At 71.8% G+C, this 56,120-nt stretch carries 50 protein-coding genes and 1 pseudogene (1 of these 51 running past the window's edge); 28 read left to right on the top strand and 23 right to left on the bottom strand.

From position 1 onward, the window contains the following. Window positions 1-244, top strand: a pseudogene (locus ACFWRO_RS07105) (hypothetical protein); the annotation flags it as partial. 51 nt (window positions 245-295) lie between these two features. Here ACFWRO_RS07105 and ACFWRO_RS07110 read toward each other — a convergent pair. The 5 genes from ACFWRO_RS07110 to ACFWRO_RS07130 all read right to left on the bottom strand — a co-directional run bounded on the left by ACFWRO_RS07110 (window position 296) and on the right by ACFWRO_RS07130 (window position 9,902). Next, window positions 296-724 carry an ATP-binding protein gene (locus ACFWRO_RS07110; protein ID WP_384506306.1) on the bottom strand — a complete coding sequence of 143 codons (429 nt, stop codon included), beginning with the start codon at window positions 722-724 and terminating at the stop codon, window positions 296-298. Window positions 725-797: 73 nt separating this feature from the next. After that, window positions 798-2,810 (bottom strand): calcium-binding protein, encoded by a 2,013-nt coding sequence (locus ACFWRO_RS07115; RefSeq protein ID WP_384505468.1) that lies wholly within the window; start codon window positions 2,808-2,810, stop codon window positions 798-800. 153 nt (window positions 2,811-2,963) lie between these two features. Beyond that, window positions 2,964-4,706 carry a pyruvate dehydrogenase gene (locus ACFWRO_RS07120; RefSeq protein ID WP_384505471.1) on the bottom strand — a complete coding sequence of 581 codons (1,743 nt, stop codon included), beginning with the start codon at window positions 4,704-4,706 and terminating at the stop codon, window positions 2,964-2,966. 27 nt (window positions 4,707-4,733) lie between these two features. Beyond that, entirely contained in the window at window positions 4,734-6,029 is a 1,296-nt protein-coding gene (locus ACFWRO_RS07125; RefSeq protein WP_384505474.1) for a protein phosphatase 2C domain-containing protein, read from the bottom strand. A 108-nt stretch (window positions 6,030-6,137) separates the two neighbouring features. Further along, the gene (locus tag ACFWRO_RS07130) at window positions 6,138-9,902 is read right to left on the bottom strand and encodes a S8 family serine peptidase (protein ID WP_384505477.1); all 3,765 of its coding nucleotides are present in this window, start codon (window positions 9,900-9,902) and stop codon (window positions 6,138-6,140) included. Window positions 9,903-10,135: 233 nt separating this feature from the next. On the opposite strand from ACFWRO_RS07130, the gene ACFWRO_RS07135 reads away from it, so the two are divergent. The 3 genes from ACFWRO_RS07135 to ACFWRO_RS07145 all read left to right on the top strand — a co-directional run bounded on the left by ACFWRO_RS07135 (window position 10,136) and on the right by ACFWRO_RS07145 (window position 12,196). Further along, window positions 10,136-11,119, top strand: coding sequence for a helix-turn-helix domain-containing protein (locus ACFWRO_RS07135; RefSeq protein ID WP_384505479.1), 984 nt, complete (start codon window positions 10,136-10,138; stop codon window positions 11,117-11,119). A gap of 78 nt (window positions 11,120-11,197) precedes the next feature. Then, window positions 11,198-11,680, top strand: coding sequence for a DUF456 domain-containing protein (locus ACFWRO_RS07140; RefSeq protein ID WP_384505482.1), 483 nt, complete (start codon window positions 11,198-11,200; stop codon window positions 11,678-11,680). 105 nt (window positions 11,681-11,785) lie between these two features. Further along, window positions 11,786-12,196 (top strand): PPOX class F420-dependent oxidoreductase, encoded by a 411-nt coding sequence (locus ACFWRO_RS07145; RefSeq protein ID WP_384505485.1) that lies wholly within the window; start codon window positions 11,786-11,788, stop codon window positions 12,194-12,196. On the opposite strand, the gene ACFWRO_RS07150 is transcribed toward ACFWRO_RS07145, so the two are convergent. The 3 genes from ACFWRO_RS07150 to rsgA all read right to left on the bottom strand — a co-directional run bounded on the left by ACFWRO_RS07150 (window position 12,168) and on the right by rsgA (window position 15,212). Next, window positions 12,168-12,608, bottom strand: coding sequence for a GNAT family N-acetyltransferase (locus ACFWRO_RS07150; protein WP_384505487.1), 441 nt, complete (start codon window positions 12,606-12,608; stop codon window positions 12,168-12,170). The genes ACFWRO_RS07145 and ACFWRO_RS07150 overlap by 29 nt on opposite strands. Window positions 12,609-12,615: 7 nt before the next feature. Continuing rightward, window positions 12,616-13,983, bottom strand: a complete 1,368-nt coding sequence (locus ACFWRO_RS07155; RefSeq protein ID WP_384505490.1) for a bifunctional transcriptional activator/DNA repair enzyme AdaA — start codon at window positions 13,981-13,983, stop codon at window positions 12,616-12,618. Between the two features lie 101 nt (window positions 13,984-14,084). Further along, complete coding sequence (gene rsgA, locus ACFWRO_RS07160; protein WP_384505492.1) at window positions 14,085-15,212, bottom strand: ribosome small subunit-dependent GTPase A; 1,128 nt, start codon at window positions 15,210-15,212, stop codon at window positions 14,085-14,087. 473 nt (window positions 15,213-15,685) lie between these two features. Between rsgA and ACFWRO_RS07165 the strand changes: the two genes are divergently transcribed. Together ACFWRO_RS07165 and ACFWRO_RS07170 are read left to right on the top strand one after the other, a co-directional pair. Continuing rightward, window positions 15,686-16,543 carry an alpha/beta fold hydrolase gene (locus tag ACFWRO_RS07165; protein WP_384505495.1) on the top strand — a complete coding sequence of 286 codons (858 nt, stop codon included), beginning with the start codon at window positions 15,686-15,688 and terminating at the stop codon, window positions 16,541-16,543. A 173-nt stretch (window positions 16,544-16,716) separates the two neighbouring features. Continuing rightward, complete coding sequence (locus ACFWRO_RS07170) at window positions 16,717-17,562, top strand: slipin family protein (protein ID WP_384505498.1); 846 nt, start codon at window positions 16,717-16,719, stop codon at window positions 17,560-17,562. An 18-nt stretch (window positions 17,563-17,580) separates the two neighbouring features. Here the strand turns inward: ACFWRO_RS07170 and ACFWRO_RS07175 are convergent, their stop codons facing one another. Then, the gene (locus tag ACFWRO_RS07175; RefSeq protein ID WP_384505501.1) at window positions 17,581-18,696 is read right to left on the bottom strand and encodes a molybdopterin-dependent oxidoreductase; all 1,116 of its coding nucleotides are present in this window, start codon (window positions 18,694-18,696) and stop codon (window positions 17,581-17,583) included. Window positions 18,697-18,810: 114 nt separating this feature from the next. Here ACFWRO_RS07175 and ACFWRO_RS07180 point away from each other — a divergent pair, with 114 nt between their 5' ends. Continuing rightward, window positions 18,811-19,209 (top strand): VOC family protein, encoded by a 399-nt coding sequence (locus ACFWRO_RS07180; RefSeq protein WP_384505504.1) that lies wholly within the window; start codon window positions 18,811-18,813, stop codon window positions 19,207-19,209. Here ACFWRO_RS07180 and ACFWRO_RS07185 read toward each other — a convergent pair. Next, complete coding sequence (locus ACFWRO_RS07185; protein WP_384505508.1) at window positions 19,146-19,883, bottom strand: helix-turn-helix domain-containing protein; 738 nt, start codon at window positions 19,881-19,883, stop codon at window positions 19,146-19,148. The genes ACFWRO_RS07180 and ACFWRO_RS07185 overlap by 64 nt on opposite strands. A gap of 22 nt (window positions 19,884-19,905) precedes the next feature. Continuing rightward, the gene (locus ACFWRO_RS07190) at window positions 19,906-21,021 is read right to left on the bottom strand and encodes a YihY/virulence factor BrkB family protein (RefSeq protein WP_384505511.1); all 1,116 of its coding nucleotides are present in this window, start codon (window positions 21,019-21,021) and stop codon (window positions 19,906-19,908) included. A 17-nt stretch (window positions 21,022-21,038) separates the two neighbouring features. Here ACFWRO_RS07190 and ACFWRO_RS07195 point away from each other — a divergent pair, with 17 nt between their 5' ends. The 14 genes from ACFWRO_RS07195 to ACFWRO_RS07260 all read left to right on the top strand — a co-directional run bounded on the left by ACFWRO_RS07195 (window position 21,039) and on the right by ACFWRO_RS07260 (window position 34,658). After that, window positions 21,039-22,706, top strand: coding sequence for an acyl-CoA dehydrogenase family protein (locus ACFWRO_RS07195; protein ID WP_384505514.1), 1,668 nt, complete (start codon window positions 21,039-21,041; stop codon window positions 22,704-22,706). Between the two features lie 246 nt (window positions 22,707-22,952). Next, complete coding sequence (locus ACFWRO_RS07200; protein WP_384505517.1) at window positions 22,953-24,275, top strand: GAF domain-containing protein; 1,323 nt, start codon at window positions 22,953-22,955, stop codon at window positions 24,273-24,275. 242 nt (window positions 24,276-24,517) lie between these two features. Continuing rightward, window positions 24,518-25,087: a GNAT family N-acetyltransferase gene (locus ACFWRO_RS07205; protein WP_384505520.1), complete on the top strand. Its 570-nt coding sequence runs from the start codon at window positions 24,518-24,520 to the stop codon at window positions 25,085-25,087. 161 nt (window positions 25,088-25,248) lie between these two features. Continuing rightward, window positions 25,249-25,332 (top strand): putative leader peptide, encoded by an 84-nt coding sequence (locus ACFWRO_RS07210; protein ID WP_352077884.1) that lies wholly within the window; start codon window positions 25,249-25,251, stop codon window positions 25,330-25,332. Between the two features lie 126 nt (window positions 25,333-25,458). Next, window positions 25,459-27,156 (top strand): nitrite/sulfite reductase, encoded by a 1,698-nt coding sequence (locus ACFWRO_RS07215; protein WP_384505523.1) that lies wholly within the window; start codon window positions 25,459-25,461, stop codon window positions 27,154-27,156. Then, window positions 27,153-27,332 (top strand): hypothetical protein, encoded by a 180-nt coding sequence (locus ACFWRO_RS07220; protein ID WP_361966987.1) that lies wholly within the window; start codon window positions 27,153-27,155, stop codon window positions 27,330-27,332. Before ACFWRO_RS07215 ends, ACFWRO_RS07220 begins: the two co-directional genes overlap by 4 nt. Further along, the gene (locus tag ACFWRO_RS07225) at window positions 27,329-28,048 is read left to right on the top strand and encodes a phosphoadenylyl-sulfate reductase (protein ID WP_384505528.1); all 720 of its coding nucleotides are present in this window, start codon (window positions 27,329-27,331) and stop codon (window positions 28,046-28,048) included. The genes ACFWRO_RS07220 and ACFWRO_RS07225 overlap by 4 nt, the downstream gene beginning before the upstream one ends. Beyond that, window positions 28,030-28,614: an adenylyl-sulfate kinase gene (gene cysC, locus ACFWRO_RS07230; RefSeq protein WP_384505531.1), complete on the top strand. Its 585-nt coding sequence runs from the start codon at window positions 28,030-28,032 to the stop codon at window positions 28,612-28,614. The genes ACFWRO_RS07225 and cysC overlap by 19 nt, the downstream gene beginning before the upstream one ends. Next, complete coding sequence (gene cysD, locus ACFWRO_RS07235; RefSeq protein WP_384505534.1) at window positions 28,611-29,546, top strand: sulfate adenylyltransferase subunit CysD; 936 nt, start codon at window positions 28,611-28,613, stop codon at window positions 29,544-29,546. Before cysC ends, cysD begins: the two co-directional genes overlap by 4 nt. Beyond that, complete coding sequence (locus ACFWRO_RS07240) at window positions 29,546-30,910, top strand: sulfate adenylyltransferase subunit 1 (RefSeq protein ID WP_384505536.1); 1,365 nt, start codon at window positions 29,546-29,548, stop codon at window positions 30,908-30,910. Before cysD ends, ACFWRO_RS07240 begins: the two co-directional genes overlap by 1 nt. A 202-nt stretch (window positions 30,911-31,112) precedes the next feature. Next, window positions 31,113-32,219: an aliphatic sulfonate ABC transporter substrate-binding protein gene (locus tag ACFWRO_RS07245; RefSeq protein WP_384505539.1), complete on the top strand. Its 1,107-nt coding sequence runs from the start codon at window positions 31,113-31,115 to the stop codon at window positions 32,217-32,219. A 24-nt stretch (window positions 32,220-32,243) separates the two neighbouring features. Beyond that, window positions 32,244-33,038, top strand: a complete 795-nt coding sequence (locus tag ACFWRO_RS07250) for an ABC transporter ATP-binding protein (RefSeq protein WP_384505542.1) — start codon at window positions 32,244-32,246, stop codon at window positions 33,036-33,038. Continuing rightward, a complete protein-coding gene (locus tag ACFWRO_RS07255) occupies window positions 33,025-33,921 on the top strand; it encodes an ABC transporter permease (RefSeq protein WP_384505545.1) in 897 nt (298 codons plus the stop codon). Before ACFWRO_RS07250 ends, ACFWRO_RS07255 begins: the two co-directional genes overlap by 14 nt. Before the next feature lie 2 nt (window positions 33,922-33,923). After that, window positions 33,924-34,658, top strand: coding sequence for a sirohydrochlorin chelatase (locus tag ACFWRO_RS07260; protein ID WP_384505548.1), 735 nt, complete (start codon window positions 33,924-33,926; stop codon window positions 34,656-34,658). A 10-nt stretch (window positions 34,659-34,668) separates the two neighbouring features. Here ACFWRO_RS07260 and ACFWRO_RS07265 read toward each other — a convergent pair whose 3' ends face one another. Further along, window positions 34,669-35,187, bottom strand: a complete 519-nt coding sequence (locus ACFWRO_RS07265; RefSeq protein WP_384505550.1) for a proline dehydrogenase — start codon at window positions 35,185-35,187, stop codon at window positions 34,669-34,671. Window positions 35,188-35,343: 156 nt separating this feature from the next. Here ACFWRO_RS07265 and ACFWRO_RS07270 point away from each other — a divergent pair, with 156 nt between their 5' ends. Then, window positions 35,344-35,814, top strand: a complete 471-nt coding sequence (locus ACFWRO_RS07270; protein ID WP_384506309.1) for a flavodoxin family protein — start codon at window positions 35,344-35,346, stop codon at window positions 35,812-35,814. Window positions 35,815-35,851: 37 nt separating this feature from the next. Here ACFWRO_RS07270 and ACFWRO_RS07275 read toward each other — a convergent pair whose 3' ends face one another. Beyond that, entirely contained in the window at window positions 35,852-36,973 is a 1,122-nt protein-coding gene (locus ACFWRO_RS07275; RefSeq protein ID WP_384505553.1) for a hypothetical protein, read from the bottom strand. Between the two features lie 110 nt (window positions 36,974-37,083). Here ACFWRO_RS07275 and ACFWRO_RS07280 point away from each other — a divergent pair, with 110 nt between their 5' ends. Beyond that, window positions 37,084-37,626, top strand: a complete 543-nt coding sequence (locus ACFWRO_RS07280; RefSeq protein WP_384505556.1) for a hypothetical protein — start codon at window positions 37,084-37,086, stop codon at window positions 37,624-37,626. Between the two features lie 7 nt (window positions 37,627-37,633). Here the strand turns inward: ACFWRO_RS07280 and ACFWRO_RS07285 are convergent, their stop codons facing one another. Next, window positions 37,634-38,206, bottom strand: coding sequence for a TIGR03086 family metal-binding protein (locus tag ACFWRO_RS07285; RefSeq protein ID WP_384505558.1), 573 nt, complete (start codon window positions 38,204-38,206; stop codon window positions 37,634-37,636). Between the two features lie 76 nt (window positions 38,207-38,282). Here ACFWRO_RS07285 and ACFWRO_RS07290 point away from each other — a divergent pair, with 76 nt between their 5' ends. Then, window positions 38,283-39,137: an aldo/keto reductase gene (locus ACFWRO_RS07290; protein WP_384505561.1), complete on the top strand. Its 855-nt coding sequence runs from the start codon at window positions 38,283-38,285 to the stop codon at window positions 39,135-39,137. Here the strand turns inward: ACFWRO_RS07290 and helR are convergent. From helR to ACFWRO_RS07325, 7 genes are all read right to left on the bottom strand, one after another. Further along, complete coding sequence (gene helR, locus ACFWRO_RS07295) at window positions 39,134-41,284, bottom strand: RNA polymerase recycling motor ATPase HelR (protein WP_384506311.1); 2,151 nt, start codon at window positions 41,282-41,284, stop codon at window positions 39,134-39,136. The genes ACFWRO_RS07290 and helR overlap by 4 nt on opposite strands. 147 nt (window positions 41,285-41,431) lie before the next feature. Beyond that, window positions 41,432-42,004 (bottom strand): DUF1697 domain-containing protein, encoded by a 573-nt coding sequence (locus ACFWRO_RS07300; RefSeq protein WP_384505563.1) that lies wholly within the window; start codon window positions 42,002-42,004, stop codon window positions 41,432-41,434. A gap of 71 nt (window positions 42,005-42,075) precedes the next feature. Next, complete coding sequence (locus tag ACFWRO_RS07305; RefSeq protein ID WP_384505566.1) at window positions 42,076-43,284, bottom strand: S8 family serine peptidase; 1,209 nt, start codon at window positions 43,282-43,284, stop codon at window positions 42,076-42,078. A gap of 223 nt (window positions 43,285-43,507) precedes the next feature. Continuing rightward, window positions 43,508-44,749: a macrolide-inactivating glycosyltransferase gene (gene mgt / locus ACFWRO_RS07310; RefSeq protein WP_384505569.1), complete on the bottom strand. Its 1,242-nt coding sequence runs from the start codon at window positions 44,747-44,749 to the stop codon at window positions 43,508-43,510. Window positions 44,750-44,825: 76 nt separating this feature from the next. Then, window positions 44,826-46,118 carry an ABC transporter substrate-binding protein gene (locus ACFWRO_RS07315; RefSeq protein WP_384505572.1) on the bottom strand — a complete coding sequence of 431 codons (1,293 nt, stop codon included), beginning with the start codon at window positions 46,116-46,118 and terminating at the stop codon, window positions 44,826-44,828. Next, window positions 46,118-46,960: a carbohydrate ABC transporter permease gene (locus tag ACFWRO_RS07320; protein WP_384505575.1), complete on the bottom strand. Its 843-nt coding sequence runs from the start codon at window positions 46,958-46,960 to the stop codon at window positions 46,118-46,120. Before ACFWRO_RS07320 ends, ACFWRO_RS07315 begins: the two co-directional genes overlap by 1 nt. Beyond that, a complete protein-coding gene (locus ACFWRO_RS07325; RefSeq protein WP_384505578.1) occupies window positions 46,957-47,892 on the bottom strand; it encodes a carbohydrate ABC transporter permease in 936 nt (311 codons plus the stop codon). The genes ACFWRO_RS07320 and ACFWRO_RS07325 overlap by 4 nt, the downstream gene beginning before the upstream one ends. Before the next feature lie 148 nt (window positions 47,893-48,040). On the opposite strand from ACFWRO_RS07325, the gene ACFWRO_RS07330 reads away from it, so the two are divergent. Then, a complete protein-coding gene (locus ACFWRO_RS07330; RefSeq protein WP_384505580.1) occupies window positions 48,041-48,916 on the top strand; it encodes a phosphotransferase enzyme family protein in 876 nt (291 codons plus the stop codon). Between the two features lie 52 nt (window positions 48,917-48,968). Next, window positions 48,969-49,814, top strand: coding sequence for an alpha/beta fold hydrolase (locus tag ACFWRO_RS07335; RefSeq protein WP_384505583.1), 846 nt, complete (start codon window positions 48,969-48,971; stop codon window positions 49,812-49,814). Between the two features lie 33 nt (window positions 49,815-49,847). On the opposite strand, the gene ACFWRO_RS07340 is transcribed toward ACFWRO_RS07335, so the two are convergent. Next, window positions 49,848-50,570: a 3'-5' exonuclease gene (locus ACFWRO_RS07340; protein WP_384505586.1), complete on the bottom strand. Its 723-nt coding sequence runs from the start codon at window positions 50,568-50,570 to the stop codon at window positions 49,848-49,850. A 131-nt stretch (window positions 50,571-50,701) separates the two neighbouring features. Continuing rightward, entirely contained in the window at window positions 50,702-51,952 is a 1,251-nt protein-coding gene (locus ACFWRO_RS07345; RefSeq protein WP_384505588.1) for an SAV2148 family HEPN domain-containing protein, read from the bottom strand. Window positions 51,953-52,382: 430 nt separating this feature from the next. On the opposite strand from ACFWRO_RS07345, the gene glgX reads away from it, so the two are divergent. Beyond that, window positions 52,383-54,503 (top strand): glycogen debranching protein GlgX, encoded by a 2,121-nt coding sequence (gene glgX, locus ACFWRO_RS07350; protein WP_384505591.1) that lies wholly within the window; start codon window positions 52,383-52,385, stop codon window positions 54,501-54,503. 171 nt (window positions 54,504-54,674) lie between these two features. Then, window positions 54,675-56,120, top strand: the 5' portion of a protein-coding gene (treY, locus tag ACFWRO_RS07355; protein ID WP_384505594.1) for a malto-oligosyltrehalose synthase. 915 nt of this gene lie beyond the right edge of the window; 1,446 of the gene's 2,361 nt are visible here — the first part of the coding sequence; its start codon is at window positions 54,675-54,677; the stop codon falls past the right edge of the window.

Here is a 56,120-nt window from a genome sequence, read left to right on the forward strand (position 1 = left end):
GGGGGGGCCCCCCCCGATTCCCGCGGGGGGGGGCGGCGCGCCGCGGTGGTTGGGTCCGGCGGGGGCGGCCCCCGCCATATCCGACCCCGGACAGCTGCCGCTTCGACACCGGCCCTCCCTCCAGGCCGTGAAGGGTACTGAGCCCCGGACGGTGGACCTCACCGCCGAGGACGACACCCAGACGCTCCCCCGGCTCGACTCGCTGGAGCGCAAACTCAAGGACCTGGAGCAGCAGTTCGGCTGAGCCTGAGCCGCCGACGTGAACGGTGGGGCGGCGTGGGAACCCGACGGGTACTCACGCCGCCCCACCGTTCAGTTCGAACCACACCACCTTGCCCACGCCGTGATCCTCCACGCCCCAGGAGTCGGCCAGTTCCTGCACCAGGACCAGACCTCGGCCGTGCGTACCGTCGTCGGCGGGCGGTACGTGCGGCTCGGGGGGAGCGGGGAGTCCGGAGACGAAGTCGCGTACTTCCACGCGCAGGCTGTCGGGGACCACGGTCGCGGTGACCACCGCGCCGTGGTCGGTATGGATCAGAGCGTTGGTGACGAGTTCGCTGGTGAGCAGCTCCGCCACGTCGGAAGCGCCCGGTCCGCCCCAGGTCCGCAGCATGCTGCGCAGGGCGTGGCGCACCTCCGGCACCGCGGTCAGCTCCGCGCATCCCACCTTTCTGAGCAGTTGAGCCGGCTGTCGTGCCTCCCCGTTCATAACCCCCACCCACATGTCGGTACAGATCTCCTCGAACAGGCTCACGGAGATGCATGCCCCACCGACCGGCGCGCATTCATCGAGGGCATCAAGGGCAGCTGTTGCGGGTGTCCCCGGGGTCCGTGGTGCAGGAGTCGGTGCCCGTGCCGCCGAACGCCTGGTCGTTGCCGTTGACGCCGTCCCGGGTGTCGAGGGTGTCGTTGCCGGCGTCGCCGTTGAGGCGGTCGTTGCCGGTCTGGCCGATCAGCCGGTCGTTGCCCGCGCCGCCGTTGACCACGTCGTTGCCGGGGCCCGCGTAGACGGTGTCGTTGCCGCCGGCTCCGTTGACGGTGTCGTTGCCGCTGAGTGCGCAGATCACGTCGCTGAAGAAAGTGCCGTTGAGCGTCTCGCCGGTGCTCCTGCCGATGATCGTGCAGCCGCGGGCGTTGTTCACCGAGGTGGTCGCGGTGGCGGTGTTGTTGCCCGGCACCGGGTCGGTCTGGGCCGCCGTCGCCGTCACCCGGTCGGTCAGGGTGCCGGTGGCGCGGGGTTCGGCGACGACCGTGACGGTGGCGGTGGCGCCCGGGGCGAGGGTGCCGAGGCCGCAGCTCATGGTGGTGGCGTTCACGGTGCAGGGGCCGCCCTGACCGGGGGTGGCCGACAGGAGGGTGCCGGAGGCGCCGGTGAGGGTGTCGGAGACGGAGACCCCGGTGGCGGTCGTCGTGGTGCTGCGGTTGGTCACCCGGACCGTGTACGTGGCCTGGTCACCGATGCTGAGGGTGGCGGGCCCGGTCTTGGTGACCGCCAGGTCCGCGGTGGGCGGCTGGGGCGTGCCGCTGATCGAGTAGCGGGCCAGGGCGTGGTTGTCGCTGCCGTTGCCGGAGACGACGATCCTGCCGTCGGCCTGCAGGGCGACCGCGTGGCCCTCGTCCCAGTTGCCCTCGAAGTCGGTGGTCACCCGGCCGCCGGTGCCGAAGCCGGTGTCGAGGGTGCCGTCCGTGTTGTAGCGGGCGAGGGCGAAGTCGCCGGTGGCGTCGCCCACGACGACGACCTTGCCGTCCGTCTGCAGCGCCATGTCGTTGCCCGCGGTGGCGAAGGCGGGGAACGCGGTGGTCACCGTACCGTCCCCGCCGAAGGTCGGGTCCAGGGAGCCGTCGCCGTCGTAGCGGGCCACCGCGAACCGGGAGTTCCCCCCGGTCCCGTCCGACCCGGCGGCAACGATCTTGCCGCCGGCCGCGAGCGCGACGCCCTCGGCGGAGGTGCCGAACGGGGTGGCCACCTGGCCGTTGTCGCCGAAGGTGACGTCCCGGCCGCCGAACTCCATGTAGAGGCGGACGAGACCGAAGCCGGCGGGGCTCGAGCCGGCCCCGACGATCGTCCCGCCGCCGTACACGGCGAGGTCGTGGATCTCCGAGTCGCCGCCCTCGAAGGGGAAGACGGCCTTGCCGGAGTTGTCGTCGCCGAAGATGTCCAGGCCGCCGGAGGCGGTGAGGCGGGTGACCATGGCGTCGCCGCCGAAGGAACCGCCGATGAGGATGTTGTCGTCGGTCCCCATGAGCACGGCGTGGCCGATGGCGGGGACGTCCTCGCCGAAGCTGGTGACGACCTTGCCGTCGCCGTCGAAGGTGGTGTCCAGGGAGCCGTCCGCGTTGTAGCGGGCCGCCGCGAGCTGGGGCCGGCCGGTGTCGGGGGTGTCGCTCCGGCCCACCGCGACGATCTTGTCGGGGCCCGCCAGGGTCAGGGCGTGGGCCTCGTCGTTGGTGAATCCGCCGAAGTCGGTGGAGACGATGCCGTCGCCGCCGCCGAAGGTCGTGTCGAGGGTGCCGTCGGGGTTGTGGCGGATCACGTAGAAGTCGTTGGGGCCGTCGAAGTCGAAGCCGGTGGAGAGCGTGACGATCTTGCCGTCGGGCTGGATCACGACGTCCCGGTTGTTCTCGACCGCGGCCAGGTCGGAGATGACCTTGCCGTCGCCGCTGAAGGTGGGGTCGAGGTCACCGGGGGCCGCGGTCGCCGCTCCGGGGAGGCTCACGACGAGCGCGAGGGCCATGACGCCGGCCGCGGCGGCGATGCGCCCGGCCCTGCTCGATGGGGAATTTGGGGAGTACAGGGGCTTGAGTGACATTCCGTCCGCTCCGTCTGTCGGTACCCGGGGGCTCCGGGCTCCACAGCTCTCTGTGGTACCGGTGCCTTCCGGGTCACGGCCTGACGGGCTGCGCCCACTGGTCTCCGGGTTCCACTCCCAGGAGTGAGACCAGGGCACGGCGTAGTGCACCCCCTACGGCCGGGGGACGTTGCGCAAGTTGGAGCGGGCCATCTGGAGCATCCGGCCGACCCCGCCGTCCAGGACGATCTTGCTCGCAGAGAGGGCGAAGCCGGAGACCATCTCGCGGCTGATCTTCGGCGGGATCGACAGGGCGTTGGGGTCAGTGACGATGTCGATCAGGGCCGGGCCCTTGTGCTTGAAGGCGTCCTTGAGGGCGCCCGCGAGCTGCTTGGGCTTCTCGACTCGGACGCCGTAGGCGCCGGCCGCGCGGGCGACGGCGGCGAAGTCGGGGTTGTGGTTGGTCGTGCCGTACGACGGGAGACCGGACACCAGCATCTCCAACTCGACCATGCCGAGGGAGGAGTTGTTGAACAGGACGATCTTCACGGGGAGTTCGTACTGGACGAGCGTGAGGAAGTCGCCCATCAGCATGGAGAACCCGCCGTCGCCCGACATCGAGATCACCTGGCGGCGGCGGTCGGTGAACTGGGCGCCGATGGCCTGCGGCAGGGCGTTCGCCATCGAGCCGTGCGAGAACGAGCCGATGATGCGACGGCGGCCGTTGGGGGTGATGTAGCGCGCGGCCCACACGTTGCACATGCCGGTGTCGACGGTGAACACCGCGTCGTCGTCGGAGAGTTCGTCCAGGACAGAGGCGACGTACTCCGGGTGGATCGGGACGTGCTTCTCGACCTTGCGGGTGTACGCCTTGACGACCCCTTCGAGGGCGTCGGCGTGCTTCTTCAGCATCTTGTCGAGGAACCGGCGGTCCGACTTCGCCCGCACGCGCGGCGTGAGGCAGCTCAGCGTCTCCCGTACGTCGCCCCAGACCGCCAGGTCGAGCTTGGAGCGCCGCCCCAGACGCTCGGGCCTGACGTCCACCTGGACGATCTTGACGTCGTCCGGCAGGAAGGCGTTGTACGGGAAGTCCGTGCCGAGCAGGATCAGCAGATCGCACTCGTGGGTGGCCTCGTAGGCCGCTCCGTAGCCGAGCAGTCCGCTCATCCCGACGTCGAACGGGTTGTCGTACTGGATCCACTCCTTGCCGCGCAGCGCGTGGCCGACCGGCGCCTTGACGCGCTCGGCGAACTGCATGACCTCCGCGTGCGCCCCGGCCGTTCCGCTGCCGCAGAACAGCGTCACCCGATCGGCCTCGTCGACCATCCGCACCAGGGCGTCGATCTCGGCGTCACCCGGACGGACGGTGGGCCGGGACGTCACGAGGGCGGTCTGCAGGGCCGTGTCGGGGGCGGGCTCCGAGGCGATGTCGCCCGGGAGCGACACGACACTGACGCCGCTCTGTCCGACGGCGTGCTGAATGGCCGTCTGGAGGATCCTGGGCATCTGGCGCGGGTTGGAGATCAGCTCGCTGTAGTGGCTGCACTCGGCGAACAGCCGGTCCGGGTGCGTCTCCTGGAAGTAGCCGAGGCCGATCTCGCTGGAGGGGATGTGCGAGGCCAGCGCGAGGACCGGGGCCATCGAGCGGTGCGCGTCGTACAGGCCGTTGATCAGATGCAGATTGCCCGGGCCGCAGGAGCCGGCGCACGCCGTGAGACGGCCGGTGATCTGCGCCTCGGCCCCGGCCGCGAAGGCCGCGACCTCCTCGTGCCGGACCTGGATCCAGTCGATGTCGGGCGTACGGCGGATGGCGTCGACGACGGGGTTCAGGCTGTCGCCCACGACTCCGTACAGGCGCCGGACGCCCGCCCGGACGAGGATGTCGACGAGCTGTTCTGCGACGTTCTGCTTGGCCATGGGTCCATCAACACATGAGGCGGACCGTTACGCCTCCCAGACGGCCACCCCTGTGCGGTCGTCGGCGTACCCCTTCACCCGGAGCTGGGTGTCGGCGAGATAGGCCGCGAGCCCTGGCGGCTCGGCGGACGCCCAGCGCTCGGCCAGCTCCTTGGCGAGGGCCGGTTCGCCCCGGATCGGCTCGGCGAGACCGTTCGATGCGAGCAGGAGGGTGTCGCCGGGGCGGGCGACGGAGGCGCGGAAGCGGAACGGTTCGGCGGGCAGGGGCAGAGGGGCCTCGACGAAGGGGGCGCCTGGCGGACCGGGGACGCCGAGCCGCATGGTCTGGCGGTCGCCGTCGGCCGTCTCCGACGGCGGGGAGCCGAAGCCGACGACCGGGGCGCCGCTGAGCGCGGCGGGCTCCGGGAGCAGCGGCTCGATGTCCTGCCAGGCGCCCTCGCGGAGCCGGAAGAGGCCGCCGGTGCCGATGCCGAAGAACACCCGGGTGCGGCAGTCGGGGTCGGCGGAGAGCAGCAGGCAGCGCAGGGTCGCGGTGTACTCCTCGGGCTCCACGCCCAGTTCGGCGGCGCGGGCGCGCAGCTTGCCGTACGTACGGTCCGTGAGCCGGTGAAGCCCCGACTTCAGGTCGCCCCGGCGGCCGGAGCGGATGTCCTCGGAGAGCCGGGCGTGGCTGCGGCCGACGGCCTCGGCGATCCAGCGGCAGGCGTCGGCGGCGGCGAGGTGCCCGCCCTCGGCGGACCGGGCGCCGGTCGCCACGGCGACGAGGACGAGCGCGGCCTCCTCCTGCCCGAACCGGGCGGTGAGCAAGGAGTCCCTGCGGGGTTCGCCGCGGTAGCGGGCGGAGTCGCCGCGCTGTGAGGCGGCGCGCAGGGTGTACGAGCCGTAGCGGGCGCCGTCGAGGACGGTGTCGGCGACCAGTTCGCCGAGCTCGCCCGGCCGGGCCGCGGGCAGCGCGGTCGGCTCGGCCTCGTAGGTGGGCGGCCGGTTGCCGATGTGCGCGGTACGGGGGCGCGGCAGCGGCGGGGCGGGCTGCTCGGGCACTTCGGGATCGGGGAGGTCGACGACGAGCGTGGCGTCGGCCTCGGTGTGCGCGTCCGTGTGCGTGTTCGTGTCGGGGGGCTCCCAGGGAGCCCGGGGCGGGCGCCCCACGAGCGGCGCTCGGTGTATCACCGGCGGCGCCGGGTCACCTGGCGTCGTGCTCGTCGTCGCACGTGACGCGGAGTCGAAACGGTCGTCGAGCGTGTCGCCCGTGGCTGTCGGGGCCGTGTCCGGCACCGACTCGTCGTAGAGCTTGTCCCACCAGTTGTCCCCCTGCTGAGTCATGCCCTTATTGTCCACCGCGCGGGCCGCCAGAAAACGGGACATGCCGAAAAAGAGGTCCGCCGGGCGACCCCACCCCCCACGGGAAGGACGCCCGGCGGACCGGCGTGATCAGCGCACGTCGTAAGCGCGGACCACGGTCTGGGTGACGGAGTTGCCCTTGGCGTCCGTCAGTTCGGTCTTCAGCGTGACCGGTTTGCCCGCCGCGCCCGCGTGGTTCACGGTCGCGGTCCAGGTGCCGGCGCGCTGCGAGACCCGCGCCTCCGTCCAGGTCGTTCCTCCGTCGTAGGAGTACGAGAGCCTGGCCGAGGTGAGCGCGGCGGGCGTGTAGCCCGCGTGACCCGTCGCGGTGAGGCCGATCTGCTGGCCGTCCGTCGCGGCGAGGGTCTTCACTCCGTCCTCCGGCAGGTTGTACCGGGGGAAGAGAATCGGGATGCCTTGAGAGTAGACGCTCTCGTCACGCTCGGAGGTGAAATTCCATACCGAGTTGACGGATGTGGAGCGGTTCCACACCTTGCTGCCGATCTTCATGGTGTTCTGTTCGAGCGTGTACGTACCGCGCTCGGACGGGACTTCGAAGGCACCGAACGGCCATCCGGTCTCTCCGAGAACCTCGTCGTCCTTGCTGAGCCGGAGGTTGCCGATGTCCCCGAAGGATCCGGGCTGGGCGTAGTGGGTGTTGTCCCCCCACATGGAGTTGGCGAACCCTATGAGGTCCCCCTGGCGCTCGGCGACGAGGACCGGCTTGCCGGTGGCGTCCAGCGGGGCGGTCGGGGCGATGACGCCGTCGTACCAGCGCTCGGTGCGCTTCTCCCCCGCCTTGTAGGCGTGCTTGGCCCCGATCATGAACTCGCCGAACGGGAAGCTGGAGGAGAGGACCGTCTCCCACTGGGTGTCCCCGGTCGTGTAGTACTCCGTCCGGGTGCCCGGCGCAGGGACCGCCTCGATCGCGCCGAAGTAGACCGCGGTGCCGTTCGGCCGGTAGGCCGCCGGGCTGTCGATGAAGTCGGTGGCGACACCCATGGAGCCGTACGTGGACTCGGTACGGCCCAACTGTCCGTCCCGGACCCGGTAGGTCTTGTCGTCCCGGAGCTGACCGGACTCGGGGAAGGCCAGGTTGTAGAGGTACGGGCTCTTCGCGGTGGCCTTCCAGGAGAGGGTGACCTCGCCGGCGGAGAGCTTGGCCAGGAGCGCCGCGCTCTCGGCGGAGCCGACGGCGAGGACCGGGAACCCGGCTCCGGTGAAGCCGGCCGTCGGGTACCAGCGGGCGGTCGACGTGCGGTACGCGAGGACCGCGACGGCTCCGGCGGCCTTGGCGTTCCGGGCGACGGTGGCCGCGTTGGTGGAGGTGTCCGGGAAGCGGACCAGGGCGACACGGCCCTTGGCGCCGGCGGCCGTCAGTTCCTCGGGAGTGCCGGTGCCCGCGTCGACGAGACCGGCGGTTCCGGCGCCGTCGAGGTTGTCGGAGCCGAGGGAGGCGGTGACGGGGTGCAGGACGGTGCCGTCGGCCGTCTTCAGCTCCGCGATCTGCGGGGCCGCGGTGCGCCAGTAGCTGCCGAACTCGAAGTCGCCCTCGTCGGCGCGGCCTTCGACGGAGGCGTAGTAGCCGCGGATCGAGCGGGTGCCCGCGGCCGTTCCGGCGTGCTGCCAGGTGTCGTCCCAGGAGCGGGCGAACGCCAGGGTGGTGCCGCGCTGTTCACCGGGCTTGTCGGTCGCGACCGCCAGCTTGTGCGCCCTGCGGGCGTCGAGGACGACGGTGGTGTCCTTCTTCACCTCGATCTGCGGGCGGGCCAGGTAGCTGAGCGAGTCGTTCAGCGTGGCGCCCTCGCCCGCGTCGGGTGTGGTGACGAAGGAGGAGAGGAAGTAGCTGCCGGGCCGCACCTGGAAGACCTGGTCGGTGGCGCCCTCGTTGAAGCGGCGCTCGCCGCTGGCGTCGTCGGTGCCGATGAGGTCGACGGAGGACGCGCCGTCGGCGGGCTTGCCCTGACGGTCGATCAACTTGGCGCGCAGGGTGACCGTTTCGGGCTGGACGTAGAGGGAGAACGGCGTCGAGACGTGCAACCCGTCACGGCCGGTGGCCACGACGCGTCCGGTGACGTCGCCGTACTGCGCGCGCTCCAGGTGCGCGGACGGGTCCAGTTGGAGCGGGACCTCGACGGTCGCGCCGGCCGGGACGGTGACCGTGCGCTTGCCGAGCTTGGCTACGGAGGACCGGACGCGGGAGCCGTCGTTGCCGGTCACCTTCTCGACGTCGAGCGTCAGGGTGACGGCCTTGCCGGAGGTGTTGGTGTACGGGACGGAGACCGTGGTGCGGTCGCTGCTGTCCTGGGGCCAGTTGAAGGTGCCGCCCTGGACGGCGTCGGCGCCGAGGACCGTCTGGTCGATGGCGGCCTTGACGTCGAGCCGGCCGCCGCCGACCTCGCGCACGTCGCCGGGGACGTCGCTCTCGGCGGAGGAGACGAGCGCGGCCTTGATCTGCTGGGCCGTCCAGTCGGGGTGCCGCTGCTTGACGATGGCGGCCGCGCCCGCGACGTGCGGGGTGGCCATCGACGTACCGGACATGGGCTGGTAGGCGTACACGCCCCGGCCGCCGACGGCTGCGGCGGAGATGGAGACGCCGGGCGCGGCGATCTCCGGCTTGAGGGTGTGGTGGACGATCGTCGGGCCGCGGCTGGAGAAGTTCGCGGTGGAGTCGTCGCGGTCGGTGGCGCCGACGGTCAGCACGTCGGGGGCGCAGCCGGGAGAGGAGACGGTGTTGAGCGTCGGGCCCGAGTTGCCGGCGGCTATGACGAACAACGTGCCCTTGTTCTGGGCGAGTTCCTGCGCGGCGACGCTCATCGGGTCGGTGCAGTCGGTGGGCACGGAGCTGCCGAGGCTCATGGAGACGACGTCGGCGCCCTGGCCGACGGCCCACTCCATGCCCGCGATGATCCAGGAGGCGGCGCCGGAACCGGAGTCGTTGAGCACCTTGCCGTTGAGGAGGGCCGCGCCGGGCGCGACGCCCTTCTTCTTGCCGCCGCTCGCCGCGCCGGAGCCGCCGACGGTGGAGATGGTGTGGGTGCCGTGGCCCGCGCGGTCCTCGGCGGTGTCGGAGTCGGTGAAGTTCTCCGAGGCGACGATCCGGCCCTTGAGGTCGGGGTGCTCGGTGTCGGCGCCGGTGTCGAGGACGGCGACCTTGGTGCCGGTGCCGTCGAAGCCGGCGGCCCAGGCCTCGGGGGCGTGCACCTGCTTGGTCGAACGCTCCAGGGTGGCCTCGACCTTGCGGTCCAGCCAGAGCTTCTTCAGGCCGGTGGCGGAGCGGGCTGCGGGGGCGTTCACGTCGGCCCAGAAGGTGGCGGCCTGCTTCTTGTCGGCCTTGAGGGCGACGCCGTCGACGGCCTTGAGGACCTGGCCGCGCTGGGCTCCGCGCGGGGCGGCGGGGACGGAGCGGGCGAGGTCGGAGCCGTAGACCGCGATGAGGGGGAGCGTCTTGCTGCCGACGTCGTCGTAGCCCTGCCGGACCAGGCCGGTGACGTTGAAGAGTTCCTCGTCGACGCGGCCCGCGGCGAGGGCGGCGGTGGCGCCCTCGGGGTAGACGTACAGGTCCTGGCCCGAGCGGCGGGTCTGGACGAAGGGAACGGTCCCGTCCTCGCGGGGCAGCGCGGCGGCGGCCGGGTTCCCGGCGGCGTCGCGGGTGACCAGGATCCGGTCGCCGGTGACCAGCGTGACCGTGGCGGTCCGCTCCCCGGCGCGGGCCGTGTGGGCCTCGCTGCCGACCAGCGGTCGATTGCCGGTCGGGTCGTCCTGTGGCACGGCGGCCGTGGACGGCGCGACCGCGGTGACGGCCAGGACGGCGGCGGTCGCCGCCCCCAGGGCCGTACGCGAAATCGGGCGCATCGCTCTCCCCATCTGATTCCGGCACAGGGGCGGGCAAAGGTCCCCTGGCCGGGAGCTGTTGGTGCTGCGGTGGCGCCACATTGGCAGAGGTGAGGGTGGTGCAGGGATGATGTGCGCGGCGGGAATGCGCCGTGGCCGATTCCCGCCAGGGCACCAACGGAACGAATGCGTCCGGTGAACGTCCGGGGAATGTCCGGGACGTCCGAGGACGTCCGGTGAGGGGTGGGGCAGCGATGCTGGGAGCCATAGGGCTCGACGAACGGCAGGAGTCCGCGTACCGCGCGCTCGTCGCGCTGGGCGCGGCCGAGGTGACGGATCTGGCGCACCGGCTCGCGCTGCCGGAGACGGACACCGAGCGGGCGCTGCGGCGCCTGGAGTCGCAGGGGCTCGCCGCGCAGTCGTCGGCGCGGACGGGGCGGTGGGTGGCGGCGCCTCCGGGGGTGGCGCTCGGCGCGCTGCTGACCCAGCAGCGGCACGAGCTGGAGCAGGCGGAGCTGGCGGCGGCGCTGCTCGCGGAGGAGTACCGCGCCGAGGCGGCGGAGCCGGCCGTGCACGACCTGGTGGAGGTGGTGACGGGCGCGAGCGCGGTCACGCACCGCTTCCTCCAGCTCCAGCTCGGCGCGACGGAGGAGGTCTGCGCGCTGGTCACCGGGAAGCCGATCGCGGTGAGCGGCATGGAGAACGACGCGGAGGAGATGGCGGCCGGGCGGGGCGTGCACTACCGCGTGGTGGTCGAGCGGGAGGTCCTGACGCTGCCTTCGGGGATCGTCGAGCTGTCGGCCGCGCTCGGCCGGGACGAGGAGATCCGGGTGGTGGACCGGGTGCCCACGAAGTTGGTGGTCGCGGACCGGGCCCTCGCGATGGTCCCGCTGACCGGCCGGGGCGCGGAGCCGGCGGCGCTCGTGGTGCACGCGAGCGGGCTCCTGGAGTCCCTGATGGGCCTCTTCGAGGCGGTCTGGCGCGACGCGCTGCCGCTGCGGCTCGGCGCGGGCGCGCACGTCACGGAGACGGAGGCGCCGGGCCCCGACGCGACGGACCTGGAGGTCCTCTCCCTGCTCCTGGCCGGCATGACGGACGCGAGCGTGGCGAAACAGCTGGACCTGGGCCTGCGCACGGTGCAGCGCCGGGTGAAGGGCCTGATGGAGCTCTCGGGCGTGACGACCCGCCTCCAGCTGGGCTGGCACGCGTACGAGAAGGGGTGGGTGGCGCGGGGGTAGGCGCCGGGGCCGGAGGGCCGGTGCCCCGTCCGTACCCCGCGACCTGCGAGGAGATCATGGGTCCTGCACGCTGGGCAGATGGGTGTGTGGCAGCTGTTGCTCGTCGCGATGGTGATGCTGCTCGGCCTGTTCGGGGTACTGGCTCCCGGCGTGCCGGGGCCGTGGCTGGTGTGGGCGGCCATGCTCTGGTGGTCGCTGCACGAGCAGAGCGGGCTCGCCTGGATCCTGCTCGTCGCCTCGACCGCGCTGCTCCTGCTCACCCAGGTGGTCGTATGGCTGCTGCCGCAGCGCCGGATCCGGGGCGTCGGGATCACCCGGCGCATGGTGACGTACGCCGGGGTCGGCGCCTTCCTCGGCTTCTTCCTGGTCCCCGTGCTCGGCGCGATCCCCGGTTTCATCGGCGGGATCTACCTCTCCGAGCGGTTCCGCCTGGGCGGCCACGGCCAGGCCAGGGCCTCCACGCGCGCGGTGATGCGGGCGGCGGGTACGAGCATCCTGGTCGAGCTCTTCGCCTGCCTGCTGATCGTCGGCGCGTGGGTGGGGGCGCTCATCTGGGGCTGAGGGGGCTGACCAGGCTCTGGGGCTGAGGACCTAGGACCACGGCCCGCCCGGAATTCCTCCGGAGCGCCGATGCGCTCCCCACGACCGGCGCGTGATGCTGGCCGTATGAGGGATTTCGAGGGCTTCGGCGAGGCCGAACTCGCCTATCTCCGGACGCAGCGGCTCGCCCGGATGGCCACGGTCGACCCCACGGGCCAGCCCCAGGCCAACCCCGTCGGCTTCTTCCCGCAGCCGGACGGCACCGTCCTGGTCGGCGGGCTCGCCATGGGCCGCACGAAGAAGTGGCGCAACCTCGTCGCCAACCCCAAGGTGGCCCTGGTCGTCGACGACCTGGCGAGCGTACGGCCCTGGCGGGTGCGCGGGGTGGAGATCCGGGGCGTGGCCGAGCTCCTGGTCGGGCCGCACGAGCTCGGCCCGCACTTCAGCGAGGAGGTCATCCGGATCCACCCCCGCCGGATCCACAGCTGGGGTCTCGCGACCGAGGGGGCTACTTCGGAAGATCGATCTGGTACTTGATGAAGCCGGTGTCGCGGGCGACCTTGTCGTACAGGTGGCGCGCGGTGGTGTTGGACGCCTGCGTGTTCCAGTAGACCCGGTCGCAGCCCTGCTCCCGCGCCCACTCCGCCACGACGGCGATCAGCGCACGCGCGACGCCCCGGCCGCGCGCCTCGGGGTCGGTGAAGAGGTCCTGGAGGTAGCAGACGTCCGGCCCCGAGGTGCTGGGGTGGACGAGGAAGTGGGTGAAGCCGACGACCCGGCCCTCGTGCCGCGCCACGCGCGCGTGGACGCGGGTGCCGTCCTGGAAGGCCTTCCAGGCCCGCTCGTACAGGGCGTCGGGCTCACTGCGCCCGTAGAAGTCGATGTACGCGCGGAAGAGGCGCTCCCAGGCGTCGCGGTCCTCGGGGCGGAGCAGGTCTGTGCTGATCATGGGCTCATCATGCCGGTACGGGTGCGAGCTCCAGGTACCGGTACGCGTACGAGCGCCAGGGCCGCCACGCCTCGGAGCGGCCCCCTGGGTCCACATCCGGGTCGCCGAGGGCCCGCATCCGGATGAGCGCGGCGTGGCCCGCGGTGACGCCGGGGACGGCGCGCAATGCCTGCTCCGCCTCGTCGCGGTCGGCGCCCGGGTCGAGGCGTACGGCCCCGGTGGTGAGCGCGGCGGCGAGCGGGCCCGCCTCGGAGTGGTCGAGGAGCGCGCCGGGCTCGGGGAAGAGGTGGGTGAGCGTGCCGCAGGCGGTGTCCAGGCGCGTGCCGTGGGCCAGGACGAGGCGGGCCGACTCCTCGGGTCCCGCCACGGTCCGGAGCGCGAACTCCTCCGGGTCGGCCGCGCCCGGCGACCGGAGGCCGGGGCGAGCGGCGACCGCCTCGGCGAGCACGGGGTCGGGGGCGGCGCCGAGGTGCTCGGCGACGGCGTACGGGTCGGCGTCCAGGTCGAGGAGACGGCGCAGCCGCTGCACGGCTGTGGTCAGGTCGCGCAGGTCCGTGAGGTGGATCCGGGCCTCGAGCCAGGGCCCGGCGGAGCGCTCGTCGACGGAGACGAGGCCGGTGCCGTACGGGAGGCGGAGCGTACGGCGGTAGGTACGGGCCCCGGGGGCGCCAAGCACCTCCTCGACGCCCGGCAGGGCCTCGGCGGCGAGGAGGTCGAAGACCTCGCGGGCGGCGTACGGGCCCCGGTGGGCGAGCCGCAGCGGCACCCCGGCGGCGAGCGCGGTACGGGGCCCGGCGCCGGTGCCGGACTCGGTGCGCAGCTCGGTGGGGGTGCGGGCGTAGATGCGGCGGATCGTGTCGTTGAACTGGCGCACGCTGGCGCTGCCGGACGCGAAGGCGATCTCGGTGACCGAGAGCCCGGTGGTCTGCAGGAGCAGCCGGGCGGTGTGGGCCCGCTGGGCACGGGCGAGGGCGACCGGGCCCGCGCCCAGCTCGGCGGTGAGCAGGCGCTGCACCTGGCGGGCGCTGTAACCGAGCCGCCCGGCGAGGCCGGGCACGCCCTCGCGGTCGACGACCCCGTCCCCGATCAGGCGTACGGCGCGGCCGACGACGTCGGCGCGGACGTTCCACTCGGCGGAGCCGGGCACGGCGTCCGGGCGGCAGCGCCGGCAGGCGCGGAAGCCGTGGCCCTGGGCGGCGGCGGCCGTCGGGAAGAACGTGACGTTCTTCCGCTTGGGCGTGACGGCGGGGCAGCTGGGCCGGCAGTAGATGCCGGTCGTCTCGACGGCGAAGAAGAACGCGCCGTCGAAGCGGGCGTCCCGGCTGCTGACGGCCTCGTACCGCCGGTCGATGTCTTGATCCTTCACGCTGTCCACGTGTTCCAGTGTGCGGGAGCCCAGGGGGCGCGGCTGGCGGTTTTCGGACACCGCACTGCACCGCGCTCCCCCGCGATCCCCGGGCTCTGTGGGCCCGCCCGCTAGCGGCCCGACTGCCGCCCGCGGCCGCCCGAGCCGCCGCGCTTGGCCTCCATCGCCGCGCGGCCCTCCGCGCCCTTGCGCTTCCAGTCCTTGAGGATCTCGGAGCGCAGGCGGGCGTCGGTCTTGGCGACGATCCGCTGGTTCTCGCGGAGGAGCTTGCGGTAGCTCTCCAGCCGGCGGACCGCGAGCGAACCGTCCTCGACCGCGGCCGTCACGGCGCAGCCGGGCTCCGCCTCGTGGGCGCAGTCGTGGAAGCGGCACTCCCCGGCCAGGCTCTCGATCTCCGAGAAGACCTGGCCGACGCCGGTCTCGGCGTCCCAGAGCCCGACCCCGCGCAGACCCGGTGTGTCGATGAGGACACCGCCTGCGGGCAGCACGAGCAGGTTGCGCGTGGTCGTGGTGTGACGGCCCTTGCCGTCCACGTCACGGGCGGCCTTGACGTCCATCACGTCCTCGCCGAGGAGCGTGTTGGCGAGCGTGGACTTCCCGGCGCCGGAGACGCCGAGCAGCACGCTCGTACCGCCCGCCACGAGCGAACGGAGGACGTCGAGCCCCTCGCCGGTCGTGGAGCTGACGGGCAGCACCTGGACGCCCGGCGCGACGGTCCGCACGTCCTCGACGAGGTACGAGAGTCCGACCGGGTCGGGCACCAGGTCGGCCTTGCTGAGCACGATCAGCGGCTGGGCACCGGACTCCCAGGCCAGGGCGAGAAAGCGCTCGATGCGGCCGAGGTCGAGCTCGACGGCGAGCGAGACGGTGATGATCGCGTGGTCGACGTTGGCGGCGAGGATCTGTCCCTCGGACCGCTTGGAGGACGTGGACCGCGCGAAGGCGGTACGGCGCGGGAGGAGGTGCCGTACGTAACGGGGATCGCCGTCCCGGTCGACGGTGGCCCAGTCGCCCGTGCAGACGACCTTCAGCGGGTCCCGGGGCACGACGAACTCGGTGTCGGCCCGTACGGTGCCAAGGGGGGTGATCAGATCGCACTGGCCTCGGTCGACCCGCAGGACGCGGCCGGGCAGCAGGTCCCACACGGCGTACGGAGCGAACGCGGCCTCCCAGCCCTCGTCCCAGCCGTACGGGATGAGGGCGTGCGAGTTCGAAACCTGAGAAGCGGAGAAAGACAAGGGGTGACCCTTCACAAGGGTGGCCCCGGCACGCGCGCCGCGTGGGCGCGTCGAGATGAAGAGGGAAGGTCAGCCGGAGACCACAGGGATGGAGTTGACGAGCTTCTGAGTGAGGGCAGCGCCCACCGTCATGACAGCCATCGGTCACACCTCCTGGATCTTTGTTCACCTACACGGCGACCCCTGCGGGCGGAAGGCCCCAGGAACGCCCTCACGATAGCTCCGCCGAAGCGCCCACGCGATCCATTTTCACGCGGCGCCGACACCCGCCCCGATGGGCCCGTCAAGAGCGCGCAAGTTCGGACGGCGAACCGTCCTCGCGGGCTCCGTCGCCGCTTAGATTCCCTCCACGGCCGCCGGACGACCTGAAAGTCAGCGGCATCGGTCGGGCCACCCCATCGGTCCGGCCTCCGAAGGGACGAGACTCGGCGGTGTCTCGTCCCTTCGTCCAGCCACGCAGGAGGCCCGGGCTCGTGAGGGGATCGTCCATCTACCGGAGCGCGGCGGGCGGCGAAGCCATCCGGCACTGGTGCCTCGACCAACTGGCCGCCTGGCACGTCCCGCACACCACCGAGGTGTTCACCGCCGCCGGTGCCGAGACCCGCGTGGTCCTCGCCGGCACCGGCGGACCGACCGTCGTACTCGTACCCGGTACGAACTTCAACGCGGCGGCCTGCCTGCCGCTGGCGACGGCGCTCGCCGCCCGGTACCGCACCGTCGTGGTGGACGTCCCCGGCCAGCCCGGCCTCAGCTCGCCCGATCGGGGCCGTGGCGACGGCCGACTCGCCTGGTACGGAACGTGGTTGGCGGACGTGATCGAGGCCTGCACCTCGGGCCCGGTGATCGTCCTTGGTCACTCCTTCGGCGCCGCGATAGCCCTGTCCACCACGTCGCCCCGCGTCGAGGGGCAGGTCCTCGTCTCCCCGGGCGGCCTGACCACACTACGACTGACCCCGGGCCTCCTCTGCGCCTCCGCCGCCTGGCTCGCGCTTCCCGGCCCCCGGCACAGCGCATGGCTCCTGCGCACCATGTCCGCCCCCGACGCCCCCGCGCCCCGCCCCGCGCTCGTGGACTGGATGACCCTGGTCGCCCGCCACGCCCGCTCCAGCGGCGCCCCGGACCTGGCCGACACACCCCACCAGACGGTCCCCCGCCGCGTGGTGACGGGAGACCAGGACGTCTTCCTCCCCCCACACCGCCTCGAAGGGCCCGTCCGCCGAAAACTCTCCGTCGCCCTCGAGGTCGTACCCCGGGCCGGCCACCTCGTCATCGAGGAACACCCGTCCCGCATCGCGGACCTGGTCGCCGAACTGGTCGGCCAGGGCCCGTAGATGGTGGCCGCGCCCCGTTGCGCTTGATACGGCGCGCTGTTGGGGCGACACCTGCGACTCCTCGCCTCAACGTGCGCACTTTTACACGCTCTTGACGCCGCGTTCGCATCCGCCCGCTCCACCATGACCGTCCTGAGGAGTGTCGAACCGCGCCCACGAGGGAGTGTGCTGCCATGGATGGCGTCGCTGTCGGAGCCGTCATCACCGTCGTCTGTGTCCTGCTGGTGTTGCGCAGCGGACTGCGGGTGATCAATCAGATCGAGCGAGGCGTGGTGTTCCGCTTCGGTAAGGCGCTGCCGGGGTACCGGCAGCCCGGCATCACCCTGCTCATCCCCGTCGCCGACCGGATGCGGAAGGTGAACGTACAGGTCGCGACCATGCCGATCCCGACCCAGGAGGGGATCACCCGGGACAACGTCTCGGTGAAGGTCGACGCCGTCGTCTACTACCGGGTCGTCGATCCCGCGCGGGCGGCGATCGAGGTGCAGGACTACGCCTTCGCCGTCGGGCAGGTCGCCCAGTCCTCCCTGCGGTCGATTATCGGCAAGAGCGATCTGGACGACCTGCTGTCCGACCGTGAGCGGCTCCACGAGGGGCTCGCGCTGATGATCGACAGTCCGGCGGCCGGGTGGGGCGTGCACATCGACCGGGTCGAGATCAAGGACGTACAGCTGCCGGAGTCCCTGAAGCGGTCGATGTCGCGGCAGGCCGAGGCGGAGCGTGAGCGGCGGGCCAGGGTCATCACCGCCGACGGCGAGTTCCAGGCGGCGCAGCAGCTCGCCAACGCGTCGCGGATCATGGCGGACACGCCGGAGGCGATGCAACTGCGGCTGCTGCAGACGGTGGTGGAGGTCGCCGCCGAGAAGAACTCCACGCTCGTCATGCCCTTCCCCGTGGAGCTGCTCCGCTACTTCGACCGGGCTGCCCGCCAGTTCGACCAGCCCCAGGGCCAGGGCCAGCCCCAAGGACAGGACCCTGCCGCCGGTACCCTCCCCGAGCAGCGCGCTCCCGGGGAGTAGGCGGCGCGGCCCGGAGCGTCAGACGACGACCACCTCCACCGAGGCCACCGGGTTGCAGCCGTAGCCCTGCGCGTTCCACGGGGCGCGGTCCGGCTGGGTGGCGCCGTGGGAGTCGGTCGCGCGGGCCAGCAGGCGGTACCGGCCTGGGCGGCGCGGGGTCCACGGGTACGACCAGCCGGTCCAGGCGTACGGGCCGGTGGGCGGCTCCAGTTGGGCGTCGTGCCACCCCGTGTCCGGGTCGTCCGGCCCCGGTCCGGTGCCGTCCTCGTCCTCGGCCCGCACCTCGACGCGGCCGACGGTCCGCCCGCCGCCGGACCAGGCCCTGCCGCGTACGACGGTCTCCGTCCCGCGCCGCAGGTCCTCGTCCGGTTCGGGCGCGGTGATGAGCGACTTGACGCGGATCGCCCCGACGGGCCCGTCGGGGGTGCCGTCCGAGGCGATGTAGACGTACTCCTCGGTCTGGAAGACGCCGGTGAAGGGTGTCGTGACGGCCCGCGCCCCGACGAGCCACTTCACGTCGGCGACCGCGTACCGGCCGGGCACCACGAGCCGGACCGGGGCGCCGTGCCGGGGCGGGAGCGGATCGCCGTTCAGGTGGGTCGCGAGGAGGGTGTCGGGGTGCAGGGCCTCGGCCAGCGGGAGGGCGCGTTCGAAAGCGACCGGTCGCCCGTGGACCGGGCCCTCGTCCGCTCCGGTGAAGACGAACTCGACGGCCTCCGGGGCGACCCCGGCCCGTTCGGCGACCAGGTGGAAGGGGACGCCCGCGAACCGGGCGCAGCCGACCGCCCCGCGCTCCCAGGGCAGGCCCGGCGGGCGCGGGTTCATCAGGGCGCGTCCGTTGCCCGCGCACTCCAGGACGACGTCGAGCTCACGCCGGCCTGCGCGGCCGAGGGCGATGAGGTGCTCGTAGTCGATGTCGAGCGGAGCCGCCACGGCGCCGTCGACGCGCAGCCGCCAGCGGGCGATCTCCGGGCGCGGGACGCCGAAGTGGTCCCGTACGAAGAGGGCGTCGGCGGGCGTCACCGGATCGGCGAGCGCGGCCATCGGGGTCTGGGCGTTGTACGGCTCCGTGGTCACCGTCTCGGGCGCCCAGACGGTGGCCCCCATCCCCTGGGGAACGGCTGCTGTGCTCATGCCGGCACCTCCGTCGGGCGCGGTCCCTCTCAGCGTACGTCGGGGCCCGCGACCCCACTCGTCGCGTCCGATTCGTACAAGACCCCGGCCCCGCGCCATGCCTACCGTTGTTCCATGAACACACCACGACTCGACGTCATCGGCCTCGTCGTCGCCGACATGGCCGCCTCGCTCGCCTTCTACCGGCGGCTCGGTCTCGACGTGCCCGCCGAGGCCGACACCCAGCCGCACGTGGAGGCCGCGCTGCCCGGGGGGATGCGGATCGCGTGGGACACCGAAGAAGTCATCCGGTCCTTCGATCCTGCCTGGTCCCGGCCCGAGGGCGGTGACCGGATCGGGCTCGCGTTCCTGTGCGACTCGCCCCAGGAGGTGGACGCCACGTTCGAGGCGCTCGTCGCGGCCGGGTACCAGGGGCATCTGAAGCCCTGGGACGCGGTGTGGGGGCAGCGCTACGCCGTCGTGCTCGACCCGGACGGCTGCGGGGTCTCCCTCTTCGCCCAGGCCGAGGCGTAGGCGGAGAGCGTCGTTCCGGCCAGCGCCCGGGTCTCGCGGGCCAGGTGGGCCTGGTCGGCGCAGCCGGCGCGCAGGGCCGCCTCGGCGTACGGGACGCCCGCCCTGACCAGGGCCAGGGCGCGCTGGAGCCGCAGGATCCTGGCCAGCGTCTTGGGCCCGTAGCCGAACGCGTCCAGCGAGCGCCGGTGCAGTTGCCGTGCGCCCAGGCCGACGGCCTCCGCGGTCTCGGCGACGGGCCGTCCGGCGGCCAGGCGGCGGGCGACGGCGCGGATCAGCGGGTCGGGGTCCGGGGCGTCCACAGCCCGGTCGACGGCGAGGGCCTCCAGGGCGGCGGCCGGGTCGGGCGCGGCGGACACCCGCTCGGCGAGCCGCCGGGCCCGTGCCTCGCCCCAGAGCGCGCCGAGCTCGACACGCCGGTCCAGCAGCGCGCTCGCCGGTACGCCGAGCAGGGCGGGCGCGTCCCCGGGCGCGAAGCGCAGCCCCGCGTACCGGCCCGGGCTGCCCTCGGGGACGTACGCGAAGGTGTCGGGGCCCGCGACGAACAGCCGGCCGTCGTGCCACAGCAGGTCCATGCAGCCGTCGGGCAGCACCGCCACCGGCTCCTCGCCCACGGGCGAAGGCCCGACGCTCCAGACGACCGCGCCGGCAAACCGCGCGGGGCGTTCCTCGTACACCCTTCCGAGCCTAAGTCGGGTACTAGTCCTTCTCCCACCCCGAGTGCAGCCGCGACTTGACGTCGTCCGGGGGCAGGAAGCGCGACCAGCGTTCGGGGAACTCCGAGGGCATGTCGGGGTCGTCCTCGTCCACCTCCTCCGCCTCCGCGCGCAGCCGGGCGACGAGGTCGGCGGCCTGGGCGGCGCGGGCGCGGTCGGAGGCCTCGCGGGCGGCGGCGGTGGCGACCGAGGGCCAGACGCGGTCGATCGCCGCGTTCACCGCCGCGCCGACGAGCACGGCGAAGGCGGAGATGCCGATCCAGAGGAGGACGGCGATGGGCGCGGCGAGGGAGCCGTAGATGGTCGGGCCCTCGACCTGGCTGGTGAGGTAGATCCGCAGCAGGAAGCTGCCGAGCACCCACATCCCGAGCGCCACGAGCGCGCCCGGAATGTCCTCGATCCATGGCGATCTGACGGGCACGGAGACGTGATAGAGGGTGGTGAGGAAGGCTACGGAGAGGAGGATGACGACCGGCCAGTAGAGGACGGAGACGACCTCCGTGCCCCAGGGGATCAGCTCCACCACCCGGTCGGGTCCGACGACGGCTAGCGGCAGCACGACCGCGCCGATGAGCAGCGCCACGATGTAGAGCAGGAAGGCCAGGAGCCGGGTCTTGACGATGCCCCGGTGGCCGTCGAGGCCGTACATGACGGTGATGGTGTCGATGAAGACGTTCACGGCGCGCGAGCCTGACCACAGGGCGATGGCGAAGCCGAGGGAGACGAGTTCGGGGCGGGTGCCCTGGGTGACGTCGTCCAGGAGGGGCCTGGCGATGTCGCGTACGCCGCGGTCGGAGAGGACCGTTCCGGCGGCGCGGAGGATGTTCTCCCGCATGCTCGCGACGGTGTCGGTGTTGGTCCAGTCGTCGGCGTAGCCGAGGAGGGCGATCAGACCGAGCAGCAGCGGGGGCAGGGACAGCAGGGTGAAGAACGCGGCTTCGGCCGCGAGGCCGAGGATGCGGTACTCGATGCACGAGTTGACGGTGTCCTTCAGGAGCAGCCAGACCATCTTCCGCTTCGAGACGTTGCGGTAGAGGACTCGCGCCCGGTGGAGTCGTGTCCCGGGCCGCCGCTCGGGTGTTTCGTTTGCTGCCTGCACCTCCTTACCGTATCGGCATGGCAGCCAGCACCCACACCGTGACCAATCAGCCTCCGCCCCTGGTGGGATACGACGTCTTCTCGGCGGACCGGGCGCTCGCGGAGGCCGTGGAGCGCCACCTCGACCCTCTCGGCCCGGAGGTCCTCGAGGTCGCGCGCGAGGAGCTGACGGAGTTCGGCCGGTCCGCCGGTTCGGAGCAGGCGCGGGAGTGGGGGGAGCTCGCGAACGCGTTTCCGCCGCGGCTGCGGACACACGACCGGTACGGGAACCGGATCGACGAGGTCGAGTTCCATCCGGCCTGGCACCGGCTCCTGGGCCGGGCGGTGGGCTCGGGGCTCACGGACGCGTGGGGCCGTCCGGGTGGTCATGTGCGGCGCGCGGCGGGTTTCTTCCTCGCGACGCAGACCGAGGCCGGGCACGGCTGCCCGCTGTCGATGACGCACGCCGCCGTGCCCGCGCTGCGGGCGGACCCGGACCCGGAGCTCGCCGCCGCGTGGGAGCCGCTGCTGACCTCGCGGGTGTACGAGCAGGGGCTGCGGCCGCCGGCCGAGAAGGCCGGGGTGCTCTTCGGGATGGGGCTGACGGAGAAGCAGGGCGGCAGCGACGTACGGGCGAACACGACGGAGGCCCGGCCGCTGGCCGAGGACGGGACGTACGTCCTCACCGGGCACAAGTGGTTCTGCTCGGCGCCGATGTCCGACGCGTTCCTGGTCCTGGGGCAGGCATCCCCCTCCGCGGGAGAGGGGGGCCTGAGCTGCTTCCTCGTCCCCCGGGTCCTGCCGGACGGGACGCGGAACGCGTTCGCGATCCAGCGGCTCAAGGACAAGCTCGGCAACCGGTCGAACGCCTCCGCCGAGGTCGAGTTCGACGGGACGACCTGGGCGCGCCGGGTCGGCGAGGAGGGGAGCGGGGTCCGCACGATCATCGGGATGGTGGCGGCGACGCGCCTCGACTGTGTGCTGGGCTCGGCGGCGCTGATGCGGCAGGCGGTGGCGCAGGCCGTGCACCACGCCGCGTACCGCAGGGCGTTCGGCGGGGTGCTGATCGAGAAGCCGCTGATGCGCAATGTGCTCGCGGATCTGGCGCTGGAGTCGGAGGCGGCGACGGTCCTCGGGATGCGGCTCGCGGCGGCGTACGACACGGACTCCGAGGCCGAGCGGGCGTTCCTGCGGATCGCGGTGCCGGTGGCGAAGTACTGGGTGACGAAGCGGTGTACGCCGACGGTGGCGGAGGCGCTGGAGTGCCTGGGCGGCAACGGCTACGTGGAGGAGTCGGGGATGCCCCGGCTGCTGCGCGAGTCGCCGCTCAACTCGATCTGGGAGGGCTCGGGGAACGTCCAGGCGCTGGATGTGCTGCGGGCGTTGCAGCGGGAGCCGATGGCGCTGAACGCGTTCCTGACGGAGGTCGGGAAGGCGCGGGGCGCGGATCACCGCCTGGACGGGGCGATCCGGGGGATGCTGACGGAACTGGCCGACCTGGACGGCATCGAGGGGCGGGCGCGCCGGCTCGTGGAGCGGATGGCACTGGTGTTGCAGGGGTCGCTCCTGGTGCGGTGGGCACCGTCCGAGGTGTCGGACGCTTTCTGTGCCTCGCGGCTCGGCGGCGACTGGGGCACGGCGTTCGGGACGCTGCCGTCGACGCTCGACCTGGGAGCGGTGGTGGAGCGGGCGCGGGCGGAGGTCTGACCGCCGAATCGGGCGGCTCATCCTCCGCGAAAAGCGGTGGGTGGTGCTGCGCCGACACGGCACCACCCTCCGCTCGAACCACCTTCACGCACGAGAGCGGTTGCTACCAGAGTTGCAAAGGGTTGCAGGATTACCGGAATCGCGCTCTACCGGCGAGCACCGGACGGCACGATGGGCACCGGACTCCGGAGTCCGGCAGAACCGATACAGCACCGACGCGGCAGTGAGGGTGGCTGGGAGAGACCCATGAAGAACACTCAGCTGAACAACACTCGGCTCGACATGCACCGGCTGGCCGCCATGGACGCCGCCCAGGCGACCCGGCTGCTGCACCGGGTACGGGACGAGACGCTCGCCGGCCGCACACCGCCGATCGCTCCCCGGCCGGTCATCGACGCCTCCTGGCAGCGGATGTTCCGGCTCGGTCTCGACCCGGACCGGGGCACCAGCAGTGTGCTGCTCCAGCCCGACGAGCTGGAGCAGCGGCGCCGCACGACCGTCCTCGGCGAGGTGATGCGCACCCTGAGCACGATGCTCGCCGGGATCGCGGACGCCTCGATGCAGATCATGGTGGTCACCGACGAGCAGGGCCGGGTGCTCTGGCGCCAGGGCAACCTCTCGGTGATGCGGCAGGCCAACGGCATCTGCCTGGAGGAGGGCGCGGCCTGGACCGAGCACACCACCGGGACGAACGCGGTGGGGACGGCGCTCGCGATGGGACGGGCCGTCCAGGTCCACTCGGCCGAGCACTACGTCCAGAGCCTGCACAGCTGGACGTGTGCCGCCGCCCCTGTCCACGATCCGCGCGACCAGCGGCTGTTGGGGATCGTGGACGTCAGCGGACCGGCGTCCGGCTTCCACCCGTCGACGCTCGCGCTCGTCGGCTCGGTGGCCCGGCTCGCCGAGGCGGAGATGCGCGACCGCCATCTGCGGTCGATCGAGCGGCTCCGCTCGGTGGCCGCGCCGATCCTGTGCCGGGTGGGCGGGCGCGCTGTCGCGGTGGACGCGCACGGCTGGACGGCGGCGGTCACCGGGCTCGCCCCGGTGGACCGGATCACGCTGCCGAAGTCCTTCCGGGCCGGGCGGGTGTGGCTGCCGTCGCTCGGGATGTGCGCGGTGGAGCCGCTGCCGGGCGGCTGGCTGCTCCGGATCGAGGAGGAGAAACACGCGGGCGCCATAACAACGGACGGTGCGGAGGCGGCCAGCCGCGTCGTGCTCGACCTGAGCCGGCCGCGCCGCTGGTCGGTGGCGGTGTCGGGGGCGGCGGGCAGCTGGTCCCAGGAGCTGAGCCCGCGCCACGCCGAGCTGCTGTACGTCCTGGCCCGGCACCGGGACGGGCGGACGGCGGCGGAGCTGGCCGAGGACGTGTTCGGCGACCGGACGAGGACGGTGACGGTACGCGCGGAGATGTCGCGGATCCGCCGGAACCTGGCGAGCGTGCTCGCCCACCGCCCGTACCGGTTCAGCGAGGAGGTCGAGGTCGAGATCGTCGCCCCGGCCGACCCGGTGGACCTGCTCCCCCACTCGACGGCCCCGGCGGTACGGTCCGGGCGACTGGGCCGGGCGTAGAGCGGGGCGGGGGTAGAGCGGGCCGGGCGTAGAGCGGGCCGGGCGTAGAGCGGGCCGGGCGGCCAGGCGTGCTCCGGGCGCGGGCCCGGCGTGGACCGGGAGCGCCGGCCCGGCGTGGACCGGCCGGGCAGGACCCGCCGAGGCAGCGGCTCGCCCCCGCGATCCCACCACTGTCCACCATGCGGACAACCGACCCACGGAGCCCCTTGGGAATCGTGGACTCCGCATGATGCGATGAACCCATGAGCATCACTCTCACCACCTGGTCCCTCGAACAGACCTCGCCGACCGACCTGCGCGCCTCGACCCCGCCGGAGCGGGACGACGTCGCGATCCGGCGTGCCGAGGTGCCCTCCCCCGAGTACAGCCGCTTCCTCTATACGGCGGTCGGTGGCGACATCCGCTGGAACGACCGGCTGTCGCTGACGTACAAGCAGTGGGAGGAGATCGTCGAGAAGCCCGGGGCGGAGATCTGGGTGGCGTACGACAAGGGGACGCCGGCCGGGTACGTGGAGCTGGACCCGCAGGACGACGGCGTCGTGGAGATCGTCTACTTCGGCCTCATCCCCGCCTTCCGGGGCCGCCGGATCGGCGGGCACCTCCTCTCGTACGGTGTCCAGCGCGCCTGGGACCTGGCCGAGCGGTGGCCGGAGCGCGAGGCGACCCGGCGGGTCTGGCTGCACACGTGCTCGCTGGACGGGCCGCACGCGATGGACAACTACCTGCGCCGGGGCTTCCGGCTCTTCGACACCAAGGTGGAGGAGGTCGAGGAGTCCGAGACCCCCGGCCCCTGGCCCGGCGCACACGGCTGAGCTCTGCCGAGCCCGCCGCACGACAGCCCGGGTCCGCGGGAGGGGCCCGGGCGTAACCCTCGAACGTGACCCACGCCACACCATCTCGCCCAGCGAGACACTCTTGTCCACATAGCGGACGAAGCTGGACTGGGTCCAAAGTCCCGTGACACGCTTCCGTCATGTCTGGAACTGGAATTGCCTTGGTGAGTCGGCGGCACGTCGACCTCGGCCGCATGTCCAGCGCCATGTGTTCGGCGCGCTGAGAGAACCAGCACCGCCGCGAGCACCTTTCAGACCCACCCTGCTGCGCACCGTCGCGCCATCCCCTGACCCACGTACGAGTGTGCAGGTCAGAGCCGCCCTCCCGCAGTCCCGAAGGACGAAACGCCATGGCCGCCACCCCGGAAAACCCCGCACCCGCAACGCCCCGCCGCAAGGTGAGCCGTCACCGTGGCGAGGGCCAGTGGGCCGTGGGGCACTTCACCCCGCTGAACGGCAATGAGCAGTTCAAGAAGGACGACGACGGTCTCAATGTGCGGACACGCATTGAGACGATCTATTCCAAGCGTGGATTCGACTCGATCGACCCCAACGACCTTCGGGGCCGCATGCGCTGGTGGGGTCTGTACACCCAGCGCAAGGAGGGCCTCGACGGCACCAAGACCGGTGTCCTGGAGCCGGAGGAGCTGGACGCGGAGTACTTCATGCTCCGGGTCCGCATCGACGGCGGCCGGCTGACGACCGAGCAGCTGCGGGTCATCGGCGAGATCTCACAGGAGTTCGCGCGCGGCACCGCCGACATCACGGACCGGCAGAACGTCCAGTACCACTGGATCCGGATCGAGGACGTCCCGGAGATCTGGAACCGTCTGGAGGCCGTCGGCCTGTCGACCACCGAGGCCTGCGGTGACACCCCGCGTGTCATCCTCGGCTCGCCGGTCGCCGGGATCGCCGAGGACGAGCTCATCGACGGCACCCCCGCCATCGACGAGATCTACCGCCGGATCGTGGGCAACAAGGACTTCTCCAACCTGCCCCGCAAGTTCAAGTCGGCGATCTCCGGCTCGCCGCTGCTCGACGTGGCGCACGAGATCAACGACATCGCCTTCGTCGGCGTGAACCACCCGGAGCACGGCCCCGGCTTCGACGTCTGGGTCGGCGGCGGCCTCTCCACCAACCCCAAGCTGGGCGTCCGCCTGGGCACCTGGGTCTCCCTTGAGGAGGTCCCGGACATCTACACGGGCGTCATCTCGATCTTCCGCGACTACGGCTACCGCCGGCTGCGCACCCGCGCCCGGCTGAAGTTCCTCGTCGCCGACTGGGGCCCGGAGAAGTTCCGCCAGATCCTGGAGGACGAGTACCTGAAGCGCAAGCTGACCGACGGCCCCGCGCCCGAGCAGCCGGCCGGCCAGTGGCGCGACCACGTGGGCGTCAACAAGCAGAAGGACGGCCGCTTCTACGTGGGCTTCGCCCCGCGCGTCGGCCGCGTCGACGGCACCACGCTCACCAAGATCGCGGAGATCGCCGAGGCGCACGGTTCGGGCCGGGTCCGTACCACCGCCGAGCAGAAGATGATCGTCCTGGACGTCGAGGAGGCGCAGGTCGAGTCGATCGTCTCCGCCCTGGAGTCCCTGGACCTGCAGGTCAACCCCTCGCCGTTCCGGCGCGGCACGATGGCCTGCACGGGCATCGAGTTCTGCAAGCTGGCGATCGTCGAGACCAAGGCGCGCGGCGCCTCCCTCATCGACGAACTCGAGCGCCGCATCCCCGAGTTCGACGAGCCGATCACCATCAACATCAACGGCTGCCCGAACGCCTGCGCCCGCATCCAGGTCGCGGACATCGGTCTCAAGGGCCAGCTGGTCCTGGACGACGACGGCAACCGCGTCGAGGGCTACCAGGTCCACCTGGGCGGCGCCCTCGGTCTGGAGGCCGGGTTCGGCCGCAAGGTCCGTGGCCTGAAGGTCACCTCGACCGAGCTGCCGGACTACGTCGAGCGGGTCCTCACGCGCTTCCAGGAGCAGCGCGAGGACGGCGAGCGCTTCGCCACCTGGGCGGCGCGCGCCTCCGAGGAGGCCCTGTCATGAGTGAGCGTGCCGCACCGTTCTACTGCCCGTACTGCGGCGACGAGGACCTGTTCCCGCACGAGAACGGGCACGGCGCCTGGGAATGCCGGGCATGCAGTCGAGCCTTCCAGCTGAAGTTCCTGGGGCTCCTCGCCCCGGGCACTTCGAGCAACCCAGCTGGAGGGGAAGAGATATGACGACGACTCAGGCCATCACCGAGGACACCCCGGACACCGACCTGAAGGCGCTCGCCGAGCAGGCAGGCCGCGACCTGGAGGACGCCTCCGCGCTGGAGATCCTCCAGTGGGCGGCCGACACCTTCGGCAAGCGGTTCTGCGTCACCTCCTCCATGGAGGACGCGGTGGTCGCCCACCTCGCCTCCCGTGCCAGGCCCGGGGTCGAGGTCGTCTTCCTCGACACCGGCTACCACTTCCCCGAGACGATCGGCACCCGCGACGCCGTCGACGCCGTGATGGACGTCCACGTCATCACCCTGACCCCGCGTCAGACGGTCGCCGAGCAGGACGCCGAGTACGGCCCGCGGCTGCACGACCGCGACCCCGACCTCTGCTGCGCGCTGCGCAAGGTCAAGCCGCTGGAGGACGGGCTCACCGCGTACCGCGCGTGGGCGACCGGCCTGCGCCGCGACGAGTCCCCGACCCGGGCGAACACCCCGGTCGTCGGCTGGGACGAGAAGCGGCGGAAGGTCAAGATCTCCCCCATCGCCCGCTGGACCCAGGACGACGTCGACGCCTACGTCGCCCAGCACGGCGTCCTCACCAACCCGCTCCTCATGGACGGTTACGCCTCCGTCGGCTGTGAGCCGTGCACGCGCCGCGTCGCGGAGGGCGAGGACGCCAGGGCCGGCCGCTGGGCCGGGCGCGGCAAGACCGAATGCGGGCTGCACGGCTGATGACCACCACAGAGACGTCCCAGGAGAATCACGTGACCGGTGCCACCATCTGGCTCACGGGCCTGCCCAGCGCCGGCAAGACCACCATCGCGTACGAGCTCGCCGGCACGCTGCGCGGCGAGGGCCACCAGGTCGAGGTGCTCGACGGCGACGAGATCCGCGAGTTCCTCTCCGCGGGCCTCGGCTTCAACCGCGAGGACCGGCACACCAATGTGCAGCGGATCGGCTTCGTCGCCGAGCTGCTCGCCTCGAACGGCGTGAAGGTGCTGGTCCCGGTCATCGCCCCGTACGAGGACAGCCGCGAGGCCGTCCGCAAGCGCCACCAGACCGAGGGCACCGCGTACGTCGAGGTGCACGTCGCGACGCCGGTGGACGTGTGCTCCGTACGCGATGTGAAGGGGCTCTACGCCAAGCAGGCCGCGGGCGAGCTCAGCGGTCTGACCGGGGTCGACGACCCGTACGACGAGCCGCGCAACCCCGATCTGCGGATCGAGTCCCAGAACCAGACCGTGCAGGAGTCCGCGGCGCAGCTACACGCGCTGCTCACCGAGAGGGGCCTGGCGTGACCACCGTTGCCCATGTTCATGAGGAGACCGACAGCCCGTTCGCGCTGTCGCACCTGGACTCGCTCGAGTCCGAGGCCGTCCACATCTTCCGTGAGGTGGCGGGCGAGTTCGAGCGGCCGGTGATCCTCTTCTCCGGCGGCAAGGACTCCATCGTCATGCTGCACCTGGCGCTGAAGGCGTTCGCGCCGGCGCCGGTGCCGTTCACGCTGCTGCACGTCGACACGGGGCACAACTTCCCCGAGGTCATCGAGTACCGCGACCGGGCCGTCGCCCAGCACGGGCTGCGGCTGCACGTCGCCTCGGTGCAGGAGTACATCGACGCCGGGAAGCTGCGCGAGCGCCCCGACGGGACGCGCAACCCGCTGCAGACGGTGCCGCTGACCGAGGCGATCCAGCAGCACCGTTTCGACGCCGTCTTCGGCGGCGGGCGGCGCGACGAGGAGAAAGCCCGCGCGAAGGAGCGGGTGTTCTCGCTGCGCGACGAGTTCTCGCAGTGGGACCCGCGCCGCCAGCGCCCGGAGCTGTGGCAGCTGTACAACGGCCGGCACGCCCCGGGTGAGCACGTCCGGGTCTTCCCGCTCTCCAACTGGACCGAGCTGGACGTCTGGCAGTACATCCAGCGGGAGAAGATCGACCTCCCCGACATCTACTTCGCCCACGAGCGCGATGTGTTCGCCCGCAACGGCATGTGGCTGACGGCCGGCGAGTGGGGCGGCCCGAAGGACTCCGAGACGGTGGAGAAGCGGCTGATCCGCTACCGCACCGTCGGTGACATGTCCTGCACCGGCGCCGTCGACTCCGACGCCACCACGCTGGACGCCGTCATCGCCGAGATCGCCGCCTCCCGGCTCACCGAGCGGGGTGCGACCCGCGCCGACGACAAGCTGTCCGAGGCCGCGATGGAAGACCGCAAGCGCGAAGGGTACTTCTAATGAGCACCACCACCGAGCAGCTCTCCGACGAGCAGCTGGCCGCCACCACCCTGCTGCGTTTCGCCACCGCCGGGTCCGTCGACGACGGCAAGTCCACGCTGGTGGGCCGGCTGCTGCACGACTCCAAGTCGGTCCTCGCCGACCAGCTGGAGGCCGTGGAGCACGCCTCCCGTTCGCGCGGTCAGGAGGCGCCCGACCTGGCGCTGCTGACCGACGGCCTGCGGGCCGAGCGGGAGCAGGGCATCACGATCGACGTGGCGTACCGTTACTTCGCGACCCCGCGCCGCCGCTTCATCCTGGCCGACACCCCCGGGCACGTGCAGTACACCCGGAACATGGTCACCGGTGCCTCGACGGCGGAGCTGGCCGTGGTCCTGGTCGACGCGCGCAACGGCGTGGTCGAGCAGACCCGCCGCCACGCGGCCGTCGCGGCGCTGCTGCGGGTGCCGCACGTGGTCCTCGCGGTCAACAAGATGGACCTCGTGGAGTTCGCGGAGCCCGTCTTCGCCGCGATCGCCGAGGAGTTCACGACGTACGCCTCCGAGCTCGGCGTCCCGGAGATCACCGCGATCCCGATCTCGGCGCTGACCGGCGACAACGTGGTGGAGCCCTCGGCCAACATGGACTGGTACGGCGGCCCGACGGTCCTGGAGCACCTGGAGACCGTCCCGGTCAGCCACGACCTGACGGCCTGCCACGCGCGGTTCCCCGTGCAGTACGTGATCCGTCCGCAGACCGCCGAGCACCCGGACTACCGGGGCTACGCGGGCCAGATCGCCGCCGGTGCCTTCCGGGTCGGCGAGCAGGTCGCCGTGCTGCCCTCGGGGAAGACGTCCACGATCACCGCGATCGACGCGCTCGGCGAGTCCGTGGACATCGCCTGGGCGCCGCAGTCGGTCACGATCCGGCTCGCCGACGACATCGACATCTCGCGCGGCGACCTCCTCGCCCCGAGCGGTGACGCCCCGGCGACCAGCCAGGACGTCGAGGCGACGGTCTGCCACGTGGCGGACCAGCCGCTGAAGGTGGGCCAGCGGGTGCTGCTCAAGCACACCACCCGCACGGTCAAGGCGATCGTCAAGGAGATCCCGTCCCGGCTGACCCTGGACGACCTCTCCCAGCACCCCGAGCCGGGGCAGCTCGTCGCCAACGACATCGGCCGGGTCAGGGTCCGTACGGCCGAGCCGCTCGCGCTCGACTCGTACGCCGACTCGCGCCGTACCGGTTCGTTCCTGCTGATCGACCCGGCGGACGGCACCACGCTCGCGGCCGGCATGGCGGGCGAGTCCTTCGCCGACGCCAAGGCCGTGAAGGTCGGTTCGGACGTCGCGGACGCGGCGGACGACGAGGGCTGGGACTTCTGAGATGACGTACGACGACGTCTACGGCACCTTCGCCAAGGAGGGCGGCCGCGTGGGTTCCGGCGCCCTCGGCGCGGGCAGCGGGGGTGTCGCGCGATGTGCGTGCTGATTCCGATGCGGTGCGTACGCGCCGCGATGCCGCTCCACCCGTACCACGAACGACATAGCCGAAGAAGCCTTCGAAGACCCTGAGGGGACCACCTCCGTGCCTGCCTTCCGCACCACCCCGCGCCGCTCGATCGCCGCTCTCGCGGCTCTTCCGCTGCTGATCGGCGCGCTCGCCTCGTGCGGGTACGGATCCCAGGCGAAGGGCGACGAGCAGAAGGTGGCCGCCGAGGGCGCGAAGCTCTCCGCGGACACGGTCCGGGTCGGCTACTTCCCGAACCTGACGCACGCGACGGCGCTGGTGGGCGACCAGGAAGGCATCTTCCAGAAGGAGTTGGGCGGCACCCAGCTGAAGGTCTCGACCTTCAACGCCGGTCCGTCGGAGATCGAGGCGCTCAACGCCGACTCGATCGACATCGGCTTCATCGGCCCCTCCCCCGCCATCAACGGCTACACCAAGTCGCAGGGCAAGAACCTCCGCATCGTCGCCGGTTCGGCGTCGGGCGGTGTGAAGCTGGTCGTCAACCCGGCCAAGATCAAGACCCTGGACGACGTCAAGGGCAAGCGGATCGCCACTCCGCAGCTCGGCAACACCCAGGACGTCGCCTTCCTCAACTGGGTCTCGGAGAAGGGCTGGAAGGTCGACGCCCAGAGCGGCAAGGGTGACGTCTCTGTCCTCCGTACGGACAACAAGGTGACCCCGGACGCCTACAAGTCCGGCTCCATCGACGGCGCCTGGGTCCCCGAGCCGACGGCCTCGAAGCTGGTCAGCGAGGGCGGGAAGGTGCTGCTCGACGAGGCGTCGCTGTGGCCCGACAAGAAGTTCGTGATCACGAACATCATCGTGTCGCAGAAGTTCCTGGCCGAGCACCCCGACGTCGTCGAGGCGGTGCTGCGCGGTTCGTCGAAGACGAACGCGTGGATCAACGCCAACCCGGACAAGGCCAAGGCGTCGGCCAACGCCAAGCTGAAGGAACTGACGGGCAAGCCGCTCGGCGCGAAGGTCATCGACGCCGCCTGGCCGTCCATCCAGTTCACCGACGACCCGCTCGCGGCCACCCTCCGCGCCCAGGCGGACCACGCGGTGAAGGCCGGACTCCTCAAGCAGCCCGATCTGAACGGCATCTACGACCTGGGACCTCTCAACAAGGTCCTGAAGGCAGCGGGCAGGTCCGCCGCATCCGACGCCGGCCTCGGCGCCAAGTAACCGAACCCACAGGAGGTGACGACCATGGCAACGACCGCGACGCTCGCCAAGGCCGAGGACCGTGCGCAGGTGACGCACGCCGCCCGGCTCGACCACGTCTCGAAGTCCTTCGGCGGCCCCAACGGGGGCCAGCTCGTCCTCGACGACATCTCGCTCGACGTCGCCCCGGGTGAGTTCGTCACCCTGCTCGGCGCCTCGGGCTGCGGAAAGTCCACCCTGCTCAACCTGGTCGCCGGGCTCGACCGGCCCTCCGCCGGGTCCATCGAGACCCCCGGCGGCCGGCCGGCCCTGATGTTCCAGGAGCACGCCCTCTTCCCGTGGCTGACCGCGGGCAAGAACATCGAACTCGCCCTGCGGCTGCGCGGGGTGCCGAAGTCCGAGCGGCGCCCGGAGGCGGAGCGCCTGCTCGAACTGGTGCGGCTCTCGGGCTCGTACCGCAAGCGGGTGCACGAGCTGTCCGGCGGCATGCGCCAGCGCGTCGCGCTGGCCCGGGCGCTCGCCCAGGACAGCGACCTGCTGCTGATGGACGAGCCGTTCGCGGCGCTCGACGCCATCACCCGGGACGTGCTGCACGACGAACTGACCCGGATCTGGCGCGAGACGAACGTCTCGGTGCTGTTCGTGACCCACAACGTGCGCGAGGCCGTGCGGCTCGCCGAGCGCGTGGTGCTGCTCTCGTCCCGCCCCGGGCGGATCGCCCGGGAGTGGACCATCGACATCCCGCAGCCGCGCCGCATCGAGGACGCCGCCGTGGCGGAACTGTCCATCGAGATCACCGAAGAACTGCGTGGGGAGATCCGCCGCCATGGCCAGCACTGACACGACCACCACGAAGGCCGCCAAGGCCGACGACCTGGCCGGTCTGGAAGCCGGACTCGACGCGCTGGACGCGGTGCAGCTGCGCCGTACGCCGGTGCGCGAGGTCCTGGTGAAGAAGGTCCTGCCGCCGGTGCTCGCCGTGGTCCTCGTCCTCGCGGTGTGGCAGCTTCTCGTCAACCTCGAAGTCACCGACGAGTCGAAGCTGCCCGCGCCCCTCGCGGTCTGGGACAGCCTGAAGACCATGTGGCTGGAGGGCACGCTCCTCGAAGTCCTCTGGACGAGCGTGTCGCGCGCCCTGCTCGGCTTCCTGATGGCGCTCGCCATCGGTACGCCGCTCGGCCTGCTGGTCGCCCGCGTGAAGTTCGTGCGCGCGGCGATCGGTCCGGTGCTCGCGGGCCTGCAGTCGCTGCCTTCGGTCGCCTGGGTGGCCCCGGCGGTGCTGTGGATCGGCCTCAACGACTCGATGATGTACGCGGTGATCCTGCTGGGCGCCGTGCCGTCGATCGCCAACGGCCTGGTGGCCGGCGTCGACCAGGTCCCGCCGCTCTTCCTGCGGGCCGGGCGCACGCTCGGCGCGACGGGCCTGAGGGGCGCCTGGCACATCGTGATGCCGGCCGCGCTGCCCGGCTACCTCGCGGGCCTGAAGCAGGGCTGGGCGTTCTCCTGGCGGTCCCTGATGGCGGCGGAGATCATCGCGTCCTCGCCCGACCTGGGGCTCGGCCTCGGCCAGCTCCTGGAGAACGGCCGCAACAACTTCGACATGCCGGGCATCTTCCTCGCGATCATCCTGATCCTGCTGGTGGGTGTCGCGATCGACCTGCTGATCTTCAGCCCGCTGGAGCGCGCGGTGCTGCGCAGCCGCGGTCTGCTGGTGAAGAGCTGACCATGAGCGCTCCCGTCCTCCTCCTCGTCGCCCACGGCAGCCGCGATCCGCGGCACGCCGCGACCGTGCACGCCCTGGTGCGGCGGGTCCGGTCGCTGCGGCCGGGGCTGCGGGTGGAGACGGCGTTCCTGGACTTCAACCTGCCGTCCGTCCCGGGCACCCTCGACCTCCTCGCGGCCGAGGGCGTACGGGACGTGGTGGCCCTGCCCCTGCTCCTGACCCGAGCCTTCCACGCGAAGGCCGACATCCCGGCGGTCCTCCGCCAGGCCCCGCCGGCCCTGCGGATCCGCCAGGCGGAGGTCCTCGGACCGTCCCCGCTGCTGGTGGCGGCGGTGGAACAGCGCCTGTACGAGGCCGGCCTGACGCCCGCCGACAAGAGCGCGACCGGGGTCGTCCTGGCCTCGGCGGGCTCCACAGACCCGGAGGCGATCGCAGCGATCGCATCAACGGCGCGGGAGCTGCGGCGCACCGGTTGGTGCTCCGTGCGGCCTGCGTTCGCCTCCGCATCTCTTCCGAGGACCGAGGACGCGGTCCGGGCGATGCGCGCCGACGGCGTGCGCCGGGTGGCGGTGGCCCCCTACGTCATCGCCCCCGGCCGCCTCCCGGACCGCATCGCGGCGGGCGCCGCCGAGGCCGACGTCCTGGCGGCCGTCCTGGGCCCGTCGGAGGAGCTGGCCCGACTGCTGGTGCAGCGCTACGACCAGTCCCGTACGACGGAGCGCGTGGCCGTCGCCTAGCGTCCCAGGATCAGTCGGCTTCGCGGATGGTGTTGCGGGCGGCGAGGCGGAAGTCCTTGACTGCTTCGTAGAGGGTCCGCTCTCGTTCGGCGGCAAGGGCGATGTCTTCGGTCTTGTGGGTGGTGTTGCCCGCGTGGGCGTTCTCGGCCATCCGTCGCATGACGTGTGAGAGGTCCCTGGAGGCGACTGTGACGCGTTCCGCGACTTCCGCGACGCGTACCGGCCCTTCGAGGATGACGATTTCGCAGGCGCGGTGGACCTCGCGGGCCAGGGTGATGAAACGGCCTATCTTCTCGTCGATGTCGGGCAGGTCGGGTTGGTCTGCACGCAGCGCGTCGAGGACGGCGTCCATCGCGATGTCGCGGTCATGGAGTGCGCTCAGGTAGCCGGCGTATGCGTCGCGGCGGTGCTGGCGGCTCCATTGGGCCTGCTGGGACCGTGCCTGAGCACGGCCGTTGACGATTGCGGCCGCGAGTGTGGTGGCGGAACCAACGGCGGCGCCCAGCAGCGCGGCGAGTCCTGAGTCCATGGGCCAAGTCTGCCGTTCTCGCGGTTCATCCAGTTCGCCGGGGCTTCGTCCCTGGATCCGGTCCGACTGCTGTGACCGCCCTCACACGCGCGGAGTTGTCACGTCCGCTGCCGCTCCGGTGTCTTCTCTGCAGAAGCGAGGGAAGGGACCGTGAGGATGAAGACCGTCATCGTGTGCGTCTCCTTGTCGCACGGCAATACGCGTCGGGTCGCCGACAGCATGGCCCAGGTGCTGGGCGCGAAGGTCGTCTCCCCCGAACAGGCCGACCCGGCGGAGCTGGCCGCGGCCGACCTGGTGGGGTTCGGCTCGGGAGTCTTCTACAGCAGGCTCCACCGAGACCTGGTCGACTTCGTGAAGGCGCTTCCCGCCGGGCGGGGCCGGGCGTTCGTGTTCGCCACGAGCGGGCTCCCGGAGCTACCGCCGGCGCCCTTCACCCGCCCCCTGGCCCGGCTCCTCGAAGGCAAGGGCTTCGAGGTGGAGGGGAGCTTCTTGTGCCGGGCGTTCGACACCTGGGCTCCCTTCAAACTCGTCGGCGGTCTCAACAAGCAGCGGCCGAACGCCGGAGACCTGGACGCCGCGCGGGCGTTCGCCGAGCGGCTGCGGGACGGGCGGGCGTCGCGCTCCTGAGTGGTCGCGGCATCACCGCTCCGCGCCGCTCTCCCTGTTACGGCGTCCCGCGCAAGGCCGTTCGTAGCGTGACCGTCGCCGCGAGCCCCGCCGTCAGACCGACCGTCAGGGCCGCCGGGACGCCGTTGCCGAGGGCGGCGGAGAGCTGGATCAGGCCCCAGCGCATGCCCGCCTCGTTCGTCGCCATGCCGAGCAACTGGCTCGCGAGCAGCCCGAGGACCGTCGCGCAGACGGTGCCGATCGCCATGGCCGGGAGCGTGGCCCGGGTGAGGAGGCCGGGGAGGCAGCGCAGGGACCACCACACCACCGCGAGCAGCAGCACGTCGCCCGCGCGGTAGAGGAGCCAGTCGCCGACCGAGCCGCCGGCCGGACCCGCCCACCCGCCGAGCAGCAGCCACTGGCGCAGCAGGTCGCCCGGTGCGGCGAGCAGCCCGCCGTCCGGCGAGATCGTCTGGATCTCCGCGGCGACCGGCTGGTACGAGAGGACGACCAGGGACAGGGCCACGACCGCCGTACCGACCGTGGCCGCGAGGCGGGCGGCGCGCGCCGCGACCGGCTGCCGAGGCAGTGGATCGGCGCCCTTGACCGCGACCCGCGCGACGAGCACCGTCACGGCCGCCGTCACCAGCGCGGTCACCACGAGCGCCTGCCGCCCCGAGGCGATCACGCTCGCCAGGTTCGGCAGGAAGCGGTAGCTGCCGCGCCCGTTCGCGGCGATGAGCCACGGCGCGGAGACCGCCACCGCCAGCGTTCCGGCCGCCATGCCCCAGGCCCACACCGCGAGCAGCGTCGCCGGCAACCGGCCCTGGACCGGCGGCAGCCTGCGGAGCAGCAGCAGCGCCCCGGGCACGAAGAAGGCGAAGACCGCCGCGAACCGGATCTGCATCCCGGTCGTGTAGAGCGAGAGGTAGCGGCTGTTGTCGATCGAGGCGGTGTCGCCGATCCCGCCGTACACCTCGGCACCGAGGCGGTACGAGGCCGGCGGGTCGTACGCCCACGGAACCAGCCAGTGCTCCAGCTCGGCGGCGGCCCGGCCGCCGAGCACGCTCGTGCTGCCCTGCAGCTGCAGCGCCTGCGCGCTCGCCCCCGCCCACCACAGCAGCGCGATGAGCAGAAGCCCGCCCGCCAGTGCCGGTATCGCCGCTCTCCGGTATGTCATGTCCCGCCCCGTGTTGGCCCACGTGCACGTACTGCACCTGATCACAAGGAGGCTACGGCGCGCCGATCACGTACATGTCACGCCCTCCCCCACCCGTACGCTCCAGGATCATGACGACGTACCAGGAAGACGAAGCGGGCACGGATCGCCCCACGCCCCGACGTCGGCCGGTGCGCCTGGCGATCGCCGCGCTCGTGCTCGCGGTCCCGGTCGGCGGGCTCGTCTGGCTGTTCCAGGACGAGCTGTTCAGCCCGTTCGGCGACGCCCGTGCCTGCGAAGGGAGCGAAGCGCCGCTGCCCGCGTCGATCGCCCCCGGCAGCGTGGCCCTGCCCGCCGACGCCTCCGAGGTCCACTACGTCGTCCGGAAGGGCCGCGCCCAGGTCTCCTTCCTGAGCAAGGGGATTCCGGACTACCTCGTGCGCGCGGGCCTGCTCACCCCGGGCGAACCGCTCATCGACGAGCGGAACGACACCAAGTACGCGCTCGGTGACGGCGAACCCGAGCTGCCCCAGGGGCTGTGCGGCTCCCCCCTGTACGGCCCCGTCTGGTTCTACGGGAACGGCTCGGTCGAGGTCATGGTCGAGCGCTCACCGGTCACCCCCGACCGCTTCCCGAGCCCGGCGCGGGCCGTCCTCACGTACAGCGTCCGCTGACGCCCGATCAGGCGCGCGGATCGCGGCCGCTGGCTGCGAGGGCCCGCTCGAAGTCGGAGGCGTTCTCCGGCACTTCGAGGGGCGCGACGAAGCCCTCGTACTGGCGGTAGAGATCGGCGTGCTCGTCGACGACCGCGAGGACGAACGTCCCCGTGTCGTCGGGGAGCGTGAGGCGTTCGCCGGTGGAACGGGCCAGGTCCCAGCCGTGCAGGGCGAGTTCCATGACGATCAGCGAGGCGATCTCCGGCGCGGGCAGGACCGAGTGGCCGGTGTCGACGTCGCCCTCCCAGACGTCCGGCTTCTCCCAGGCGGCGAGCGCCCGGTCCAGCTGGGCCGCGTACCGCTCCGCCCAGTCGGCGTCGGTGGTGAAGTCCCGCTGGACGGTGGCCTCGGGGAGCTGCTCGCGCAGCGCCCGGCGCTCCAGGCCGTGGGCGGAGTACAGGACGAGGTGGTTGACGAGTTCGCGCACCGTCCAGTCGGTGGCGACGGACGGCTGGGCGAGCTGGTCGGCGGTGACGCCGCGGGCGACCCGGGCGGCCTCGGCGGCGCAGACGGTGAGGTGGGTGTGGATGGCGTTCATACGGCCGACGCTACGGAGCGCCCCGGCGCCCGGTCTTGAAGAATCGCGACAGGGGTGATTGATGTAGCGTCCATCCATGATCGCAGACACCTTCGCCATAGGCGGCGGCCTCCCCGTACGGCGGCTCGGTTACGGCACCGCCCAGCTGACCGGCCCGGGCTACTGGGGGCCTCGCGGTGAACGGGCGGACGCCGTCGCCGTCCTGCGGCGGGCCGTGGAGCGCGGGGTCACCCTGATCGACACGGCCGACAACTACGGCCCCGGCCTCGCCGAGGAGCTGGTCGCCGAGGCCCTCCACCCGTACCGGGACGGCCTGGTGATCGCCACGAAGGGCGGGGTCGTACGGACGAGCGACAGCGCCTGGCACATCGAGGGGCGGCCGGAGCGGCTGCGCGCGATGTGCGAGGCGAGCCTGCGGCGGCTGCGGACCGACCGCGTCGACCTCTACCAGCTCCACCGCCTCGACCCGGAGGTCCCGATGGCGGAGCAGCTCGGGGCGCTGGACGAGCTTCGCGCCGAGGGGAAGATCCGGTACGTCGGCCTGGACTCGGTCACCGCCGCCCAGCTCACGGAGGCGCTGCGCCTGACGTCCTCGATCGTGTCCGTGCAGAACCGTTTCAACCTGCTCGACCGGGAGTCGGCGGAGGTCCTGGCGCTCTGCGCCGCGCACGACCTGGCGTTCCTGCCGTGGTTCCCGCTGGCCAACGGCGCCCTGACCGACAGCGCGGCGGACACCCTCGACGCGGTGGCGGCGCGGCACGGGGCGAGCCGGGGCCAGGTCGCTCTGGCCTGGCTGCTCCACCACTCCCCCGTCCTGCTCCCCACCCCCGGCACCGGCTCCCTCACACACCTGGAGGAGAACCTGAAGGCGGCGGAGCTGCGCCTCGACGCCTCCGACGTCTCCCTCCTGGACGCCCTGGCCAAGGCCTAGCTCTTCAGCACCACCAGCCGCTGCGTCGCCCGGGTCATCGCGACGTAGCGGTCGACCGCGCCTTCGACGCCCTCGCCGAAGGCGTCCGGGTCGACGACCACGACCAGGTCGAACTCCAGGCCCTTCGACAGGCTGGGCGTGAGCGACCGCACGCGTGCGGTCTCCTCGAACGTGGGGTCGCCGATGACGCAGGCGACGCCGTCGGCGTGGTCGGCCAGCCAGCCGTCGAGGATGGCGTCCCGGTCCGCGACGGAGCCGTGGAGGACGGGAATGCCGTTGGCGCGGATGGAGGTCGGCACGTTGGCGTCCGGGATCGCGGCCAGGATGGCCGGCGCGGCCTCCGCCATGACCTCTTCCGGGGTCCGGTAGTTGATGGAGAGCGAGGCCACCTCGACCCGGTCGAGCCCGATCCGCTTGAGCCGCTCCTCCCACGACTCGGTGAACCCGTCCCGGGCCTGGGCCCGGTCGCCGACGATGGTGAAGCTCCGGGACGGGCAGCGGAGCAGCAGCATCTGCCACTCGGCGTCGGTCAGCTCCTGCGCCTCGTCGACGACGACGTGCGCGAACGGGCCGTCGAGCAGCGCGCGTTCCGTGCCGGGCAGCGCGTCCTCGTCGATCAGGCTGTCCTGGAGGTCCCGCCCGCGCAGCATCGTCACCGCGCCCTCGCCGTCGGCGTCGGCCGCGATGACGTTCTCGATGACACCGGCCATGCGCTCGCGCTCGGCGGCCACGGAGGCCTCGTGCCGGCGCTTGCGCTGGGACGCCTTCGGGTCGCCTAGCCGCTGCCGGGCCGCGTCCAGAAGGGGCAGGTCGGAGACCGTCCAGGCCTGCGGGGCGTGCTTGCGCAGCAGCGTGCGTACGTCGTCGGGGCCGAGCCAGGGTGCGCACATCCGCAGGTAGGCGGGGACGGACCAGAGGTCGCCGACGAGGTCGGCGGCGTCGATCATCGGCCACGCGCGGTCGAGGGTCTCGACCAGCTCCTCGTCGTGGAGCAGCGACTTCCGGAACTGCTGCTCGGACGGGACGTCGCCGCTGTGCTTGTCCAGCAGGATCGTGACCAGTTCCTCCCAGATCTCCTCGCGGGCCTCGTTGTGCGGCGTGCTCGGCCCGGGCGCACGGAACGCCTCGGCCCAGTCGTCGGCGGTCAGCCGGACCTCGGACCACGGGGTGGTGACGGTCATGCCCTGGGTGGGCGGCTCCTCGTAGAAGCGGACGGCCTTCTCGATCGCCCGCACCATGTCGGCGGACGACTTCAGGCGGGCCACCTCCGGGTCGGTCTCGGCCGGGGCGCCGGCCCCCTCGGGCAGCAGGTCGCGCAGGGTGCAGGTCCGTACGCCCTCCTCGCCGAGGCTGGGCAGGACGTCCTCGACGTAGTTCAGGTACGGCTGGTGCGGACCGACGAACAGCACGCCCCCGCGGCGGTGGCCGAGGCGCGGGTCGGAGTAGAGCAGGTACGCGGAACGGTGCAGCGCCACGACGGTCTTGCCGGTGCCGGGGCCGCCGTCGACGACGAGGGCACCCTTGGAGCCCGCACGGATGATGGCGTCCTGGTCGGACTGGATGGTGGCGAGCACGTCACGCATCCGGGACGAGCGCTCGCCGCCCAGGCTGGCGATGAACGCGGAGTGGTCGTCGAGCGCCGCGTGCCCCTCGCGGCCGTCGGCGGTGAACACCTCGTCCCAGTAGTCGCTGATCCGGCCGCGGGTCCAGCGGTACCGGCGGCGGCTGGCCAGGCCCATGGGCTGGGCGTGGGTCGCCGCGAAGAACGGCTCGGCGGCCGGGGAGCGCCAGTCGAGCAGCAGCCGGCGGCCCGTGCTGTCGGTGAGGCCGAGGCGGCCGATGTACACGGGCTCGGGGCTGCCGGCGAGGACGACGTGCCCGAGGCACAGGTCCATGCCGAACCGGCGCAGGGTGCGCAGGCGGGCGGTGAGGCGGTGGATCTCCGTGTCCCGCTCCAGGGCCTCCCGGCCGGCGCCGCCGGGCGCCTTCCGCGCAACGTCGAGCTGCTCGGACAGCTCGGCGATCGTCCGGTCGAGGCAGTCCGCGATGGCCGCGAAGTGCTGCTCGTCGCCGGCGATGAGCGCCGGGTCGGCCTTGGAGGACAGTCGGTCGGAAAGGTCGAACGCGTTGCTGGTCAGGGGGTTCATCTCCTCGGTACGGGCACGGAATCGGGCCAAGGCCTGAGATTCTGCGTCACCACCGGGGCCTTGCCGCAAGCCCCCCCATGCGCTATAAGTTGAGAGTGGAAAGGAGTGGGTACACCTCCTTCCCCTCACCGAGAGACCTGAAGCGGCTCAGCCCCGGGTCATCTCCACCAGCTTCACCACGGTGTTCCAGTTGCGTGTCGTCGCCACGATGCCCTTGACCAGGGCGGGCTTCGAGAGCACCTCACCCAGTTTCGACCGGCCGAGGCCCTCGGGCGCGTAGAGGTAGAGCACGCGGTCGCCGAGCCTGAACTCCTCGGGCAGGAAGGCCTTCTGGTCGATCGAGGCGAACCGCTCGGGGCCGACCTGCTCGGAGAAGTACGTGACGTGGAGCTGCTTGCCCTCCAGCTCGGCGGCCGGGAACGGGCAGGCGTCGGCGACGGCCGCGAGATAGGCGGCGTCCCTGACCAGGCAGTCGACTCGGAAGCCGAAGTGACTCTCGATGGCGTCCTGGAGCGCGGTGGTCAGCTCATCCGTGCTCGCACCGTCGGCGTCGGCGTCGGCGTCGGCGTCGGTCGTGAAGACGGCGTTGCCGCTCTGCAGATACGTCCGGACGTCCCGGTGCCCGAGCTCTTCCAGTACGGAACGGAGTTCCGCCATCGGGACTTTGCGGTGGCCGCCCACGTTGATCCCGCGCAGCAGCGCGGCGTACGTCGTCGTCATGGGCACACGATAAGGCGGCCGCCGTGCCCCGTGGGGGAGGGCACGGCGGCCGCCGGTTCAGCGGGCCTCGGCTACTCGACGATCTTCAGGAGCTTGTTGGCGGTGCCCCCGGTCGGGTTGCTGATCTTGTCCGGGGTGGCCCCGGAGACCAGCGCCTCGGCGACCTGGTCCGGCGTGGCGTCCTGGTGCGCCGCGAGGTAGACGGCGGCGGCGCCGACCACGTGCGGGGTGGCCATGGACGTACCGGAGATGGTCTTGGTGCCCTCGTCGCTGTCGTTCCACGTCGAGGTGATCTCCGAGCCCGGGGCGTAGAGGTCCACCACGGAGCCGAAGTTGGAGAAGCTGGACTGCTGGTCGTCCTCGGTCGAGGAGGCGACGGTGATCGCCTCCTGGACGCGGGAGGGGGAGCCCTCGCCGGCGTCGGAGGACTCGTTGCCTGCGGCGACACCGAAGGTGACACCGGAGGCGATGGCCTTCTTGACGGCCTCGTCGAGGGCCGGGTCGGCGCCCCCGCCCAGGCTCATATTGGCGACGGACGGGCCCTGGTGGTTCGTGGTGACCCAGTCGATGCCCGCGACGACCTGCTCGGTGGTGCCGGAGCCGTTGTCGTCGAGCACGCGGACGGCGACGATCTTCGCCTTCTTGGCGACACCGTGCGAGGCGCCTGCGATGGTGCCGGCGACGTGGGTGCCGTGGCCGTTGCCGTCCGAGGCGTCGTCGTCGTTGTCGACGGCGTCGAAGCCGGAGGCGGCGCGGCCCTCGAAGTCCTTGTGCGTGGTGCGGACTCCGGTGTCGATGACGTAGGCGGTGACGCCCTCGCCGCCGTTGTCCGGGTAGGTGTACTTCTTGTCGCCCGCGGTCTCGGTCTGGTCGACCCGGTCCAGGCCCCAGGACGGCGGGTCCTCCTGGGTCGCGTTGATGGTGAACTTCTTGTTCTGGACGACCTTGGCGACGGCCGGGTCGGCGGCGAGACGCTTGGCGTCCGTCTCCGAAAGGCCGTTCACCGAGAAGCCGTTGACGGCGGAGTCGTAGCTGCGGCGCAGGGTGCCGCCGTACTCCTTCGCCAGTTCGCCCTTGTCGGCCTTCTCGTCCAGCAGAACGATGTAGCTGCCTGCGACGGCACCTTCGACGCCGAGTCCGTGCACGGTCCCGAGGGCGGGCGGCGTGGGGGCCGCACCGGCGAACGGGCTCGTGAGAACGGTGACTCCGGCCGCGGCCGCGATCGCGGTCGAGACGGCGACGATGAGCTTGGTCTTGCGGGCACGCTTGTGTATTGCCATGAAGAGGGGTCTCCTCGCCAGGATTTGTGGGGGGTCGAGCCTCCGAAAGGAAACCCTCCGGCGGCTGCTTCGAAACCCTTGCTCATTGACGAGTGCAAATCAAGACCTTCATGCAGCTGTGACTTAAGCAACAAGGCTTCGTAATAATAAAGTCACGCATCCCTCCCAACTCCGGCACAACATAAGGCCCCCGGGTTCACCCGGGGGCCATGTGCATGCGGAATTACGGCAGTTCGGACCCGATGCGTTCGCTTTCGCCGATTTCGGCTTCGATGAGGTCGGCTTCGATGAGGTCGGCCGCCCGGCGCGTGCCGCCCTCGCGCGCCATCCGCTCCTGGACCTCCTTGGCGCGGACGGCCACGTCGGGGTCGTCGACGAGAGCGAACACGGAGGCGCGCAGCAGCTCGGCGGTGACGTCCGCCATCTCGAGCCGACGGGCCACACCGAGGGACCGGAGCATGTCGGCGTTGCCGAACTGGTCGGTCGCGAGGGGGACCGCGACCATCGGGGTCGCGGTGGCGAGCCCCTCCTGACTGCCGCCGGCGCCCGCGTGGGTGATGAAGGCGTCGGCCTGCTTCAGGATGGCCAACTGGGGTACCCAGGACCGCACTTCGACATTGTCCGGAATCTCGCCCAGCTCGGAGGGGTCGACGAAGGCGCCGATCTGGAGCACCACGTGCCAGCCGGGCAGGTCACCGAAGGCGGCCAGGCACGTGCGGTAGAAGTCCGGCAGCTTGGTGAAGGCCGAGCCCATGGAGACGAGCAGCACCTTCTCGGCGCCCTCGGGGCGGTGCCACTCCCCCTGGTCCGCGCGCTCGCCCTGACAGGCGCCGACGAAGGTGAAGACGGAGCCGTCGACCCGGTCGGCGTGCGGCTGGAGGGCGCTCGGGATGAGCGCGAGGGCGCGTCGGGGACGGGCGACAAGGCGGTCGGGGTGGGTGGCCACACCGTGCTCGGTGAGCCAGTTCTCGAAGCGGGCGTAGTACGCCTTGCCCCGCTCGGAGGCCTTCAGCTCCGCGAACATGGGCTCGGCGACCTCCTCCTCGTACCCCTCCCAGGGGACGAGATTCGGCCAGAGTCCCACGGTGGGGACACCCCAGCGGTGGGCGAGGACCGGCGCCGGGTAGGAGGTGATGTCGTGCAGGACGAGGTCCGGCCGGTCGGCGTCGAAGGCCTCGGCCAGCTGGGGCAGGGCCTGGATCGCGTCGGCGAGGAACGGTTCGACGTGGTCGATCAGTTCGGTGCCCCAGGCGTCCGGATCGTCGTCGGTGGGGAGCGTGGAGCGGTAGACGACGGGCGTGGCGCCGGTCGCGGCGACCTTCTCCGCGAAGGCGGCGGGGATGGCGTAGCTGACGCGGTGGCCCCGGTCGACGAGCTCGCGGATCACTTCGAGGCTCGGGTTCACGTGGCCGTGGGCGGCGATGGAGAACATGGCGATATGGGCGCGGCGCGGCGTGGTGGTCATGCGCCCACAGTAAGCGAGACGAGACGTCTCGTCCAGCCAGTAAGAGGTGAGGGCTCCCCCAGGGGTCGGGTACGGGTCAGTCGCGCTGGTAGCGGGCGAGGACGAGGTTGCCGTCCTCCTGCAGGCGTTTGCGCAGCTCCGCCGCGTCGATCGCCCCGCTGTAGTACTCCTGGTAGGCCGGGGTGGCCACCTTGTCCTTCCACTCGGGGTAGCCCCGGACGGACTGCGCGGGCGCGGAGCGCAGGTGCTCGGCGACGGCGGCGCCGGTCGCCCAGCCGTCCTTCGCGGTGTGCAGGGACGGGTCCGCGAGCGCCGCGGTGCCGGTCGGCAGCATCCAGTCGCCGCGCGCGAGGCGGACCATGCCGGCCGGCTGGAGGAAGAAGTCGAGGAAGGCCGCGGCCTCCTTCTTGTACCGGCTGTCCTCGGCGATGGAGAGCGTCTGCGGGCTGACGCCCTGCGCGAGCCCGTCCTGCCCCGCGGGCGCGGGCAGCACGATCCACTCGAAGCCCTTCGGCGCCTGCTGCGTGATCTGCTGGCGGTACGAGAAGCCCAGCGGGACCATCGCGTACTTGCCGCCGAAGAACCCGGGCAGGGCGTCCGAGCCGCCACTACCGAGCGTGGAACGCGAGGCGCTGTGGTCGGTGTTGACCTGGTCGTGGATGGTTCCGGGCACGACGCCGTCCTGCTCGGTGAAGCGGATCGTCACCTTCCCGTCGGGTTCCCTGTGGAAGAGCTGCCCGCCGGCCGAGAGCCCCAGGTTGAGGCTGACCGAAACCGGCTCCTTCAGCGGCCAGGCGATCGCGTACTTCCCCTCGCCCATCGCGGCCGTCAGCTCCTTGGTGATCTGCCGGAACTCCGCCCAGCTCCACGGCTTCTCGGGGGTCGGCAGGCGGACGCCGGACGACTCCAGGATCTGCTTGTTGGCCATGATCACGCGCGGTTCCTGGAGGAACGGCACGCCGTAGACCCCGCCGCCGAAGGTCGTGGTCTCCCAGCTGCGCGCCGGGATGTCGGCCTTGAGCCGCTCGGGCAGAAGGCCGGTCAGATCGACGAGGTAGCCGCCGTAGGCGAAGTCGGCCAGGTCGTCGGAGGCGTCGTGGATGATGTCGGGCGCCTCGCCGCCCTCGAAGGAGGTGAGGAGCTGGTCGTGGACGGAGTCCCAGCTGCCCTGGACGTAGTCGACCTGGATGTCGGGGTGGGCCGCGTTCCACTCGGCGACCAGTTCCTTGTTGGCGTCGACGGACTCCTTCTGCCAGGCCAGGGACTGGAAGCGGAGCCGTACCGGGCCGTCGCCGGGCTCGTCCCCCGCCGAGCAGCCGGTGAGGAGCAGCGCGAGCGCGGCGGCGGCCGCGAACGTCCGTACCCGCATCAGGACTTCACCGCCCCGGCCAGCATGCCGCCCGTGATGCGCTTCTGGATGATCGCGAAGATGACCAGCGAGGGGATCGTGGCCAGGAACGCGGCGGCGGCCAGCGGTCCGAGGTCGGCGACGCCCTCAGCGCCGAGGAAGTGGGTGAGGACGACCGGCAAGGTCTGCTTCTCCGGGGTCTTGAGCAGGACGAGCGCGAAGAAGAACTCGTTCCACGCGGTGATGAAGGCGAAGAGCGCCGTGGCGACGATGCCGGGGGCGAGCAGCGGGGCGGTGACCGAGACGAGCGTACGGAGCTTCCCGGCGCCGTCGACGGCCGCGGCCTCCTCCAACTCGGCCGGGACGGCCCGTACGTACCCCACCAGCATCCAGAGCGCGAACGGCAGCGACCAGACGACGTAGACCATGACGAGGCCCAAGAGGCTGTTGATCAGGTGCAGGTTCTTGAGGACGAGGAAGAGCGGGATGATCACGAGCACGAAGGGGAACGCCTGGCTGATCACGACCCAGCCGGTGGCGGCGGTGGAGAGCCGGCTGCGGTGGCGGGCCATCACATAGGCCATGGGCGTGGCGATGACGACGGCGATCAGGGCCGCCGACAGGGCGGCGATCAGGCTGTTCCCGGCGGCCTGGAGCAGCGGCTGTTCGTCGAAGGCCTGCCGGAAGTTGGCGAGGGTCGGGTCCTTCGGGATCCAGGTCGGGTGGAGCGAGCCGAGTTCGGTCGCCGGCTTGAAGGCGGTGGAGATCAGCCAGAGGAACGGGAAGGCGAGGAAGACCAGATAGGCGAGGAGCGCGAGGTACTGGCCGATTCGCGCGGGTCTGCTTGCGCGGAGGGTGCTCACCGGTCCTGGTCCCCCTTCAGCCGTCCGACGAGGTAGAGGGCGAGGAGTACGGAGATGACGGCGACCATGACGCAGCCCATGGCGGCGGCGTAGCCGAACTGCCCGTAGCGGAAGGCTTCCTCGTACGCGAAGAGCATGGGCAGCCGGGTGCGGCCGCCGGGTCCGCCGTTGGTCAGGACGTAGACCAGGGCGAAGGAGTTGAAGTTCCAAATAAAGTTGAGCGCTGTGATGGCGAGGGCCACCGGTCTGAGGGCGGGCCAGGTGACGGTACGGAAGCGGCGCCAGGCGCCCGCGCCGTCGAGGGCGGCGGCCTCGTGGAGTTCGTGCGGGGTGTTCTGGAGGCCGGCGAGCAGGGCGACCGTGGTCTGGGGCATGCCGGCCCAGATGCCGACGACGACCACGGCGGGCAGGGCGGTGGCGAGCCCGGTGAGCCAGTCGCGCCCGTCGCCGAGGCCCAGATCGCGGATGGTCTCGTTGAGGATGCCCGCGTCCGGGTTGTAGACGAGACGCCACATGATGCCGACGACGACCTCGGGCATGGCCCACGGGATGATCGCGAGCGCCCGGGCCAGCCAGCGGAAGCGGAGCTTCTCGTTGAGCAGCAGCGCGAGGCCGAGGGCCAGGAGGAACTGCGGCACGGTGACACCGACGGCCCAGAGCAGACCGATCCGGAAGGAGTCCCAGAAGAGGGTGTCGTGCAGCAGGTCCTGGAAGTTGAGGGTGCCGACCCACTGGGTGGGCTGAGTGCGGCCGGACTGGGAGTCGGTGAAGGCGAGCGCGATGCCGTAGAGGAGGGGGCCGACGCTCAGAACCAGGATGGGGATGAGCGCGGGCAGCACCAGGAACCAGGCGCCGTGGTCCCGCACCGGACCGGGCCCGGGTCTCCGGCCGGCGGCCGTCGCCCCGCCGGACCGCTTCGTTGCGGTCGCCACTCCCACAGATCGACCCCTTATGCACCTTTTGCGAATGCGACTCGACCTCCGTCATGGTCCTGACGGGCCGTCGGTTCGTCAAGGCAGCCTGCATGGATGCGAGACTTTGGCTGATTCGCACACGCATCGGGGCAGCTGGGAGAGACGGATGGACGAGGCGCGCGCACGGGAGATCCTGGCCGCCGCGGGGCTGCCGACGGATCGGGAAGCGCGTGAGCCGGAGGCGCGGCTGCTCGCGCTCGGCGAGAACGCGGTCTTCGCCGTCGGCGAGCTCGTGGTGAAGATCGGCCGGGACCCGGAGCTGCTCCCCCGCGCCGAGCGCGAACTCGCGCTCGCGGCCTGGCTGGCGGAGACGGACATCCCGGCCGTGCGCGCCGCGGAGCCGAAGCCCCGTCTGGTCGACGGCCACCCGGTCACCCTCTGGCACCGGCTGCCCGAGGCCGTGCGCCCCGCCGAGCCCCGCGACCTGGCGCCGCTGCTTCGTCGGATCCACGCCCTGCCGGAGCCGACGGGCTTCACGCTGCCGCGCCGCGAACTCCTGGGCGGGGTCGAGCGGTGGCTGCGGCTCGCGGGCGACGCCATCGACCCGGCCGACGCGGCCTTCCTGCGCGAGCGGCGGGACGCCTTCGCCCCGGCGGCGGCCGCGCTCACCCCGCGCCTCGCCCCCGGCCCGATCCACGGCGACGCCCTCCCCCGTAACGTCCATGTCGGTCCCGAGGGTCCGGTCCTGGTCGATCTGGAGACCTTCTCCTCCGATCTGCGCGAACACGATCTGGTGGTCCTCGCACTCTCCCGCGACCGGTACGGACTCGATCCCGCCGCCTACGACGCCTTCACCGAGGCGTACGGCTGGGACGTCCGGGAGTGGGACGGATGCGCGGTGCTGCGCGGGGCGCGGGAGACCGCGAGCTGCGCCTGGGTGGCCCAGCACGCGCCGACGAACCCCAAGGCGCTGGCCGAATTCGAGCGCCGGGTGGCCTCGCTGCGGGAAGGTGATGCCACCGTGAGGTGGTACCCCTTCTGACATCAAGACGGGGGGTCTCGTGCGAATTCCCACTCATGAACGGGGTGTTGTGATGCGCGTGGAACTGTCCGAGGTGACGCTCGACGTCGAGGTGAGCGGCGAAGGGCCGACCGTCCTGCTGGTGCACGGCTTCCCCGACAGCAAGGATCTCTGGCGCCACCAGGTGCCGGCCCTGACCGCGGCCGGATACCAGTGCGTCGTTCCGACCCTGCGGGGCTTCGGCTCCTCCGGCCGCCCGGCGGAGGGGGACGGCGGCGGCTTCGAGGGGTACCACCCGGCCAAGCACGTCGGCGACCTGCTGGAACTTCTGGCCCACCTTGAGATCGACGGCCGCGTCCATCTCGTCGGGCACGACTGGGGCTCGGGCATCGTCCAGGGCTTCGCCCAGATCGCGCCCGAGCGGGTGGCGTCGCTGAGCATCCTGTCGGTGGGGCACATGGCGGCCATCAAGGACGCGGGCTTCGAGCAGAAGCAGCGGTCCTGGTACATGATCCTGTTCCAGTTCCCCGGGGTCGCCGAGGACTGGCTCTCCCGGGACGACTTCGCCAACCTCCGGGAGATGGCGACCGAGCACCCCGACGCGGAGGCGATCGTCGAGACCCTGCGGGCGCCGGGCGCCCTGACGGCGGCGCTGAACATCTACCGGGCGGGCGTCCCCGTCGAGGTCCAGTTCGGCCCCGCCCTGCCGCTCCCGCCGCTGCCGGGCCCGGTCCTGGGCGTCTGGTCCACCGGCGACCGCTTCATGACCGAACAGTCCATGACCGGCACCGGCAAGCACGTGGACGGCACCTGGCGCTACGAGCGCGTGGAGAACGCGGGCCACTGGCTCCAGCTGGACCAGCCCGAGCGGATCAACACGCTGGTCCTGGACTTTCTCGCGGAGAACCCGATCGGCTGACGCCGCCGCGCGGCGCGCCCGCCCCACGCTCCGTCAGCGCGCCACCGGTGCGAGTTCCCGCAGGGGCCATGACGGGTCGACGAAGGCGTCGGGGGTGCCCTTGCGGCGCAGGAAGTCCTGGAAGTCCTCGGCCCACGTGCGGTACCAGTCGATCTGACGGCCGTGCAGCTCGGCCGGGGTCAGTGCGGCGACCGTCGGGTGTCGCTCGGCTATCGCGATGGCCACCCGCACGGCGGCCTCCGCGTCGGCGGACGCCTGGTGCGCGGCTTCGAGGACGACTCCGTACTCGGCGCAGACCGCCTCCAGGGTCCGCTTCCCCCTGCGGTACCGGTCGACGGCCCGGTCGATGGTGTACGGGTCAACGACCGGGCCTATCGGGGCGCCGCCGCGCCGCTCGCTCAACGAGGGGAGCCCGTGGCGGCGCAGCTCGGCGGAGAGCAGCGTGAGGTCGAACGAGGCGTTGTACGCCACGATCGGGACGCCCTGGTTCCAGTACCCCGTCAGGGTCTCGGCGATCTCGTCGGCCACCTCGGCCACCGGCCGCCCCTCGGCGGCCGCCTGCTCGCTGCTGATGCCGTGGATCGCGGACGCCTGCTCCGGGATGCGGATGCCCGGGTCGGCGAGCCAGTCCCGGTGCCGCGTCACCCGTCCGCCCGATACGCCGACGATCGCGGCGGTCACGATCCGCGCCTCCAGCGGTTCCGTACCGGTCGTCTCCAGGTCGAATCCGACCAGCGGTTCCCCGTGCCAAGCCATCGGGCCTCCTTACGTGATCTCCCCCGTGGTGCTGAACACCCTCGCACGAGCCACTGACAACGGGCCCCGGCGGGCTGTCCCCCGGCCATCCCCCAGCCGTGAGCCGGCCTTCCCTCAGCCTTCCGTCGGACTCAGGAGACCGGGCGCGAGTCGAGCCAGACCGACTCGAACTCCTCGCGATATGTGGAGAAAAGTCCGTATTCGCCGTCTCGCCCCTGTTGTCCGGAACGCACCAGGTTCCGCCCGCCCCCGCGCAGCACGAGCACCGGCGCCTCCATGCCCCGCGCCTTCCGCAGGTACGACTGGATCACGGCGACCCCGTCCGGTCCGTCCCCGTCGACCAGGTACGCCGTGAAGCGCGGGGTCTCGTCGAAGACATGGATCTGGAAGGCGTCCGGGTCGCGCAGCCGGGACCGCACCCGCCGCATGTGGAGGATGTTCATCTCCACCGAGCGGCTCAGCTCGCCCTTCTTCAGCCCCAGTTCCCGCTCGCGCCGCTTCACCGCGCTGCTCGCCGGGTTCAGGAAGAGCAGGCGTATCCGGCAGCCGGACTCGGCGAGCCGCACGAGGCGCCGCCCGGAGAAGTTCTGCACGAGCAGGTTCAGGCCTATGCCCGTGGCGTCGAGGCGGCGGGCGCCCCCGAAGAGGTCCTCGGCCGGCAGCTGGCGCTGCAGCCGCACCCGGTCGGGGTGGACGGAGACCACGTCCGCGTACCGGTCGCCGACCAGGTCCTCGACCGCGTCGACGGGCAGCCGGTCGGCGGACGGCACGCCCGCCCCGCTGCCGAGGATCTCCAGGAGCCGGGCGGACGCCCGTTCGGATTGGGCGAGCACGGTGAGCGAGAGGGCGCGATTGCGGGAGACGACGTTCCGCGTCACCTCCAGCTCGTCGAGGGCGAGTTCGACCTCGCGCCGGTCGTCGAAGTACGGCTCGAAGCACGGCCAGTGCTGGACCATCAGCTCGCGCAGCTGCGGGAGCGTCAGGAAGCTGAGGACGTTGTCGTCGGCCGGGTCCAGGAGGTAGCCCTTGCGCCGCGAGACCTCGCGGACGGCGACGGCCCGCTGCACCCACTCCTGCCCGGCGGGCCCGGCCGCGGCCACCACCCACTCCTCGCCGTGCACCGGCTCGTACACCGGGCGCAGTACGGCGGCCACCACCGCGCGCAGCCGCTGCTCGACGAGATTCAGCCAGATATAGGCCCGTCCGGCGCGCTGGGCGCGGGTGCGCACCTCGCTCCAGGCCTCGGCGCCCCAGTCGAGCTCTGCCCCGATCTCCATCGGCCTGGCGACGGAGACCGCTCCGGGCGGTACCTCCACGGGGTCGGGCGAGCCCCCCTCGTGACCCGCGTCCCCTGGGGGCAGCTCCAGACCTCCCGAGCTCACCCGCGCACCGCCTTCTGCTCCTGGACGCCCGATCCGACCGTCTGTCAACGATCAAGGAAGGGTACTCCGCGAGCGGGAGCCGGTGCAGCCGGATCGACAGGCTGCTCGGTCAACTCCCCTGATTCGGAGTGCCGTTCCGTCCGGCGAGATCGCCCGGAGTGAGCGGATTCATAGCGGAAGCGTCCCTGGCCGCGGGCAGGAAGCCCACCCGGTCGGCGAGGGGCGGCCGAGGTCCCGGTCCCGCCGCGGAAGGGAACACGATGTCGACCCGTACGACCGGGGTCGGCGGGCGCCGTGCCGTTGACGCGGTCGCCCCCGGCCGTCCGTGACGGCGCGCCCGGCGTGTCGGGTGGCCCGCCCTCGGCTCCCTTTCGGGCAATCTGGCCGGAGTGCACCCCAACACCCGGATCAGAATGGAAGAGTCGTATCTATGCAGGTCTGGCCGGGACAAGCGTATCCCCTGGGCGCCACGTACGACGGCGCCGGAACCAACTTCGCGGTCTTCTCCGAGGCCGCCCACAGGATCGAGCTGTGTCTGCTCCATGACGACGGCTCGGAGACAGCGGTGGAGCTGCGCGAGACGGACGCCTTCGTCCGGCACGCCTATCTGCCGGGAGTGATGCCGGGTCAGCGGTACGGATTCCGGGTCCACGGTCCGTACGCTCCGGAGCGCGGGCAGCGCTGCAACGCGGCGAAGCTGCTCCTGGACCCCTACGCCCGAGCGGTCTCGGGCTCGGTCCAGTGGGGCGAGGCGGTGTACGGCTACCACTTCGGGCGGCCGGACTCGCGCAACGACCTCGACTCGGCGCCGCACACGATGAGCTCGGTCGTGGTCAACCCGTACTTCGACTGGGGCGACGACCGGCGGCCGCGCACCGACTACCACCGCACGGTGATCTACGAGGCCCATGTGAAGGGCCTGACCATGCTCCACCCGGAGCTTCCGGAGGAGCTGCGCGGGACGTACGCGGGGCTCGCGCATCCGGCGGTGATCGGGCACCTGAAGGAACTGGGCGTGACGGCGCTCGAATTGATGCCGGTGCACCAGTTCGTGAACGACCACCGCCTGGTGGACGCGGGGCTCGCCAACTACTGGGGCTACAACACGATCGGCTTCTTCGCCCCGCACAACGCGTACGCCTCCTGGGGCGACCGGGGCCAGCAGGTCCTGGAGTTCAAGTCGGCGGTACGGGCCCTGCACCAGGCGGGGATCGAGGTCATCCTCGACGTGGTCTACAACCACACGGCGGAGGGCAACCACCTGGGCCCCACGCTCTCCTTCCGGGGCCTGGACAATCCCTCGTACTACCGGCTCTCGAACGACCGCCGGTACTACACGGACACCACCGGCACCGGGAACTCGCTGCTCATGCGGTCCCCGCACGTGCTGCAGCTGATCATGGACAGCCTGCGGTACTGGGTGACGGAGATGCACGTCGACGGCTTCCGCTTCGACCTGGCGGCGACGCTCGCACGGCAGTTCCACGAGGTGGACCGGCTCTCGTCCTTCTTCGACCTGGTGCAGCAGGACCCGGTGGTCAGCCAGGTGAAGCTGATCGCCGAGCCGTGGGACGTCGGCGAGGGCGGCTACCAGGTGGGCAACTTCCCGCCGCTGTGGACCGAGTGGAACGGCAAGTACCGGGACTGCGTACGGGACTTGTGGCGCGGCGAGCCGCGCACGCTGGCCGAGTTCGCGTCCCGGCTCACCGGCTCGTCCGACCTGTACCAGGACGACGGCCGCCGGCCGCTGGCCTCGGTCAACTTCGTGACCTGCCACGACGGTTTCACGCTGCGCGACCTCGTCTCGTACGACGGGAAGCACAACGAGGCGAACGGGGAGGGCAACCGGGACGGCGAGAGCTACAACCGGTCTTGGAACTGCGGGGCCGAGGGCGACACGGACGACATCGGGATCCGGGAGCTGCGGGCCCGCCAGATGCGGAACTTCCTCGCGACGCTGATGCTCTCGCAGGGCGTGCCGATGCTGAGCCACGGCGACGAGTTCGGCCGGACGCAGGGCGGCAACAACAACGCGTACTGCCAGGACAACGAGGTGTCGTGGGTGCGCTGGCCGGAGCCGGGCGCGTCGGAGGAGGGCACGCTCCTGGAGTTCACCCGGGCCATGGTGCGGCTGCGGCGGGACCACCCGGTCTTCCGGCGCCGCCGCTTCTTCCACGGGCGTCCGGTGGAGGGGACCCACGACGAGCTGACGGACATCGCCTGGTTCACGCCGGAGGGCGAGGAGATGACGGCGCGGGACTGGCAGGCGGCGCACGCGCAGGCCCTGTCGGTCTTCCTCAACGGCAACGCGATCTCGGAACCGGGACTTCAAGGGGAACGGATCGGGGACGACTCGTTCCTGCTGATGTTCAACGCGTCGTCTCAGGAGCTGGAGTTCGAGGTCCCGATCAACCACGGCGAGAGCTGGCGGGTGGTCGTGGACACCTCCCACCCGGAGGGCATCCCTCCCCAGGAGGGCCCGAAGGTCGCAGCGGGCGAACGGGTGTCACTGGCACCGCTGAGCCTGACGGTGCTGAAGCGGCCGGCGTAGGGGGCGGGCGGCGGGGCCGGCACCCGGTGACGGTGGAGACCGGCCTCGTTCGGCGGCGGCCGAACGGGTGTCGCGATAACTGCTGGGCACCGGCTGAACATCACACAATGCACCCGAACGGACGCATGCGGCGATGACACAGAAGGCCTCGCGCCGGGTACGTACGTTCGCATGACGCCCTCGCTCCCGGCCTCGCCGGCCGCCCGGACCGTGCCCACCGCCACCTATCGGCTCCAACTCCAGCCGGATTTCCCCTTCTCGGCCGCCGAACGGGCCGTCCCGTACCTCGCCGGGCTCGGGGTGTCGCATCTGCACCTCTCCCCCGTCCTGGAGGCGGTGCCCGGGTCGACGCACGGGTACGACGTGACCGACCACCGTGCGGTCCGGGCCGAGCTGGGCGGGGAGGCGGGGCTGCGGGCGCTCGCGGCGACCGCGCGGGCGCACGGTCTGGGCCTGGTCGTGGACCTGGTCCCGAACCACATGGCGGCCTCGCCCACGCACAACCACGCGCTGCGCGCGGTGCTCCGGGAGGGGCTGGAGTCGCCCTACGCCCGCTGGTTCGACGTCGACTGGGCGGCGGGGGACGGCCGGATCCTGCTGCCGGTGCTGCCGGCCCGGCTGCCGGAGGTACGGGAGCGGATGCGGGTCGCCGACGGCCAGTTGCACCTCGACGACCTGTCCTTCCCGCTCCGCGCGGGCACGGAGGGGCTGCCGCTGCCGGAGCTGCTCGACGCCCAGTGGTACCGGCTCGGTTGGTGGCGCCTTGCCCGTACGGAGCTCAACTACCGGCGGTTCTTCACCATTTCGGAGCTGATCGGGGTTCGGGTGGAGGACCCCGAGGTCTTCGACGCGACGCACGGCACGATCGTGGAGCTGGTACGGGACGGGGTGATCGAGGGGCTGCGGATCGACCACCCGGACGGACTCGCCGACCCCGAGGGGTACTTGGAGCGGTTGCGGGAGGCGACGGGTGGCCGGTGCTGGACGGTCGTGGAGAAGATCCTCACCGGGGCGGAGCCGCTGCCGCCGACCTGGCCCGTCGCGGGGACCACCGGCTACGACGCCCTGCGGCATGTGGACGGTCTCTTCGTGGACGGGGCCGGTGCCGATGAAATGGCCGATCTTTATCGGGAGTTCGTCGGACGGGCCGGGGACAGGGGCGGCTCCTGGGAGGCGACCGCGCGCCGCGCCGCGTACGAGGTCGTGACGCACGACCTCGCCGCGGAGACCGGCGTTCTCACCCGGCTCGCGGAGCGGATCTGTGCGGCCGACCCGGAACTGCGCGACCACGCCCCCTGGGCGTTGCGGACGGCTGTGCGCGAACTCCTCGTCCGCGTACCGGTCTACCGCTACTACCGCACCGGCGACGAGTCCGTGCTGACGCCCGAGGCGGCGCGCGGCGCGAAGGCGGCCTTCGCCGTGGAGGAGGAGGCCTCGGCGGTCGACACCGTGCGCGACATGGCGCTGGGGCGGCTCGGCGACGGCCTCGAACACCGGGCGTTCCGGGCCCGGTTCGCGCAGACCTCGTCCGCGCTGCGCGCCAAGTCCGTCGAGGACACCGCCTTCTACCGCTACACCCCGCTCCTCTCGGCGAACGAGGTCGGCGGAGACCCCGGG

It is taken from the genome of Streptomyces sp. NPDC058579, assembly GCF_042718575.1.
Lineage (GTDB): Bacteria > Actinomycetota > Actinomycetes > Streptomycetales > Streptomycetaceae > Streptomyces.

Bases quoted from the DNA above. Each gene is read 5' to 3' on its own strand.
- ACFWRO_RS07140 (WP_384505482.1), top strand. From the start codon at position 11,198: ATGGGTGTGTGGCAGCTGTTGCTCGTCGCGATGGTGATGCTGCTCGGC.
- ACFWRO_RS07330 (WP_384505580.1), top strand. From the start codon at position 48,041: ATGGACGAGGCGCGCGCACGGGAGATCCTGGCCGCCGCGGGGCTGCCG.
- ACFWRO_RS07305 (WP_384505566.1), bottom strand. From the start codon at position 43,284: ATGGCAATACACAAGCGTGCCCGCAAGACCAAGCTCATCGTCGCCGTC.
- helR (WP_384506311.1), bottom strand. From the start codon at position 41,284: ATGAACCCCCTGACCAGCAACGCGTTCGACCTTTCCGACCGACTGTCC.
- ACFWRO_RS07240 (WP_384505536.1), top strand. From the start codon at position 29,546: ATGAGCACCACCACCGAGCAGCTCTCCGACGAGCAGCTGGCCGCCACC.
- mgt (WP_384505569.1), bottom strand. From the start codon at position 44,749: ATGACCACCACGCCGCGCCGCGCCCATATCGCCATGTTCTCCATCGCC.
- ACFWRO_RS07315 (WP_384505572.1), bottom strand. From the start codon at position 46,118: ATGCGGGTACGGACGTTCGCGGCCGCCGCCGCGCTCGCGCTGCTCCTC.
- ACFWRO_RS07125 (WP_384505474.1), bottom strand. From the start codon at position 6,029: ATGACTCAGCAGGGGGACAACTGGTGGGACAAGCTCTACGACGAGTCG.
- ACFWRO_RS07200 (WP_384505517.1), top strand. From the start codon at position 22,953: ATGAAGAACACTCAGCTGAACAACACTCGGCTCGACATGCACCGGCTG.
- ACFWRO_RS07300 (WP_384505563.1), bottom strand. From the start codon at position 42,004: ATGACGACGACGTACGCCGCGCTGCTGCGCGGGATCAACGTGGGCGGC.
- ACFWRO_RS07110 (WP_384506306.1), bottom strand. From the start codon at position 724: ATGTGGGTGGGGGTTATGAACGGGGAGGCACGACAGCCGGCTCAACTG.
- ACFWRO_RS07220 (WP_361966987.1), top strand. From the start codon at position 27,153: ATGAGTGAGCGTGCCGCACCGTTCTACTGCCCGTACTGCGGCGACGAG.
- ACFWRO_RS07250 (WP_384505542.1), top strand. From the start codon at position 32,244: ATGGCAACGACCGCGACGCTCGCCAAGGCCGAGGACCGTGCGCAGGTG.
- ACFWRO_RS07195 (WP_384505514.1), top strand. From the start codon at position 21,039: ATGGCAGCCAGCACCCACACCGTGACCAATCAGCCTCCGCCCCTGGTG.
- ACFWRO_RS07115 (WP_384505468.1), bottom strand. From the start codon at position 2,810: ATGTCACTCAAGCCCCTGTACTCCCCAAATTCCCCATCGAGCAGGGCC.
- glgX (WP_384505591.1), top strand. From the start codon at position 52,383: ATGCAGGTCTGGCCGGGACAAGCGTATCCCCTGGGCGCCACGTACGAC.
- ACFWRO_RS07265 (WP_384505550.1), bottom strand. From the start codon at position 35,187: ATGGACTCAGGACTCGCCGCGCTGCTGGGCGCCGCCGTTGGTTCCGCC.
- ACFWRO_RS07225 (WP_384505528.1), top strand. From the start codon at position 27,329: ATGACGACGACTCAGGCCATCACCGAGGACACCCCGGACACCGACCTG.
- ACFWRO_RS07340 (WP_384505586.1), bottom strand. From the start codon at position 50,570: ATGGCTTGGCACGGGGAACCGCTGGTCGGATTCGACCTGGAGACGACC.
- ACFWRO_RS07270 (WP_384506309.1), top strand. From the start codon at position 35,344: ATGAAGACCGTCATCGTGTGCGTCTCCTTGTCGCACGGCAATACGCGT.
- ACFWRO_RS07205 (WP_384505520.1), top strand. From the start codon at position 24,518: ATGAGCATCACTCTCACCACCTGGTCCCTCGAACAGACCTCGCCGACC.
- ACFWRO_RS07130 (WP_384505477.1), bottom strand. From the start codon at position 9,902: ATGCGCCCGATTTCGCGTACGGCCCTGGGGGCGGCGACCGCCGCCGTC.
- ACFWRO_RS07150 (WP_384505487.1), bottom strand. From the start codon at position 12,608: ATGATCAGCACAGACCTGCTCCGCCCCGAGGACCGCGACGCCTGGGAG.
- ACFWRO_RS07175 (WP_384505501.1), bottom strand. From the start codon at position 18,696: ATGAGCACAGCAGCCGTTCCCCAGGGGATGGGGGCCACCGTCTGGGCG.
- ACFWRO_RS07170 (WP_384505498.1), top strand. From the start codon at position 16,717: ATGGATGGCGTCGCTGTCGGAGCCGTCATCACCGTCGTCTGTGTCCTG.
- ACFWRO_RS07255 (WP_384505545.1), top strand. From the start codon at position 33,025: ATGGCCAGCACTGACACGACCACCACGAAGGCCGCCAAGGCCGACGAC.
- ACFWRO_RS07275 (WP_384505553.1), bottom strand. From the start codon at position 36,973: ATGACATACCGGAGAGCGGCGATACCGGCACTGGCGGGCGGGCTTCTG.
- ACFWRO_RS07180 (WP_384505504.1), top strand. From the start codon at position 18,811: ATGAACACACCACGACTCGACGTCATCGGCCTCGTCGTCGCCGACATG.
- ACFWRO_RS07145 (WP_384505485.1), top strand. From the start codon at position 11,786: ATGAGGGATTTCGAGGGCTTCGGCGAGGCCGAACTCGCCTATCTCCGG.
- ACFWRO_RS07215 (WP_384505523.1), top strand. From the start codon at position 25,459: ATGGCCGCCACCCCGGAAAACCCCGCACCCGCAACGCCCCGCCGCAAG.
- ACFWRO_RS07260 (WP_384505548.1), top strand. From the start codon at position 33,924: ATGAGCGCTCCCGTCCTCCTCCTCGTCGCCCACGGCAGCCGCGATCCG.
- cysC (WP_384505531.1), top strand. From the start codon at position 28,030: ATGCGGGCTGCACGGCTGATGACCACCACAGAGACGTCCCAGGAGAAT.
- ACFWRO_RS07120 (WP_384505471.1), bottom strand. From the start codon at position 4,706: ATGGCCAAGCAGAACGTCGCAGAACAGCTCGTCGACATCCTCGTCCGG.
- ACFWRO_RS07290 (WP_384505561.1), top strand. From the start codon at position 38,283: ATGATCGCAGACACCTTCGCCATAGGCGGCGGCCTCCCCGTACGGCGG.
- ACFWRO_RS07280 (WP_384505556.1), top strand. From the start codon at position 37,084: ATGACGACGTACCAGGAAGACGAAGCGGGCACGGATCGCCCCACGCCC.
- ACFWRO_RS07285 (WP_384505558.1), bottom strand. From the start codon at position 38,206: ATGAACGCCATCCACACCCACCTCACCGTCTGCGCCGCCGAGGCCGCC.
- ACFWRO_RS07335 (WP_384505583.1), top strand. From the start codon at position 48,969: ATGCGCGTGGAACTGTCCGAGGTGACGCTCGACGTCGAGGTGAGCGGC.
- ACFWRO_RS07135 (WP_384505479.1), top strand. From the start codon at position 10,136: ATGCTGGGAGCCATAGGGCTCGACGAACGGCAGGAGTCCGCGTACCGC.
- ACFWRO_RS07210 (WP_352077884.1), top strand. From the start codon at position 25,249: ATGTCTGGAACTGGAATTGCCTTGGTGAGTCGGCGGCACGTCGACCTC.